The following is a 57,671-nucleotide window of genomic DNA, read 5'->3' as shown; positions in this document are numbered from 1 at the left end:
AACGTCTTGCCATACTTGCAACTTTTTTATAACGTTCTTCTTTATAACCATTGATATCAACGCTTACTTCTAAACGTTTTTTAAATGTTGTACTGACAGCATTTTTAATAATTAAGTTAATTGCTCTTAAAATAACACCAGCTTTACCAATTAAAATAGAGTTATTGCTTGTATTAATATTGCAATAAATTCTACCATCTTGAACATAAGAAACAGTTTCTACTTCAAATTGCATATCTGTTAAGATTTTTCTTATAAGATTTTCAATATATTCTTGAACCATTTCTACTGTCCAACAAGCAATTTCAGCTTTTTTACTAAATAAACCTTTAGTTTCTAAAGTAACTTCATAATTTAATTGATCAATTGTTACACCTAAATCAAGGCATGCTTTACTAACAGCATCATCTACTGTTTTTCCAGTATAAGTTTTCATATAAATACCTCTATTTATTTTTTATTTTGTCTTTTTGTTAAATAATTTGTATTTGCTTGATCAACTTCTTTTTGTGCTTTTTCAACATGATAAATATAAATATACCATGTTCTAACAATTGTAATAATGTTTGTTGTCATCCAATAAAGTGACATTGCTGCAGGCATAATTGCTGCAAAGTAAATGATAAATAATGTCATGAAATTATTCATCATGTTCATTGATTGCATTTGTGATGTTTCTCTATATTTTGGATTTCTTTTTGACATGATTGTATTGATTTTCATCGCAAAATATTGAGTTAAAGCAACAATGGCAAGTAATACAATATAAGCAATCTCGAATTTAAATACGTGATCGATTGGTTTAGCACCTAAGTTAATACCAAACATATTTGTTTGATATAAGATTTCAATACGTTGAACCGCTTGCCACATTGCAAACATAATTGGTAATGTTAAGAATGTTGTAAATGAAGCCAACATACTGACATCATTTTTCTTATATAAAGCTTGAATTTCTGCAGACATTCTCATTTGAGAAGTTTGATCTTTTCTACCTTTATATTTATTTTGAATTTTTTCCATTTCTGGTTGAATCAATTGCATCTTTTGTTGAGATACTGTCGATTTAATCATAATTGGTAAAATGATAATATTAATTAAAATAGTAATTAATACAACACCTAAAGCGATATTATTTAATAAAACATCTCCTAAATAAATAATACTTTTAGAAATAGGAATAACTAATAAGAAATCAAAAATTCCTGACTTCATAGACCATGGTGTGTTTAAATTAATTGCTCTTTTAGCAATCAGTTTACCACTTGAATCAAGATTTGCTGTACATCCAGTTAAGGCTACAACAAATAAAACTAAACAAATAATTTTAAAATATTTTTTAGTTTTGTTATCTAAGATCATTTGCTGATCTCCTTTCTCTTTACTTTTTTGTACAAATACTCTAATTCTTTTTTATTTTCTATATATGTATTATCTAAGAATCTTTTTCTTACAATTACTATATAGTCAACTTCTTCATCAAAATGAAAACATTCTTGAATCATCATGCGTAACTGTCTTTTGATTTTATTTCTAGTAACAGCATTTCCTAATTTCTTGCTTACAGAAATACCAACGCGTCCGTGGCCCATTTGATTTTCATCTTTATAAATAATAAAACAAGAATTCGCAAAACTCTTTTTTCTAGCAATAATCTTGCTAAAATCTTCATTTCTTTTTACTCTAAATTCTTTTTTCATAAAATTTTAGAAAAAAATCCACCGAAAAAGTGGATTTTACATTAAGCAGTTAATACTTTTCTTCCTCTTTTACGGCGACGTGCGATTACTTTTCTTCCTCCAACAGTTGCCATTCTAGCTCTAAAACCATGAGTTTTTGCTCTTTTTCTTTTATTTGGTTGATATGTTCTTTTCATATTTTACACCTCCAAAATTTTTATCTTTTTATACAAATAACATATGCTCCTATATCTTATAGGAATTATTGTGACAAGTCAATTCTAAATTCTATATTTCTACTCTTAAATTCATGATTTTTAATGATGACAAATAATAAGAATAACAATTTCTAATGATTATTTGCACATTTTTTTGTGAACTTTTTTAATTTAGAAAAATTCTCTTTATTGTGAATAAGTTTCCTTACTTTATTATTCACATCTTATGATATATCGAAATAGATAGAAAATTGTATAAAAATAAGTACTTTTATCAAAAAAAGTACCATCACTAAGCATAACTCTTATTAAATGCACATTATTTGTGAACATTTTTCAATCAAGTACGTACACAACATGTGAATTTCTTTAAAGCTCATAAAAAAACTTATTCACATTTTCCTCCAACTCCTTATAAATCCTTGTTTTTCCCCCTAAAATCAAGTGTGCACTTCTAAGTATTTACGTACTTTTGTATCAATATTTATACAATATATTCAAAATAGTCACTAATCTAATGTGAATAAACTCTTTATTTTAGATATTCACATCCTAAAGTGAATATTATTTCATCTTAACCTTTATCTTACATTTCTTCTATTTTTCTAGTAAAAATCGGATTTTTTCTTAAAATTCACATTGTGAATATTCATTTTTTGTTAAATTTTATGTTTTGACAAGTTTTGCACATGCTTATTCACGTGGTGAATCGAGTTATTCATATGGGTGAATTAGTAAAAAATATACTGATATCAGCGTATTTTTTATTGTGAACACCTATGTGCACATTGTTTTTTATTCTATACAATATGCACTAAGTTCACATTTAATAAAATTCATAGCGAAAAATGAAGTTGTGAATAATGTGAATAAGTACTCTAAATGATTGATATTTCTCACATTTTTTGTGAATAAAATTGTGAAGCTATTGTGCAGACAGTATTTTTCCTTTAAAAGAGTTCACATCTTTTATATAATTGAGTCGAAAGGGAGTTGAAAATTGTGCAAGATTTAAACAAAATCTGGTCATCTTGTGTAGAAACTTTAGAAAAAAATAAAATAGTTGATGATAAGATCATCTTGGACTCACTATTTAAACCTGCAACTCTAGAAGAAATTGAAGATAATCAAGTTATTATCACCACTGAATTAAAATGGAATATTGATGCTATTTTAGAAAAACAAGCAGAAATAGAATCTATTCTTTCTAATTCTTTTTCTAAACCAATAAAAATCAAAGTATTAGAAGTAGAAGAATATAAAAAATCTAAACAAAAAAGGGTTCCTAAAATCGATAGTCATCTTCATCCTGATATGACATTTGCTAATTTTATCGTAGGAAATTCAAACCGTATGGCACAAAATGCTGCTTTACTTGTATCAACTAAACCTGGTATGAACTTTAATCCTTTATTTTTATATAGTCATCCAGGGCTTGGAAAAACACATTTATTAAATGCTATTGGAAATAAAGCAAAAGAAACAAATCCTAATTTATTAGTAAGATATATTACTTCTAAGGATTTTGTAGATGAAATTATTAATTCTATAAAAACAAATACAACAGATGAGATTTATAGTTATTATAGAAATCTTGATATTTTATTAATTGATGATATTCAATTTTTATTTGGAAAAGAAAAAAGTAGTGAGATGTTCTTCCATATATTTAATGAAATCATTAATAACAATCATCAAATTGTTATTACAAGTGATAAAATGCCTGATGAACTTCAAGGAATTGAAGAACGTTTAATTAGTCGTTTTAAATCAGGTCTATCTTTTGGAATAGATCCACCTGAATTTGAAACAGCAAAGGCAATTTTAGAGAAGAAAATAGAAAATCTAGGTAATACAGATTTAGTTATTACAGATGATGTTTTAGACTTCATGGTTATGAATTATTGTAATGATATTCGTTCTTTAGAAGGTCAATTAAAACGACTATTCTTCTGTAGTATCATGGAATCAACTAATTACATAGATATGAATTTTGCATCTGAAGTCTTTAAAGATCAAAAAACTATAAAAAAAGCACAAGAACCACTAACAAAAGAATTCATTTTAAAAACAACCGCTGAATTCTATTATTTAACCATTAGTCAAATAATTTCTAAAAATAGAACGAGAAACTTGGTAACACCTCGTGAAATATGTATGTATTTAATGAGGGAACTTTTAGATATTACTTTTAGTGAAATTGGAACAACTTTTTCCAATCGAGACCATTCTACAGTTATGAAAGCTTGTAAAAGAGTAGAAACAAAAATCAAAAAAGATCCAGATTATAAACTCGCTGTAGATAAGCTTAAACAAAAGTTAGGCACAATGTAGTGACTAATATCAACAATATGTGCACATTGATATTCATATAAAAAGTATTGATAAAATCAACATATTTTATATTTATGCACATTGTTCACATGCTAATAGTAATAATGACTTATTTTTAAATATATAAATAACAGGAGGCAAATATGCATTTTAGAATTAAAAGAATCAAATTATTAAACGCACTTGCTAAAGCAACAAGAGCTGTATCTGTTCGTAGTCCTTTACCTGTTTTAACAGGGATTAAATTTGATTTACAAGCTCATCAACTTATCTTAACAGGAAGTGATAGTGATATCACTATTCAAACAATTATTGATGAAGATGATGATTTAGTAATCCTTAAAGAAGGAGCAGTTGTTTTAAATAGTCGTTATATCTTTGATATTGTAAGAAAGATCAATAGTGATGATATTGAAATTGAAATTATTGATGGTTTACTTACTCGTATTAAAGGAAGTCAAATTGAATACAGCTTAAATGGTACTGATGCTATTGAATATCCACGTATTGATTTAAGTAAAACAGGAACTCATTTTATGATGAATGCTCTTGTATTAAAAGATATTATTGGAGAAACAAAGTTTGCTGCTAGTGATAAAGAAACAAGACCTATTTTAACTGGTATCAATTTTAAAGCGCATGATCATGTTTTAGAAGTTGTTGCTACTGATAGTTATCGTTTAGCTAAAAAGATTATTTCTATTGATGAAGATGTGACTTTTAATATTACGATTCCTAAATTAAGTTTAGATGAAATTAGTAAGATTATTGAAAAAGATGAACTTATTGAATTATATGTATCTGAACGTAAAGTATTATTTGTGTTTGATAAAAATATTATTCAAACACGTTTAATTGATGGATCTTATCCTGATACAGCTCGATTGATTCCTTTAGAATTTGATTATGAATTAGATATTAATAGAGCTGATTTATTAAATGCGATTGACCGTGTTTCATTATTATTAAATGAACAAAATAATATTGTGAAATTAGATATGTCTAATGAACAAGTTATTTTATCTTCATATCAACAAGAAATTGGTTCAGTAGAAGAAAATTTAGCTTCTTCTTTCTATAAAGGAGAACCACTTACTATTTCATTTAGTTGTAAATATGCAAGTGATGCTATTAAATCATTTAGTGGTGATAAAATAAAAATATTATTCACTGGAGAAATGAAACCATTCATCGTTAAAGATTTTGATTCTGATGAATTATTACAACTTGTTTTACCAGTTAGAACATATTAAGAAGCGAAAGCTTCTTTTTTTTGTAAATTTTCCTTTTAATTGTTTATTTGGGGAGTAATTTTTATTTTAAGAGCTTTTTTATCAAAAAAGTATTTTTCTATTCATAAATAAAAATAGCGAATATAGCGCAATATTTTGAATTTTTATGATTTTTATGATATACTAACTTAGTACAATTATAGAGAAAAGAAGGTTAAGTATGAAAGAAATACCAATTAAAGATGAATATATTAAATTAGATCAATTTTTAAAATTTGTTAATCTTGTATCTAGTGGGATTGAAGCAAAAATGATTATTAAAGATGGTCAAGTAAAGGTCAATGGTGAAGTGGAACTTAGAAGAGGAAAAAAGCTTCATGATGGTGATCAAGTTGAATTTGAAGGAAATTTTTATTGTATAAATGCGCATCAATAATTTAGAACTGACTGATTTTAGAAATTATAATCATTTTTTTATTGAGTTTGATCAAGGAATTAATATTTTAATTGGTGGAAACGCTCAAGGGAAAACGAATATTATCGAAGCAATCTATTTATTATCTGTCTGTAAATCTTTTAGAACACATATCAATGATCAAATGATTCAATTTGATCATGACTTTGCAAAAGTAAAAGGAAATGTTTTTTCTAATGAAAGAATGCATCAATTAGAACTTATTTTATCTAAGGAATCCAAAAAAGCAAAAGTAGATGGAAAAGATATTTTAAAGATTTCAGATTATGTAGGTTATTTAAATGCGGTTGTCTTTGTACCAGATGATTTATCATTGGTTAAAGGTTCTCCGAGTATTAGAAGAAAGTTTTTAGATTTGGAGTTATCTAAAATCTCACCAATTTATGTTTTTTATCTTACTAAGTATAATCGATTATTAAAGGAAAGAAATCAGTATCTTAAATTATTGAATCAAAGAAGAGGTAAATATGATGAATATCTAGAAACTTTAGATGAGCAATTAGCTGAAGTTCAAATTAAGATTATTGAAAAAAGAAATAATTTTATCGAACGTTTATCTTTAAAAGTAAAAGATATTTATTTAAATATTGCAAATTGTCATGAGATCGTTGAATTGCAGTATGAATGTTTTATTAAAAATGTTAATAAAGAAGATATTTTAAAACTTTATCAAAAAGGATTTGAAAGAGATTCAAGATATTTAAGTACTTATTATGGAATTCATAAGGAAGATATGAAGATCTTTATTGATAATAAGAGTGCACATCAGTTTGCTTCTCAAGGTCAACAAAGAACAATTGTTTTAAGTATGAAAATAGCTTTAATAGAATTAATAAAAGAAGAAATTGGAGAATATCCTATTCTTTTATTAGATGATGTTTTATCAGAATTAGATGATCAAAGAAAAACAAAACTTTTAGATATTTTAAATAATCGTATTCAAACGTTTATTACAACAACATCAATAGATGGAATAGAACATCATGTTATTAAAGAAGCTAAGAAAATTAATATTAATCATAGGGAGGAAAAATGATGGCAGAAGAAAATAAAGTACAACATAGCTATGATGAGTCAGATATCCAAGTATTAGAAGGATTAGAAGCTGTTAGAAAAAGACCGGGTATGTATATTGGTACAACATCATCTAGAGGGTTACATCATTTGGTTTGGGAAATTGTTGATAACTCAATCGATGAAGCTTTAGCAGGGTATGCAAGTCATATTAAAGTGATTTTGAAAGATGACGATGTAGTTGAAGTTATTGATGATGGTCGTGGAATGCCAACTGGAAAACACGCTAAGACAGGTAAATCAACAGTTGAAACAATTTTTACTGTTTTACATGCTGGTGGTAAATTTGGTGGCGGAGGCTACAAAGTTTCCGGTGGATTGCATGGTGTAGGTGCTTCTGTTGTTAATGCCTTATCTTCATGGCTAGAAGTCAATGTTTATCGTGATGGAAAAGAATACTATCAAAGATTTGAAAATGGTGGGACACCAGTTGCACCATTAAAAGAATTAGGACATACTGATAAGCAAGGAACAAAGGTTACTTTTAAAGCAGATGCTGAAATCTTTAAAGAAACAACAACTTATGATTATGAAGTTTTAAGACAAAGAATTAGAGAACTTGCTTTCTTAAATAAGGGATTAAGAATTAGTTTAACTGATTTAAGAGATGGACAAAATCGTGAACATGATTATATGTATGAAGGTGGTATTAAGGAATATGTTGCTTATATCAACAAAAATAAAACACCAATTCATGATGAAATCATTTATGTAGAAGATATGCAAAATGATATTAAGATTGAAGTTTCAATGCAATATAATGATGGTTATCAAGAAAATATTTACTCTTTCTGTAATAATATTAATACACATGAAGGAGGAACACATGAAGAAGGTTTCCGTTTAGCTCTTACAAGGGTTATTAATAACTATGCAAGAAAAGGAAACTTCTTAAAAGAAAAAGATGATGCTTTATCAGGAGAAGATTGTCGTGAAGGTTTAACAGCGATTATTTCTGTTAAACATCCTGATCCTCAATATGAAGGACAAACAAAAACAAAATTAGGAAATGCAGAAGTAAGAAAAATTGCTTCAAATATTATTTCTAAATCATTGGATCAATTTTTATTAGAAAATCCTGATACTGCCAAAATTATTGTTGAAAAAGCAATCGTTGCTTCTCATGCACGTTTAGCTGCGAAAAAAGCACGTGAAATGACAAGAAGAAAAACAGGAATGGAAATTACATCATTGCCTGGGAAATTAGCTGACTGCTCATCAAGAGATGCTAGTGAATGTGAAATCTTCATTGTCGAAGGGGATTCTGCCGGAGGTAGTGCTAAGATGGGTAGAGATCGTCGTATTCAAGCTATCTTACCGCTTCGTGGTAAAATCTTAAATGTTGAAAAAGCGCGATTAGATCGTGTTTTATCAAGTGATACGATTCGTAGCATGATTACTGCTTTTGGTACAGGAATTGGTGAAGATTTTGATATTAATAAATTACGTTATCATAAAATCGTTATTATGACCGACGCCGATGTCGATGGAGGACATATTCGTATTTTAATGTTAACTTTCTTATATCGTTATTTAAAACCTTTAATTGAAGGTGGCTTTGTTTATGCGGCTCAACCTCCACTTTATTTATTAAAACATGGAAAAGAAGAACATTATTTATATAGTGATGAAGAATTAGATGATTTAAGAACAAAGTTAGGTGAAGGTGCAAAATATTCTATCCAAAGATATAAAGGGTTAGGAGAAATGAATGCGGATCAATTATGGGAAACAACAATGGATCCTGAACATCGTATTTTAAATCGTATTGAATTAGATGAAGCAATGGAAGCTGATATGATTTTTGATGTATTAATGGGAGAAAAAGTTGAACCTCGTAGAGAATTTATTCAAGAAAACGCAAAATATGTAACTGATTTAGATATTTAGAAGGAGTAGAAAATGGATAATCAAGAAAAAGGAATTAGAAAAATTCAATTAACATCAGAAATGAAAACTTCTTTCATGAATTATGCCATGTCAGTTATCGTAGCACGTGCATTACCTGATGTAAGAGATGGAATGAAACCAGTTCAAAGACGTATTGTTTATGGTATGAATGAACTTGGTTGTTATAGTGATAAAGCGTATAAGAAATCTGCGCGTATCGTTGGGGAAGTTATGGGGAAATATCACCCTCATGGAGATTCTTCAATTTATGAAGCCTTAGTGAGAATGGCACAAGATTTCTCATATCGTTATATGCTTGTAGATGGTCATGGAAACTTTGGTTCAATTGACGGTGACGGCGCTGCCGCTATGCGTTATACTGAAGCGAGAATGTCTAAAATTTCAATGGAATTAATGAGAGATATCAATAAAGATACGATTGATTTTATTCCAAACTATGATGGTGAAGAAAGAGAACCATCGGTATTACCTTGTCGTATTCCTAACTTATTGGTCAATGGGACAACAGGAATCGCTGTTGGGATGGCTACAAATATGCCACCTCATAATATTGGTGAAGTGATTGATGCCGTTATTGCGGTAAGTAAAAATCCTGATATTACTGTTTTAGAATTAATGGAAAATTATATTCAAGGACCTGATTTTCCAACTGGTGGATATATTTTAGGAAAGAGCGCTATTAAAAAAGCCTATGAAACAGGTAATGGTCTTATTGTTATGCGTGCTAAAACAGAAATTGAAGAACATAAGGGTAGACAAAGAATTGTTGCTTATGAAATTCCTTATCAAGTAAATAAAGCAAGATTAGTCGAAAAGATTGCGCATTTAGCACGTGATAAAGTTGTTGAAGGTATTAGTGATGTTCGTGATGAATCAAACCGTGAAGGGATTCGAATTGTCATTGAATTAAAGAGAGATGTTCAAGCAGAAGTTATTTTAAATCAATTATATAAATTAACTTCTTTACAAACAACATTTGGTGTCAATAATATTGCTTTAGTTAATAATGAACCTAAAACTTTAACACTTAAAGAATTAATTCAATATTATTTACAACATCAAGAAGAAGTTATTCGTCGTAGAACACAATTTGAATTAAATAAAGCAGAAGCAAGAGCACATATTTTAGAAGGTTTAAAGAAAGCCTTAGATCATATCGATGAAATTATTCAATTAATTCGTACAAGTAGAACAACTGAAATCATTCAACAAAGATTAATGGATGAATTTGGAATGTCTGATAAACAAGCTAAAGCTGTAAGAGAAATGCAATTACAACGTTTAGCTGGTTTGGAAAGAGAAAAGATTGAAGAAGAATTAAATAATTTATTAATTACAATTGCTGATTTAAAAGATATTCTTGCTAATGAAGAACGTATCTTAGAAATCATTAGAAATGAATTATTAGAAATGAAAGAAAAATATGGTGATAAACGTCGTACTGAAATTATTCAAGGTACATTTGATATTGAAGATGAAGATTTAATTCCAGTAGAAGATGTTATTATTTCACTTACTAATAATGGTTATGTAAAACGTATGCCAGTAGATACTTATAAATCTCAAAACAGAGGTGGACGTGGTGTTAAAGGTATGTCAACAACACAAGATGATGTGATTAGTTCACTTATTCATATGTCAACACATGATGATTTATTGATCTTTACAAATAAAGGAAAGGTATACCGTTTGAAAGGATATAATATTCCTGAATTTGGTAGAACGGCTAAGGGATTACCAATTGTTAATATTTTAAATCTTGATAAAGATGAAAGCGTTAAGTCATTAATTAATATTAATAAGAAGATGATTGAAGAAGATAATCAATGGTATTTATTCTTTGCTACTGAACAAGGTTTAGTTAAACGTGTTGATATTTCTGAATTTGAAAACATTAGACAAACTGGTAAGATTGCGATTAAGTTAAAAGAGGATGATGCTTTAGTTGGTGTTAAATTAACTAAAGGGGATGATGAAATCTTAATTGCTGCTAGTAATGGTAAACTTGTAAGATTCTCTGAAGGTCATGTTAGACCAATGGGAAGAAGTGCAAGTGGTGTAAAAGGTATTAATGTTGATGGTTCTAAAGTTATTGGTATGACAACAAACCGTGAAGGACAATTAATTATGGTTGTTACGGAAAAAGGTTATGGTAAGATGTCACCAATTGATGAGTATCGTGTTTCTAATCGTGGTGGAAAAGGTGTTAAAACAATTAATGTTACTGAACGTAATGGACAAATTGTAGCGATTAGAGCAGTAGAAGGTAATGAAGATTTATTAATTATTACAGATGATGGTATTGTGATTCGTTTACCTATGGAACAAGTTAAAACAGCAGGACGTGCGACTCAAGGTGTAAGACTTATTAAAGTACATGATAGCAAGGTTTCTTCTGTGGAAGTTGTTGCTAAAAATGAAGAAGAAGTTGTAGAAGAAGGTGAAGAAGAGTCAGAGTAATCTGACTCTTTTAGAAATGAATGGGGAAGAATTAAAAAGATTGTTTAATCGTTTAGATCATTCAAAGTTTAGAAGTTCTTTTCATCTTGCTAAAAAGTATAAAGATTATTGTAATGAAAAAGGCTTAGATGTTATAGAACAACACGCCAGAGATTTTATTTCTAAAAGAATAGCACCGGCTGTAATTTTAAATGATGGAAAGCAAACACCGATGAAAAATCATCCTGTGTTTATTGCTCAACATGCCACGGCTTCATGTTGTCGAGGGTGTTTATATAAGTGGTATCATATTAAGCCACATACACAGTTAAATGACAGTCAACAAGAGATGATTGTTCAAGTGATTATGGCTTGGATTAAAAGAGAATTGCAAAGAAAATAGCCTTGATGTATAATCAAGGCAGTTATTAATAATATAAGGGGAAAGAAAATGATTGATATTAATTTAATTAGAGAAAATCCTACTTTAGTCAAAGAAAATATGAAGAAAAAATTTCAAGATGAAAAAGTTGGATTAGTAGATGAAGCTTATAAATTAGATAAAGATTATCGTGAAGTTGTCACAAGAGCAAGTGAAATTAGAAGTTTAAGAAATAAATATTCTAAAGAAATTGGTGCTTTAATGAGAGAAGGCAAAAGAGATGAAGCTGAAGAAATTAAAGCAAAAGTAACTTCTATGGCAGAAGAATTAAAAGATTTAGAAGTTAAAGAAGAAGAATATGGTAAAGAATTAAAAGAAATCATGATGAAAATACCAAATATCATTCATGATTCAGTACCTATTGGAAAAGATGATTCAGAAAACGTAGAAATTCAAAAATACGGAGATCCGGTTGTACCTGAGTATGAAATTCCATATCATGCTGATATCATTGCTCGTTTTAATGGTTTAGATAAAGAAGCTTCAGGTAGAACAAGTGGAAATGGTTTCTATTATTTAATGGGAGATATCGCTCGTTTATCATCAGCAATGCTTTCATACGCTAGAGATTTCATGATTGATAAAGGATTTACTTATTGTATTCCACCATTCATGATTCGTAGTGATGTTGTTACAGGTGTTATGTCATTTGATGAAATGGATGCTATGATGTATAAAATTGAAGGTGAAGATTTATACTTAATTGGAACTTCTGAACATAGTATGATTGGTAAATTTAAAGATCAAATCGTTAAAGAAGAAGAATTACCAATTACAATGACTTCTTATTCACCATGTTTTAGAAAAGAAGTAGGTGCTCATGGTATTGAAGAACGTGGTATTTATCGTGTTCATCAATTTGAAAAACAAGAAATGGTTGTTTTATGTAAACCAGAAGAAGCTATGGAATGGTATGACAAAATGTGGTCATATACAGTTGAATTATTTAGAAGTTTAGATATTCCAGTAAGAACATTAGAATGTTGTTCTGGAGATTTAGCTGATTTAAAAGTTAAATCATGTGATGTTGAAGCTTGGTCACCAAGACAACAAAAATATTTTGAAGTTGGTTCTTGTTCAACGTTAGGAGATGCACAAGCTAGACGTTTAGGTATTCGTGCTAAAGGTGAAAATGGAAATTATTATGTTTCTACTTTAAATAATACAGTTTTAGCTTCAACAAGAGCAGTTATTGCTTTTATTGAAAATAACTATAATGAAGATGGATCTATTAATATTCCAGAAGCGTTACGTCCTTATATGGGTGGTAAAGATATTATTATTCCTAAAAAATAGTCACTTCGGTGACTCTTTTTTATAGAAAGGTAAAAGAAAGATGGAATTATTTATAAGTGAAGCAGAAATTGAGGATGCTTCAATGATTATTGATTATTTAAATCAGGTTGGGGGAGAAAGTGATAACTTAACTTATGGTTTAAATGAATGTTATTTAAATGAATTTGAAGAAATGGAAGTTATTCAAGATTTTATTGATCAAGAGAATGGTTTACTTTTATGTGGTTTTATTGATGATGAACTTGTTTCTTTATTATCTATTCAAGGTGAACAAAAAGAAAGATTAAAACATATTGGTCATTTTGCAATCACTGTAAAAAAAGAATATTGGAATATGGGGATTGCTTCAATGATGATGGAAGAAGCTTTAGAAATGATCAAAGAAACATCTTTAAAAATTCTTGATTTAGAAGTGAAAGAGGATAATTTATCAGCTATTAATCTTTATAAAAAGTTTAATTTTCAAGAAATAGGGAGATATCCTCAAATGTTTAATGTCAATCAAAAGTATTATGATGCACTTTTAATGAATTTATATATTGATTAAAAATCTAAAATACGCTATAATCATATTTGCCATTACAATAGGCGGCTTCGAACCATGTCAGGACCGGAAGGTAGCAGCATTAAGAAGTACCGTCTATGTGTGATGGTCTTTATTTTTAGAGGAAAAAAAGATGAATGATGAAGAATATATGGAAATAGCTTATCAAGAAGCTTTAAAAGCATTAAAACATGATGATGTGCCAATTGGATGTATCATTGTAAAAGATGATCAAATTATTGCCCGTGCATATAATCAAAGAGAGTATTTAAATCAAACTTATGGTCATGCAGAAATGTTAGCTATTGAAGAAGCTTGTAAAAAAATAGAAAGATGGCGCTTAGATGAATGTACACTTTATACAACTTTAGAACCTTGTTTAATGTGTTCGGGAGCTATTATTCAAAGCCATATTCAAAGAGTTGTTTATGGTGCAAGTGATACAAGATGGATGTCTTTAGATAAATTGATTCATTTACCAAATCCTAAACTTAATTATATTCCCATGATTCAATCAGATATTTTAAAAGATAAATGTTCAAAGTTAATAAAAGACTATTTTAAAAAGAAACGTCAAAAGATATGATTACTCATATCTTTTTTTCGTGTATAATGTAGGAGATAGGAGTTGAGAATATGTCATATAAAGCCTTGTATCGTACTTATCGTCCGCAAACATTTGAAGATGTCGCTGGACAAAGTCATGTTACAATTACATTAAAAAATGCAATTAAAGAAAATAGAATAGCGCATGCTTATTTATTTGCTGGACCACGTGGAACAGGGAAAACAACGATTGCTAAAATATTAGCTAAAGCTATTAACTGTACAGGAGATCATCCTCCATGTAATGAATGTCCTAACTGTAAAGCAATTACTCAAGGAGATCATCCTGATGTTATTGAAATTGATGCGGCAAGTAATAATGGAGTCAATGAAGTTAGAGATTTGATAGATAAAGTAAAATATGCCCCTATTAATGCTAAATATAAAGTTTATATTATTGATGAAGTTCATATGATGACACCTGAAGCATTCAATGCTTTATTAAAAACATTAGAAGAACCTCCAGCACATATCGTATTTATTCTAGCAACAACAGAACCACATAAAATTTTGCCAACTATTATTTCACGTTGTCAAAGATTTGATTTCAAACGTGTGGATGAACATGATATTATTAGTCGTTTGGAATATGTATTAAAAGAAGAAAATGTAGAATATGATGAAGAATCTCTTGAAATTATTTCTAAGTTGGCTGATGGGGGAATGAGGGATGCTTTAAGTATTTTAGAACAATGTTTAGCGTATGATAGACATTTAACAGTAGAAAATATTAATAAAGTTTATGGTTTATTAGCAAATGATGAAAAAATACGTTTAATTAAATTATTACTGACAAAGGATATGAAGAATGTTTTAAAAACATTAGATCATATGATGTCTTTAAGTATTGATTTAAAGAGATTGACACAAGATTTAATAGATGTTTTAAAAGATGTTATTATTTTTAAAAACACGCAAGATTTATCTTTATTATTTGTTTTGCATAAAAACGATATCCAACAAATTGTTCCTTATATATTAGTAGAAGAAGCATTTCAAATGATTGATATTTTTATGGATGCAAGTAGTCATTATGGACAGGCTGTAGATTCATCAACATATTTTGAATTAGCTTTATTAAAGATATGTAATCAAATTGAAAATGAACATAAAGAAGTTGTTGTAGAAGAACCAAAAGTTATTGAAAATGTTTCACATGAAACATTGGTTGAAGTTCAACAAGAAGAAGTGGTTGAAAAACCAGTAGAAAAGGTACAAGAACCAGTAATTGAACCTCAAGAAGATTTACAAGAAAAGGTAGAAGAAAAGAAAGAACCGAAAGTTGAACAAGTAGAAACTCCTGTGGAAGAAGCTAAAGAAGAAGTAAAAGAAGAAGTAAAAGAAGTAAAAACAACAGCTCAAATAGAAGTAGACTTTAATGACATTTTAAATATTTTAGTACAGGCGAAAAGAACAGTTTTAAATGATATTCAAGATAAATGGCCAGTTATTAGAAGATATTGTTATAATCTTAATACTGCTAAATATGCAAATATGCTATGTGATGCTAAACCTGTAGCTGCTGGCGAAAAAGGTTTTATTTTGACATTGAAATATCAACCAGAAGTGAATAGTATTAACTATACAGAAAATTATTATCCATTAAAAAATTTCTTAAAGGAAGTTTTAGGATCAGAATATGATTTTATTGCAGTAATGGAAGCAGATTGGCCAAATATGAGACAAAAATTTATTCAACTTAATAAAGAAAAAAAATTACCACAACCACAACCAATTGTTTTACATCATATTGATGAATATCATGAACCGGTTGTAGAACTTACAGAAGCTCAACAATATGCGATTGATATGTTTGGTGATGAGATTGTTGAATTTGAAGAATAGGAGTGTATTATGAATTATCCAAAGTCATTTACAGATTTAGTTGAATGTTTTAAAAGACTACCAGGAATAGGTGGTAAATCTGCAGAAAGATTAGCTTATCATGTTTTATCAATGGATAAAGAATATGTCCAAGAGTTTGCAAATGTGTTAGCTCATTTTCAAGATAATATCCATTACTGTAAAAAATGTGGACATATTTGTGAAGGTGAACTTTGTGAAATTTGTAAAGATGAAACAAGGGATCAATCAGTTATTTGTGTTGTAGAAAGTCCTAAAGATGTTTTTGCTATGGAAAAGGTAAGAGAATATCATGGATTATATCATGTTTTACATGGGACGATTTCTATGATTGATGGTAAAACGATAGATGATTTAAATATTAATTCTTTATTTGAAAGACTTGATGGAGTTAAAGAAGTGATTATTGCAACGAATCCTACAAGAGAAGGTGAAACAACAGCATTGTTTCTAGCTAAGTTGTTAGCGAAAAAAGGAATAGAAACAAGTAGAATTGCTAATGGATTACCAATAGGAAGTAATATTGATTATGCAGATGAATTAACATTATTAAAATCTTTAGAAGGAAGAAAGAAAATATAAGACCTTGCAAGAGGTCTTTTCTTGTTTAAATAGAAAAATCAGTTATAATAATGAAGAAAGAGGAGAGAAGTATTATGACAGGAAAGTTTATTACATTAGAAGGACCAGAAGGTAGTGGAAAAACAACAGTTTCTAAAGAACTTGTAAAAATATTAAATGAATCAGGATATAAAGTCTTACTTACAAGAGAACCAGGTGGGGTTGATATTGCTGAACAAATAAGAAATGTTATTTTAGATAAGAAAAATACAAAAATGGATGCACGTACAGAAGCTTTATTATATGCAGCAGCAAGAAGACAACATCTTGTAGAAAAAGTATTACCAGCTTTAAAAGAAGGGTATATTGTATTATGTGATCGTTTTGTAGATAGTTCACTTGCTTATCAAGGTGTTGCTAGAAATCTAGGAATTGATGAAGTTTATAATATGAATTTATTTGCGATAAACGATGTTATGCCAGATAAAACTTTATTTTTTGATATTGATTATAAAAAAGGATTAGAAAGAATTAAAGTTAATCAAAGAGAAACCAACCGATTAGATTTAGAAAAAAGTGATTTTCATAAAAATGTTTATGAAGGTTATTTAACAATTTGTAAACAATATAGTGATCGTATTGTAAAAATCAATGCAGATCAAAAGGTTGAAGATGTTGTACAAGATGCCTTAAAGGAAATTAAGAAAATATTATGATCAAAGATTATTTAAAAGAAAATCAACCTTTATTCTATAGAATTATTGAAAATGAATTTAACTTAAAAAAAATACCACATGCATTCTTACTTGTTGGAAATAATACTGATCAACCATTACAGTTTCTAACAATGTCACTTATATGTAATGAAACCTTAGCTTGTGAACAATGTATAGATTGTAAAAAAGTATTAAACCATCAATATGCAGATATTATAGAAATTGATGGAGAAGAGGAAAGTATTAAAAAGAAACACATTGAAAATATACAAGAAACTTTCAAAAAGTCTTCTCTTGAAGGTAAGGCAAAAGTTTATATTTTAAAGAATGTTGAAAAAACAACCAAAGAAGCTATGAATGCTTTACTTAAAATATTAGAAGAACCAACAGAAGGTATTTATGCAATTTTTACAACTAAAAATATCAATCGTATTTTACCAACTATTATATCTAGATGTCAGGTTATAGAATTAAAACCAGATAATAAAGAAGTACTTAAAGAAAAATTGATTGCTAAAGGATATGAAGAAGAAAAAGCAAGTGTCTTATCTTATATTATTAAAGATGAAGATGATTTAGAAAATTTAAATCAGGATAATTTTGATGATATTGTGTTACAAGCAATTAATTTTGTTGAGGATTTATTTTTATATAGAGAAAATCTTATCATAAACACACAAATTCATATGCTTAAAGATCATAAAGAAAAGGAAAATATTAAATTATTTATTAATTTAATTATTCTTGCACTTAAGGATATGTTTCACGTGAAACAAAATGAAAAAGCTGTTTTTTGTAATCACGTAGAATTTTTTAATTCACTAACATATGATAACAATGATATAATAAAGAAAATTGAATTATTATTAGAAACATCATACTTATTAGATACAAATGCTAATATTCCATTACTTATGGATAGTATGATGTATAGAATATAGAAAGGAATTTATATGGAAGAAATTAAACTTGCAAGTGTAAAATTTAAAAGTGCTGGTAAGATCTATTATTTTTCCACAAATTTAAAATTAAAAAAAGATGACCGAGTAGTTGTAGAAACTGCTAGAGGATTAGAACTTGGAGAAATATCACAGGAATTAAAAGATATATCAGAATTTAATTTAGATACAGAATTAAAAAAGATAGTTAGAAAAGCTACAAAAAAAGATATAGAAAATTATCAAAAAAATGTTAGGGATGCAAAACAAGCATTAGTAACATGTAAAGAAATTGTTTCAAGATATGATGTTAATATGCAACTTACTAATTGTGAATATACATTAGATAAAGCAAAAGTTATTTTTATGTACACTTCCGATGATCGTGTTGATTTTAGGGAACTATTAAAGGAATTAGCTGTTGTTTTCAAATGCAGAATAGAGTTAAGACAAATTGGTCCAAGAGATAAAGCAAAAGTAATTGGTGGAATTGGAACATGTGGTTTACCATTATGTTGTTCAACTCTTTTAGGAGAATTTAATGGAGTTTCTATTAATATGGCTAAAAATCAAATGTTAGCAATTAATATAGAAAAAATATCAGGTGCATGTGGAAGATTAATGTGTTGTTTAAAATATGAAGATGAAATTTATTCTTTAGAAAAAGAACGTTTTCCTAAAATAGGATCACATGTAAAATATCAAGATAAAGATGTAAAAGTAACAGGATTAAATGTTATTAATGATCTTGTTAAAATTGAAACAAATAATGGAATTGTATTCGTTGGTTTAGACGAAATTAAATTTGATAAAAATAATCATGCAGGAAAGAAAAATGGAAAACCAAGAAGTCATTAATTATTTATTAGCACATAATGATTTGAAAATTATCCAAAGAAAAGATATGTTTAACTTTTCTTTGGATACTGTTTTATTATCACAGTTTTGTACAATCAATAAAGATGTAAAAAATATTGTTGATTTTGGTACAAATAATGCTGCTATTCCATTATTGCTTTCAAAAAGAACACTTAAAAAAATTATAGGTATAGAAATTCAAGATGAAGCGGTTGATCTTGCTAGAAGAAATGTTGAGATGAATGATTTAAATGACCAAATCGAAATCGTTCATGGAGATATTAAAGATGTTGTCAAAGAGTTACCAAAAGCACAGCTGATTGTTTGCAATCCACCATTTTTTGAAGTAGGGGAAAATAGTAATTTAAATGATAATGAATATTTAACAATAGCACGTCATGAAATAAAAATTGATTTAGAAGGTATTATTTCAGCGGCAGCTTATTTATTAGACAACAAAGGAAGATTTGCAATTGTTCATCGACCTGATCGTATGATTGATATTTTAAATATTATGCAAAAATATGATATTGAACCTAAAAGAATACGTTTTGTATATCCTAAAATGAATAGAGATTCACATGTCTTATTAGTAGAAGGAATGTATAAAGGAAAAAAAGGATTAAAAATCGAACCACCATTATATGCACATAATGATGATGGAAGTTACAGTAATGAAGTAAGAAGAATGTTTGGAGAGAAGATAGATGAATAGACAAAAGAGTTTTGAAAATGAAAGACCAACATTATATTTAGTAGCAACACCTATTGGTAATTTAGATGAAATGACATATCGATCTATTAATACTTTAAAAAATGTAAAATATATTGCTGCAGAAGATACAAGAAATACTGTTAAGCTTTTAAATCATTTTGAAATTTCAACAAAACTTATTTCTCATCATGAACATAACATAAAACAATCAATTCCTAAACTTATACAATTATTAGAAGAAGGAAATGATATTGCTTTAGTAAGTGATGCCGGTTATCCTGCTATTTCTGATCCTGGATATGAATTAGTTAAAGAAGCAATAGAACATGAAATAAATGTTGTTCCTATTTCAGGATGTAATGCTTGTTTAGATGCTTTAGTTGTTTCAGGAATTGCACCACAACCATTTATGTTTTATGGCTTTTTAGATCATTTAGATAAGAAAAAGAAAAAAGAATTAATTGATTTAAAAAAATATAAAGAAACAATTGTTTTTTATGAATCACCACATAGAATTAAAAAAACATTAAATTTAATGTTAGATATTCTAGGAGATAGAAATATTGCTTTATGTAGAGAAATTACAAAAAAACATGAAGAAATCATTAGAGGTCTTATTTCTGAAATTATTTCTATTGTAGAAGAATTAAAAGGAGAAATGGTTATTGTTGTTGAAGGTAGTCAAGAAGTAGAAGAAGAAATAACTTTTGAAACAACAATCAAGGAAGACGTAGATATGTATATTGAAAAAGGAATGTCTACTAAAGATGCAATCAAAGAAGTTGCTAAACAAAGAAATCTTAATAAAAATAGTGTTTATCAAGAATACCATTCTAAATAATGGTATTTTTTGTTTCACGTGAAACAAAAGATAAAATTATATATTTGTGGTATACTATAAGCAGGAGGAACAAGGAAATATGTATAGTAAACAAAGCTACAATTATGGTAGACATGGAAGCAAAAGAAGATTAAAATCCATACCTGTAATTATTACATTATTGGTTGTGATATTAATATTGGGAGGTATTTATTTTTTACTATTTAATGAGAAAAATAAATATGAAGATTATAATACTTATAATGAAACAAATAAACAATATGGAACAGTACAACACTATGAAAAAGAAAATGATGATTTTTACATTTCATTATACTATCCTAAATTAAAAGAAAAGAATTTAAATAAAATTATTAAAGAATCATATAGCACATATTTAAAATCAGAAAAAAAGAAAAAGGATCAAAAAGATATATTATATCTAGATTACTCTTGTAAAAAGATTTATAAACAATATGTTGTTGTTGAATTAGATTATAAGCGTATTAATGAAGATGAGACAAAAACAAAAGCAACAAAATCTATAATGACATATGATTGTAAAACAAATCAATTGTTAACATTAAAAGATTGTTTACATGGTAAATATGGTGATTTATTAAATACTTTAGGAGTGAGTGAGTATGATAAAGAATCAACTTCTATTAAAGTAGATCAAGATAGTTTTACATATTTTACAGATCAAAAACTAAAAAATAAAATTACTATTAATTATAAAGAAAATAAAGATTACATAAAATTAGCAAATAAAAATATTCCATCTAATGCACCATTAGATGTCAAAGCACCTAAGTTAATGAAAGTAGATCCAAAGAAAAAAATGGTTGCTATTACATTGGATGATGGACCACATAAAACATTAACAGAAAGAGCAATGAATGCATTTGAAAAATATAATGGTCGAGGAACATTCTTCGAATTAGGTCAAAACATGAATCTTTATCCAGATATTGTTAAATCAGTTTATGAAAGAGGACATGAGATAGCAAGTCATACATATCAACATGCACAACTTACAAAATTAGATGCTACTGCTTTAGATGAAGAAATTAAGAAAACACAAGAAGCATGTTTTAAAGCCTGTGGAACAGAACCAACATTAATAAGACCACCTTATGGAGCAAAAAATGATACAGTTAAATCTGCATTCTATTCGTATGGTTTAAGTATGATTCTATGGGATGGAGATACAGAAGATTGGCGTTATAGTAAAGTAACAAATGGTGCTCAAATCGTATGTGATAATATTATTAGAGATGCTAAGTCTAAAACTGGTGATGGTAATATTGTCTTGATTCATGATATTCATGAAAATTCTGTTGCTGGATTAGAAATGGCTTTAGATCAATTAAGTAAAGAAGGTTATCAATTCGTTACTGTATCAGATTTATTAAAATATAAAGGACATTCTGAATATAAATAGTATAGTTTAGGCTATACTATTTTTGTTTCACGTGAAACATATTTTCTTTCAATGAAACTCATTGACATTGATTTAAGGGTTTGATAAAGTTAATAAGGATACAATAAATACGAAGAATGGAAGATGTTAAAGCAAGACATTTAGAGAGCTGATGGCTGGTGAAAATCAGTATGTTAAACTTTAAGAGATGGCCCAGGAGTAGTTATTTCAAATAGTTAGAAATAATCGTTAACTGCGTTAAAGTTTTGAGTGACACAGCAATGTGTAAAAAAGGTGGTACCGCGATTATTCGTCCTTTTATAAGGGCGTTTTTTATTTTTATAAAGGAGATTAGAAGATGAAAGACGAAAAAGATTATTATCTTACAACAGCAATTACTTATACTTCAGGTAAACCTCATATTGGAAATACTTATGAAATTATTTTAGCTGATGCAATTGCTCGTTTTAAAAGACAAGAAGGGTACAATGTTCGATTCCAAACAGGAACAGATGAACATGGACAAAAAATTGAAATTAAAGCTAAAGAAGCAGGAATTGAACCAAAGCAATATGTAGATCAAGTTGCAGGTGTAGTTAAAAATATTTGGGATATGATGGATACATCGTATGATCGATTCATGAGAACAACTGATGAATATCATGAAAAACAAGTACAAAAAATCTTTAAAAAATTATATGACAAAGGTGATATTTATTTAGGTCATTATGAAGGTAAATATTGTACAGCATGCGAATCATTCTTTACTGAATCACAATTAGTTGATGGTAAATGTCCTGATTGTGGGGGAGATGTACATGATGCTAAAGAAGAAGCATACTTCTTTAAATTATCTAAATATCAAGATCGTTTAATTAAACATATCGAAGATCATCCAGAATTTATTCAACCAGTTTCAAGAAAAAATGAAATGATGAATAACTTCTTAAAACCTGGATTACAAGATTTATGTGTTTCTAGAACATCATTTAAATGGTCTATTCCAGTTGATTTTGATCCTAAACATGTTGTTTATGTATGGATTGATGCCTTAACAAACTATATTACAGGACTTGGATATGATGCAGATGGAAATCATGGTGAATTATATAAAAAATACTGGCCTGCTGATTTACATTTAATTGGTAAAGATATCGTTCGATTCCACACAATTTATTGGCCAATTATGTTAATGGCATTAGATATTCCATTACCTAAACAAGTATTTGGACATCCATGGTTATTACAAGGTGAAAGTAAAATGTCTAAATCAAAAGGAAATGTTATCTATGCAGATGATTTAGTAGATATCTTTGGTGTTGATGCAGTAAGATATTTCGTATTACATGAAATTCCATATGATAATGATGGAAGTATTACATGGGATTTATTAGTAGAAAGAATTAATAGTGATCTTGCTAACGTTTTAGGAAACTTAGTTAATAGAACCATTGCTATGTCTAATAAATACTTTGGTGGTATTGTAGAAAACAAAAACGTATGTGAAGACGTAGATCAAGAATTAAAAGATTTAGCGTTAGCTATGCCAGCTAAATCTATTGCTAAAATGGATGAATTCAAAGCATCAAATGCATTAGATGAAATCTTCAACTTATTAAGAAGAACAAACAAATATATTGATGAAACAATGCCATGGGCATTAGCTAAAGATGAAACTAAAAAAGATCGTTTAGCTACAGTATTATATAACTTAATTGAATCAATTCGTTTCTCAGCAGTTATGCTATATCCATATATGCCTTCAACAGCTACAAAAATCTTAGATCAAATTAATACAGATCAACGTGATTTTGAAAGCTTAAAAGAATTTGGAAACTATGCATCAGGAACAAAAGTAGTTGAAAAACCAGAAATGTTATTTGCTAGATTAGATCCAAAAGAAGTTTCTAAAAAAGTAGAAGTTATTGAAGCAAAACAAAAAGCTTCTATCAAAGCTGTAAAAGAAAAGAAAGAAAAAGAAGCTAAAGAAACAAAAGAAGAAATTACAATTGATGACTTTTCTAAAATTCAATTAAAAGTAGGAAAAGTTATTAAATGTGAAAAACATCCAAATGCTGATAAATTATTAGTAAGCCAAATTGATGTTGGTGAAGAAACACCAAGACAAATCGTAAGTGGTATTGCTGATGTTTATTCACCAGAAGAATTCGTTGGTAAAAAAGTTATTGTTGTAACAAACTTAAAATCAGCTAAATTAAGAGGTGTAGAATCTCAAGGTATGGTTCTTGCCGGTGGAGATAAAAAAGTATTAGGTGTTGTAGATGCAGGAGAATTACCAGTAGGTACAACAATCAGATAATCTAAAATCGCATGATTTCATGCGATTTTTTTCTATTCTGTCTATATTTTTTTTATCAATTATAATATAATGTCCAAGTACAAAGTAAAATTGAATAATATTTATAGGTTTTGAATATTTTATATTTAAATTAAAAAGGAATCAGGTGTAAAACCTGGACGGTCCCGCCGCCGTAATGTGGAGAATAAGCATCAAAGTCACTGGGAAACTGGGAAGACGCTTAAACAAAGAAACAGAGTCGGAATACTTGCCTATATCTAAGGATACACTTTACGGAGTATAAAGTAGTTCTTCTAGATAAACTAGGATAACTATGCCTAGTTTTTATTTAGAAGTTATTTAATTTGAAAGGGGAAAGAATATGAAAATGAGAAAAATTGTATGCAGTTTTATGATTTCAGTTGTATGTTTCATGACTGCCATTTCTGGTGTATCAGCAACATCATATGATACATCAAAAATTAACGCTGCTTATTCTAAAGTTGTTGAATATTATAAAAATAACAACAATTTAAATAATGCAGATAAAATTCTTGCTGTAGAATCTTTAGGATTAGAAGCTGAAAGCAATCAATTTGATACTTCTTCAGCAGATTTAAGTAGTACATCACTTTCTAAAAAAATTGTTACAGAAGTTTTATTAGGTGTTGATCCTACAGAAGATAAAAAAACATTAGAAAGTCAAATTGATGAAAATGGTAATGTTGAAGGTAGCTGGGGAGCTTCTTCAGATGTTTGGACATTATATGCTTTATATGTAACTTCATCAGAAAAGACAAATTTAATTGCTAATAAATTAAATGATGAATTAGCAGCATCTAGTGTTTGTGGTTATGAATGGGGCGGAACTTATTACGCTGATTATGATACTACAGGATGGGTTATTGAAGGTTTAGCAGTTGTGAATAAAGAAAAATATGCGACTACTATCAATAAAGCAATTGATTATATTAAAAATAATACAACAATGACAACAACAGGATGGGTTACTGCTGATAATGTAGATACTCAATCACAAGTATTAGAAGGAATGTTCGCATATGATACAAATGCTTTATTAAATGATAGTTATACTGTTCATCCAGTAGATTGTCTATTAAATACACAATTAAGTGATGGATCATTCCCAAGTGGTTATAATGCAGAATATACAACTGCAGAAGTAGCTAAAACATTAGGAACATATAAAAATGGATCAGTTATTATTAAAGCTAAAAAAGCTTATGATAAAATGATGAATCCAGAACAACCTGATAACACAAAACCAGCACAACCAACAGATACAAAAAAAGATAGCCAATCTACAAATAAAGTTGAAACAACAAATCAAAAAACAACTTCAGTAAAAACTGGAGATGAAACTAATGTTGTTATCTTTGTTTCATTATCAATGGTGTCTGGTGGATTATTCTTAGTATTAAGAAAAGAATATGAAAGAGTTCATTAATAAAATAAAAAATATGGATAAAACAAAAAGAATTGTAATATTATTTATTACAATTTCTTTTGTTTTTATTGGTAGTTTTTCTATTTATAATGGTGTTACTGGAAATTATAAAACCAATCAAGTAGCACAAGTAGACACTACAAAAAATAAGAAAGAAAAAAATACTAAGGAAACTAAAAAAGAAGAGAAACAAGAGACAACTGATCAAACACAAGAAACAAGTGAATCTACACAAAATGACAGTCAATCATCAACACAATCAACAGATGAAACAAAAACAAATGATAAAAATAAATCAAATAGTAAATCATCATCTACAACTCAAAGCAATAGTAAAAGTAGTAGTGCAGGTCATTCTCAAAGTTCTACGAATCAATCTCAATCAAATAGTGGACAAACAAGTAATAATCAGTCAAATAATTCATCAACCAATAGTTCATCGAATCAACAACCAACTAATGAAAAAATTACAATAAATATTCAAGTAATTGGAATGGGAAATACAATGATGGCTGGTACTTTAAATGTTGATAAAAATAGTAATGCTTTAAGTGTATTAAAAATTATAGCAGCTAAAAATGGTAAAGAAGTTGAGGGTAGTGATTATTATGTTTCAGGAATAGGTGGTTTAAAAGAAAAGCAACATGGGCCAATGTCTGGATGGATGTATAGTGTTAATGGTGTTGCCCCTAATATGGCAGCAATTAAATACAATTTAAAAGATGGCGATAAAGTTGTTTGGTATTATGTTAACTATGAATAGGAGACTATATGCATTCAAGTAAAGTAAAAGAAATTAGTTTAATAGGAATATTAGCAGCTGTTAATATTGCCTCTCGTATATATCTACAAGCATTACCTAATATTAAACCTGTTACTTCTATCATTATTATTTCTGTCATGTTATTTGGATTAGGTTTTGGAGTTAAATTAAGTATTGTTACAACTGTTGTTTCTAATTTGTTTTTAGGCATGGGAACATGGACTTTCTTTCAAATACTTGCGTGGGTTGTTATTTGTTTGATTACACAGGTTTTATTAGATTTTTTAAAAAAGATACATAAGGAACCAAAACTGTTTCCTATGGCTATCTTTTCCTTTTTTATGGGGTATGTCTTTGGTATTGTTGTTTCTCTAGAACAATTAATGTTAGGTGGTCCTTCTTTATATATTGTTTATTATATGGCAGGATTGTTATTTGATACTTTTCATGCAGTAGGAAACTTTTGTTTTTATTTAATATGTGCACCTATTTTAATGAAAGTATTAAAAAAGGAATCAGAAAGAATAAGATTAAAACAAGACTAAGTTCTTGTTTTTCTTTTTGATTGAATTATAATAAAGTAAGAATTTATCATGAAAGGATGATTTTATGATCGTAAATGAAGAAGCAGTTAAAAAGATATTAGAGGAAGTAAAACCAGCAAAACTTGTTGCAGCTACAAAATATGTAGATGTTCATGAAATAGAAAAATTAGAAGAATTAGGTGTAACATGTTTTGGTGAAAACAGAGTACAAGCTTTCTTAGAAAAATATGAGAAATATCATGGCAATGGTGAATTTCAATTTATTGGAACATTACAACCTAATAAAGTTAAATATATTATTGATAAAGTAACTTTAATTCATGCAGTAGATCGTTATTCTTTATTAAAAGAAATTGAAAAACAAGCCGCTAAAAGAGATTTAGAAATGCCTGTTTTAATTCAAGTAAATATTGCTAAAGAAGAAAGTAAACATGGTTTTGAAGTAGAAGAAATTGATGAAGTATTTAATAGTTTAAAAGATTATCCTCATGTGAAAGTAAGAGGACTTATGATGATGGCACCACATATTGAAAGTAGTGAAACTGAAAAGTATTTTAAAATGACACAAGAACTCTTACAAAGACTTCAAAAAGATTATCCAATGTATCAATTGGATCAGTTATCAATGGGAATGTCTAATGATTATCATGAAGCTTTAAAACATGGATCTACCATGATTAGAATAGGAAGTGCTTTATTTAAATAGATACGAAAATATCTATTTTTTTGTTTAAATAATAAAATTTCAAATAATTTGACATAGTGTGACAAAAGCGTATAATGTTAGCAGCCGAACAAAAAGGAGGCCTTTATGGAGCCAAGGATAGGAATGGAGATAAGAGTTTTATCTAAATATATGGGGCGTTATTTAGATAATATACATGGTATAGATTGTTTGTTGTCAGGTCCCCAAGGTTTAATTCTTGTATATATTTGTAAAAATGATGAAGAAGTTTATCAAAAGGATATAGAGAAGTATTTTAATATAAGAAGATCTACAGCGACAGGTTTATTAAATTCATTAGAAAAGAATGGTTACATTATCAAAGAACCTGTTGAAAATGATAAGCGTATGAAAAAAATTACTGCAACTGATCATGCTTATAGTACGGTAGAAAAAATAGAAAATCATGTGATTCAATTAGAAGAAATTATGTTAAATGGAATTGATGAAAAAGAAGTGAAACAATTTAGAAATACGATTTCTAAAATGACACTTAATTTAGTAAAGGAGTCAAAAAATGGATAAATTATATTACATGGGAATTGATGTAGGATCAACAACAGTAAAATTATATGTGGAAGATCAAGAACATCAATGTATCTATTCAAAATATCAAAGACACTATTCTGATGTTAAACCAGCAATAGAAAGTCTAATTAAAGAAGTTCAAGAACACTATGGAAACTTACCAGTTAAAGTAGTTATGACAGGTTCAGGTGGTTTATCATTGTCAAATCATTTAAATGTAGAATTTGTTCAAGAAGTTATTGCTTGTACTAAGACAGTAGAAACATATATTCCTGAATGTGATGTTGCTATCGAATTAGGTGGAGAAGATGCAAAAATCACTTATTTTGAATCAACTCTTGAACAAAGAATGAACGGAACTTGTGCAGGTGGTACAGGAGCTTTTATTGATCAAATGGCTTCTTTATTACAAACAGATGCTGCAGGATTAAATGAACTAGCTAAAAACTATGAAACAATTTATCCAATTGCTTCTCGTTGTGGTGTATTTGCGAAAACAGATATTCAACCATTAATTAATGAAGGTGCAGCAAGAGAAGATATTGCTATTTCTATTTTCCAAGCAGTTGTTAATCAAACAATTAGTGGTCTTGCTTGTGGTAAACCTATTCGTGGTAAAGTTGCTTTCTTAGGTGGTCCTCTTTATTTCTTAGATCAATTACGTACACGTTTTATTGAATCATTAAATTTAAAAGATGAAGATGTTATCTTTCCTCAAAACTCACAATTATTCGTTGCTATGGGAGCTTGTTTACTTGCTAGAGAAGATAAAGTGAATCAAACATCAATTGATCAACTTGTTACTATTTTAGAATCATTAAAAGATGGTATTTCCGATGAAACTGATACTTTGAAACCATTATTTGAAACAGAAGAAGATCGTATTGAATTTAGAAATAGACATTATCGTACTAAAGTAAAGAAAAGAGATTTAAATACATATCAAGGAAAAGCTTTCTTAGGTGTAGATGTTGGTTCGACAACATCTAAAGCTGTATTAGTTGATGAAGATGGTTCTGTGTTATATACATTCTATTCATCTAATGAAGGAAATCCAATTGAAGTTGTTCGTAAGATCTTAAAAGAAATCTATGAAATCTTACCTAAAGGAGTAGAACTTGTTCATGCTGGTTCAACTGGATATGGTGAAGCTTTAATTAAATCTGCATTTAAAATGGATGTCAGTGAAGTAGAAACAATTTCTCACTTTACAGCCGCTAAATATTTTAAAGATGATGTTTCATTTATCTTAGACATCGGTGGACAAGATATGAAAGCTATCAAGATCGAAGATGGTATTATTCAAGATATTTTATTAAATGAAGCTTGTTCATCAGGATGTGGCTCATTTATTGAAACATTCGCAAAATCATTAGGGTATAATGTTGCTGATTTCGCTAATCTAGCTTTACAATCAACAGCACCAATTGATTTAGGATCACGTTGTACTGTATTTATGAACTCTAAAGTAAAACAAGCACAAAAAGAAGGAGCTAAGATTGAAGATATTTCTGCAGGTCTTGCTTATTCTGTTATTAAAAATGCTTTATATAAAGTTATTAAATTACGTTCGCCTGAAAGTATTGGTAAATCAGTATTAGTACAAGGTGGAACATTCTATAATGAATCTGTTTTAAGAGCTTTTGAACAAGAAACAGGAATCAAAGCGATTCGTCCAGATATCGCTGGATTAATGGGTGCTTTTGGTATTGCTTTAATTGCTAGAGAAAGATATCAAGGACAAGGAACAACATTACTTAATAAGGAACAAGTTGATGCTTTCGGTTATGAAAGTACAATTCGTTATTGTCAAAAATGTACAAATCATTGTATGTTAACAGTTTCTTCATTTAATGATGGTAGTGAACATATCAGTGGAAACAGATGTGAAAGAGGAGCAAACTTACCTCCTAAATCAAAACAATTACCAAACTTATATGATTATAAATATCGTCGAGTTTTCAATTATCGTTCATTAACGGCTAAAGAAGCAAAACGTGGAACAGTAGGTATTCCTCGTGTCTTGAATATGTATGAAAATTATCCTTTCTGGCATACTTTATTTACTGATTTAAAATTCAGAGTAGTCTTATCACCACGTTCAAGTAAAAAAATCTATGAAAAAGGAATTGAATCTATTCCATCAGAAAGTGTATGTTATCCAGCTAAATTATCACATGGACATATTGAAAGTTTAATTGAAAAAGGAATTAAATATATTTTCTATCCTTCAGTAGCTTATGAAAGAAAAGAAAATGTTACTCAAGGAAATCATTACAACTGTCCAGTCGTAACTTCTTATCCAGAAGTTATTAGAAATAACGTAGATAACTTAGAAACAAATGAAATCATCTTTAGAAATCCATTCATGGATTTAAGTAACCGAAAAACAATGTTTACAAACTTAAAAGATGAATTTAAATCATTTGGTATTAGTGATAAAGAATTAAAAGCAGCAATTGAACATGCTTATGAAGAACTACAACAATGCCGTTTAGATATTCAAGGAGAAGGGGAAACAGTCCTTGCATATTTAAAAGAAAATAATATGACAGGTGTTGTTTTATCAGGTAGGCCATATCATGTCGATCCAGAAATCAACCATGGTTTAGCTGATTTAATCACTGGTGAAGGAATGGCTGTTTTAACAGAAGATAGTGTTTGTCATTTAGATAAAGAATTAGAAGAATTACGTGTTGTCGATCAATGGACATATCATTCAAGAATGTATCATGCAGCTTCATTTGTTTCATCTCAACCAAATCTACAATTAATTCAATTAACATCATTTGGTTGTGGGTTAGATGCTGTAACATCAGATCAAGTAGCTGAAATCTTAAATGCGAGAAACAAGATTTATACACTTATTAAAATTGATGAAGGAAGTAACTTAGGTGCTATTCGTATCCGTATCCGTTCCTTAAAAGCAACAATTGATAAACAAGAAAATAAAGAAATTGATTTATCTAAAAAATATAAACCAGTGAAAGTACCATTCACTAAAGAAATGAAAGATGATCGTTGGACGATTCTATGTCCACAAATGTCACCAATCCATTTCCAATTTGTTGAAAAAGCAATGCAAGAAAGTGGTTATAACTTAAAAGTCTTACCATCAGTAGATAAAGGAGCTACAGAAGCAGGATTAAAATATGTTAATAATGATGCCTGCTATCCAAGTATCCTTGTTGCTGGACAAATGATGGAAGCTTTAACAAGCGGTGAATATGATGTCAACAAAACAGCCTTGATCATTTCTCAAACAGGTGGTGGATGTCGTGCGACAAACTATATCGGATTTATCCGTAAAGCTTTAAAAGATGCTGGTTTAGAACAAGTACCAGTTATTAGTGCTAACTTACAAGGTATTGAATCAAATCCAGGATTTAAGATTACTTATCCTCTTGCTAAGAAAGTTATTATCGGTGCAATGTATGGAGATTTATTCATGAGAGTCCTTTATCGTGTAAGACCATATGAAAAAGAAAAAGGAAGTGCTAATAGACTTTATCAATCATGGGTAGAAAAATGTATGAAAAATATTGAAACAGGTAGCATGAAAGAATTTAAGAAAAATGTTTATCAAATCGTAAAAGATTTTGATGAATTACCTTTATTGGATATCAAGAAACCAAGAGTTGGTTTAGTAGGAGAAATCCTTGTTAAATTCCATCCAACTGCTAATAATCAAATTGTTGATATTATTGAAAGAGAAGGTGGAGAAGCAGTTATGCCTGATTTAATTGATTTCTTCCAATACTGTTTCTATTCAACAACATTTGAAAGAGAACATTTTAATGCGACAGCTAAAGCTGCTAAGCTATGTGAATTCGCTGTTAAAGCAGTAGATTTCTTAAGAAAAGATATGATTAAAGCATTAGAAAAATCTAAACGTTTTGATCCACCAGCATCTATTGAACATCTTGCTGATAAAGCCAAAGAAGTTGTTTCAATTGGTAACCAAACAGGTGAAGGTTGGTTCTTAACTGGTGAAATGATTGAACTTATTGAAAGTGGAGCACCAAATATTGTATGTATGCAACCATTTGGATGTTTACCTAACCATGTTACTGGTAAAGGAGCAATCAAAGCTTTAAGAAAGAAATATCCTCAAAGTAATATTGTTGCTGTAGATTATGATCCAGGAGCAAGTGAAGTTAACCAATTAAATCGTATTAAATTAATGTTATCGACAGCATTTAAAAACTTAAATAAATAGAAAAATAGTGGTTCATTTTTGAACCACTATTTATATTTTGATAAGATTGCAGGTTGATAACATCATATTTGTTTTATTAATTGAATAATGATTTTTAATAGCACAAATGATTAAACTATCTCTACTTTCTTTATAGGATAATGTTTCACATTCAGCAAGAGAAAGCATAAAGTTTGTTTTCTTTAAATCAATATTTAAAACTAAACTCATTTGAATAAGATCATCTCTTTGAGGTTGAATTTTTCCATTAAGAATACCATTCAAAGTGTTTTCATCAATTTTTGTTTCATTATATAACTTGATTGTAGGAATACAGTAATATCCTAATAAAGCATAAAAATAAGTTAAAAAATCTAAATTTGGAAATTCGTGTTTTACTTCATCAATATTGGCACATGTATCAACAAGCATAAATAATCTATCGGCATTCATCATATCACCTACTTATTATAATTTTAACCCCTTTTAAATCATTGAACAAGTTTAAAAATATTTATTTTACTAATAATATTTTATAATAATAGTTTTAAAAAGATTGTAGAAAAAAAGAAGTAAAAAAAGGATATAAAATCTAAATAATTTGCATAAAATAGTATAAAAGAGTATGATATGAATAAGAAGGGGATGTTTATTATGTGCTTAGGATTATTAATGATGCTCTTGGCAGGTAGTGTAGTTTATTTTGGTAAGAGTTATTTTGAATATAAATTGAGGGAAGAGTAATCTAGCATTCGCTAGATTATTTTTTTTAAAATGAAAAAACTGATTAGTCTACTTGTATTATTTTTATTATGTGGATGTTTTCCACAATCTTACCAAAGTATAGAAAATAAATTTAAACAAGATCAATGTTTTAAATATCATTACCAGCTTTTAAATAAAAAACAAAAACAACTCTATCAAATAATTTATAATATTGCTTATACAAGAAAACAAAATATTTATATTAAAGAAAAAGAGATAGATAAAGTGAGTCAAATTGTTAATGCAGTTTTAAAGGATCATCCAGAGTTATTTTATATTAAGGAATGGTCTCTTAATACAAAAGGTCTTTTTAATTTTGAATATAGTATGAAAGAAAAAGAAATTCTTAAAGATCAAAAAAGGATAAAGAAAATTGTCAAACAACTAAAAGAGGATACACAAGATTTAAAATCCTATCAAAAAATAAAATATATTTATGATGATGTTATTACTCATTGTAAGTATAATGAACAAGCAAAATATAACCAAGAAATAATCAGTGTTCTTATTAATCATCAATCAGTTTGTAGTGGTTATGCAAAAACAATGCAATATCTACTCAATCAATTGCATTTTAAAGCAACATATTTAACAGGGAAAACAATAAAAGGAAGAAAAGACAAACATGCAATAAATATGATAAAATATGACAATGATTATTATTATATAGATGCAACCTGGGGTGATTTAGTATTAGATGATGAGGAAATCATCAATAATAATTATTTGATGTTTGATAGTCAAACAATGAAACAAATGTATGATTTAGATGATCATTATAAAATAACTAAAAATGATAAACATACTTATTTTAAAGAAGAAGGGTTGTATTTTGATTTATATCAATTAAATACTTTAAAAGCTAAAATAAATAAAAATCAAAGAGAATGTTATTTTCAATTTTCAAATGAAGTATATAATGATGCTAAAGAAAGATTAACAAAAAAAGGAGATGCCTATCGTTTAATAGAAGGGGTAGATCATATTCAATATATCACGAATGATCAATTGAAGACGATTTATTTAAAATGGTAAAGTTATGAAAAGAATTAATGAAATTGTTGTTGTTGAAGGAAAAACAGATAGCCAATTATTAAAAGAATTATATGATGTAGATACTATTGAAACACATGGACTAGGATTAGATGATAAAACATTAGAGCTTATTAAAGAGGCTAGTAAGACAAGAGGTGTTATTGTTTTAACAGATCCAGATTATCCAGGTTTAAGGATTAGAAACCAAGTGGAGAAATATGTACAAAATTGTAAACATGCTTTTGTTGATAGAAAAGATGCAATTGGTAAAAAGAAACTAGGTATTGCTGAAGCAAATAAAGAAGCTGTAAAGAAAGCAATTGAAAATGTTGTTACATTTTCAAATCAAGAAGAAAGTATTTCTTGGAAAGAGTTTTTAGAATTAGATATTATTGGAGATAAAAAGAAAAGATTAAAGGTTTATGATTTATTTCATTTAGGATATGGCAATGCAAAAACTTTGTTTAAAAGATTAAATATGGTGGGTATTTCCAGGGAAATGATAGAGAAGGAGTTAGAGAATGAAGGATATAGCGACTAAAAGTACAACTCAATATATATTAGATAAATATGATTTATATCCTAAAAAGAAATATGGGCAAAACTTTTTAATTGATCCTCATGTCGTAGAAAAAATCGTTCGTTGTTCAAGTGTTAATGAAAAATGTGCAGTGATTGAAGTAGGACCTGGAATTGGTGCTTTAACTCAAGTATTAGCACGTTATGCAGGATATGTAAGAAGCTATGAAATAGATACACGTTTTAAAGGAGTCTATGAAGAGTTTTTAAATCAGGAAAATATTGAGATTGTTTTTGAAGATTTTTTAAAAGTAAATTTAGAGGATTTAATAACTTTAAAGGATAAGTATGAAAAAGTTATTTTAGTAGCCAATTTGCCTTACTATATTACAACTCAAATTATTGAAAAGGTTTTAACTGAAAGTAAAGTTATTGATGAAATTGTCGTGATGGTACAAAAAGAAGTGGCTTTAAAATATACAAGCGATTATAAAAGTCCACTGATGTATATGATTGAAGATATGGGTAAAATTGAATATATGTTTACAGTAAGTCAAAATGTTTTTATTCCTGCACCTCATATTGATAGTGCTATTTTAAAGATTACAATTAATAAGGAAGCTAATTTAGATTTATATAAAGTATTAAATAGTGCTTTTAAACAAAGAAGAAAAACGATTTATAATAATTTAAAACAAGAATATCAAAATGCATTAGATGTTTTAAATGAAAATCAAATAGATCAAAAATTAAGATGTGAACAACTTACATTAGAAGATTATCAGGCTATCACAAAATCATTATATAAACATACTATATAATGGTGATAGAATGAAGATAGGTGATATTGTAAGTAGAAAAAAATATCATCAAGATATTATTTTTGAAGTCATTGATATACAAGAAAATATTTGTTATTTAAGAGGAATAGAGTATCGTCTTATTGCGGATAGTGAAATAGATGATTTAGAGCTTGTTCAAGAGAAAAGAGTAATAGAAGATGTGCATTTACCACAAGAAAAATGTTTAAAAGGAAGTGTTTTACATTTAGATGGAGATCCTTCTTATTTAAAGATGTGTATGAAAAAATATCAAGAATATGGTATTAGAGCATATGGTTATTATTTTAAAGAAGAAGAGTTTGCTAGTAAAATAACCAACCTATTAAAAAAACATAATCCACATCTTTTAGTCATTACAGGACATGATGCTTTGAAAAAAAATGGACATAAAAGAAATAGTCAAGATTATTTGCACAGTTTAGATTTTGTAGAAGCAATCAAAAAGGCTAGAGAATATCAACCCGACAAAGATGCATTAGTAATCTTTGCAGGAGCGTGTCAGTCATACTATGAACTTCTAGTAGCGAGTGGTGCTAACTTTGCATCAAGTCCTTCAAGAAAAAATATTCATGCGTTAGATCCTGTTATTATCACAACTCAAATCGCAAGTACAAATATTAAAGAGTATGTTGATTTAGAAAAAGTTATAGAGAAAACCTCTTTTAAACAATTAGGTGTTGGTGGAATTGATACAAGAGGGGTTGCCAGAAATTTGTATCCGAGGTAATGAAAAATGAAAGTAAGAGCATATGCAAAAGTAAATTTAGCGTTAGATGTTGTAAGAAAAAGAGAAGATGGATATCATGATTTAGAAATGATCATGGCACCTATTACTTTACATGATCTCATTTATATTAATGTCATTGATGAAGGAATTGAAATTGAGTCAAATAGTAAGATCGTTCCTACCGATCAAAGAAATATTATGTATAAAGTTGCACAATTGATGCAAGAAAGATACGGATTAAAAAAAGGTGTTAAGATCTTTGTCTATAAGCATATTCCAACGCAAGCAGGATTAGCTGGTGGAAGTGCTGATGGAGCAGCAGTTATTAAAGCTATGAATAAATTATTTCATTTAAATTTATCTTATGAAGAAATGGCTGCTTTAGGAAAAGAAGTAGGAGCAGATATTCCATTTTGTATTTATGAAAAAACAGCTTTTGTTGAAGGTGTTGGTGAAAAATTACAATTTATTGATGAACCTTTTGAAGCTTATTTATTACTTGTAAAACCTAAAAAAGGTGTTTCAACTCAAAAAGCATTTACTTCATTAGATTTATCTAAGGTAAAACATCAAGATTGCAGAAAGATGAAAAAAGGAATTGAAATGAATGATTATCAAGCAGTTATTGATAATCTACAAAATACATTAGAACTTCCTTCTATTAAAATGGTGCCACAAATTAAAGAAATCAAAAAAGAAATGATGAAGTTAGGTTTTGATGGAGCTTTAATGTCAGGAAGTGGTTCATGTGTATTTGGTATTACTAGAAATCAAGAAATTATGAATAAAGGATATGAATTCTTTAGAAAACGTTATTTTTTTGTTAGAAAATCGAAAATTTTAAACAAGTAAGAAAATCTGTGATAAGATTTTCTTTTTTTGAAAAGATGTAGGAATTTGCAATAAATTGTCTTATTCATCTTTAATTATGAGTTATATTTTGTTAGAATGACGTCGTAGAGGGGTGTGACGATGAAAACTTACGCAGTAGTAATGGCTGCCGGAAAAGGTACAAGAATGAAATCCGACAAGCCTAAAGTAGTACATGAAGTTTTATATAAACCTATGGTTTGTCATATCGTTGATGAATTAAAAGGTTTAGGTGTTGATGGTATTTATGTTATTGTTGGACATAAAGCTGAAGAAGTCATGAAACTTGTTGATGGTGTTGAGTTCGTAATGCAAAAAGAACAATTAGGAACTGGACATGCATTGATGCAAGCAAAAGATGTTTTAGGAGATAAAGAAGGAACAACTATTGTTTTAAATGGTGATGCACCATTAATTACTAAAGAAACATTACAAGGGTTAATTCAATATCATAATGAACATCAAATGAAAGGAACAGTCATGACATGTGATTGTGACTTAAATAAGAAATTTGGTCGTATTATTAGAGAAAATGATCAAGTTAAAGGTATTGTTGAGTATAAAGATTGTACAGATGAACAAAGAAATATTTCTGAAATGAATGTTGGAGAATATTGCTTTGATAATGCTGCTTTATTTAAAGCATTAGAATCAGTAACAAATAACAATGCTCAAAATGAATACTATATTACAGATGTAATTGAAATTATGAATCATCAAAATTTAAATGTTGGTGGTTATAAAATTGATGACTTATCAGAAGTTGGTGGAATTAATGATAAGTTTGAATTACAAGAAGCAACAAAACAATTACAATATCGTATTAATAAAAAACATCTATTAGATGGTGTAAATATTGTAGATATGACAAATACTTATATTGGTAGAGATGTAGTGATTGGTCATGATACAACAATTGAACCAGGATGTATTATTAAAGGAAAAACAGTGATTGGTAATGGATGTCATATTGGACCTTATTGTGAATTTGATAATGTAGAAATCAAAGATAACGTAGAAATTAAATTCTCTGTTATTGCTGATTCGATTATTGAAAACGGTGTTGATATCGGACCATATGCAAGACTTAGAAATCATTGTCATATCTTAGAAAATGTCCACATGGGTAACTTTGTGGAAATGAAAAAAGCAACTTTTGGTAAAGGAAGTAAAGCTGCGCACTTAAGCTATATTGGAGATGCGACAGTTGGTGAAAACGTAAATATTGGCTGTGGTACTATTACAAGCAACTATGATGGAAAAAATAAATTCCAAACAGTAATTGAAGACAACGTTTTCGTTGGCTGCAATTCTAATTTAGTTGCTCCTGTAACTGTTGGTAAAAATGCATTTATTGCTGCTGGATCAACAATTACAGATGAAGTTCATGAAGATGCTTTTGCAATTGCTAGAAGTAGACAAGTGAACAAAGAAGGTTATAGTAAAGTATTAGAAGAAAAAAGAAATAAAATAGGAAAATAGGGGTAAAAGAAAAAATGAAAAACAAAATTACAGTATTTGCTTTATCATCATCAGTAGAATTAGCACAAGATATTTGTGATAATTTAGGTTGTGAAATGGGAAAATCAAAAGTTCACCATTTCGCTGATGGAGAAATCTTAGTTGAAATTGATGAATCAGTTCGTGGAAAAGATGTTTTCATTGTCCAATCAACATCTAATCCTGTTACTGAAAACTTAATGGAAATCTTAGTTTTAGCAGATGCCTTAAAAAGAGCATCAGCTGGAGAAATTACAGCTATCATGCCATACTTTGGATATGCTAGACAAGATAGAAAAGCAAAGCCTAGACAACCAATTACATCTAAATTAGTTGCTGATTTATTAACAACTGCTGGTGTTAATCGTGTTGTAACAATTGATTTACATGCTGCACAAATCCAAGGATTCTTCAATATTCCTGTAGATGATATGCAAGCATTACCATTAATCTGTAATTATTTCAAAAATAAAAACTTAGATGATATCTGTGTTGTTTCACCAGATCATGGTGGAGCTACTCGTGCTCGTAAAATGGCAGTTGCTTTAGATTGTCCAGTAGCTATCATTGATAAAAGAAGACCAAAACCTAACGTTGCTGAAATCATGGGTGTATTAGGTGATGTTGAAGGTAAAAACTGTATCATGATTGATGATATGATCGATACAGGTGGAACTATTGTAGCAGGTATTGATATGTTACTTGAAAAAGGTGCTAAAAATGTATTTGTTGCATGTACACACCCAGTATTCTCAGGACCAGCTGTTGAAAGATTGAAAAACTGTTCAGCTAAAGAAGTAGTTGTAACTGATACAATTATCTTACCTGAAGAAAAGAAATTCGATAAATTAAAAGTTGTTTCAGTAGCTTCATTACTTGCTAAAACAATTGAAAGTATTGAAAATAATTTACCAGTAAGTGATGTTTTCCAAGAATTTGATTTCGAAAAATAATATAAAAAATAAAAGTCTTCCTTTGATGGAAGGCTTTTTTGTTTCACATGTAAAACATCTATAAAAGTGTAGTTATATCAACAAATAATCATAAAATAGTATCTTTTATGTTACACACCTGAAACAAAATAAAATATTGAAAAATGGAAAAGAAATGCTAAACTCTCTTTAGTTAGTTTAAGCTAACTTACAAAAGGGAGGTCAACATGAAAAAATTATTAAAAATAACATTAGCCCTAATGATGGCATTATGTTTACAACTTACATCATTTAATTCAGTACATGCATTAAATAATGATTTATCAAAAGCAGGAACATATCAAGTTCCAATCAAAAGTTTAACAAGTGCTGCACCAATTCCAGCGGTACAAACAGCTTTTGCAAAAGCATTTGGAGATTCATTAGAAGTAACAGTAAATGAAGATGGAAAAATGCAAGCAATTGCTACTTTACAAAATATGATTATTAATTTAGGAAAAGAATATTATGCAAATGTTCTAACAATTGCTAATGGAACAACTCTTTCAACAAAAGTAGAAAAGTCTACACAAGGAATGGGTGGAGAAACATTAGAAGTAGAAGTACCAGAAAAAATTTCTTTTGAATTACCTCAATTAGATGAAAATAATTCAACAGTTTTATCAATTACAGTTGATTTTATGAATTATTTTATGGGACAAGGAAAGGATTATCCAACAAATGTAACATTAACATTAGATTTAGATAATGTTCAACAATTACAAAAAGAATATGTTTTAGAAGATGGTACATATAATGTTCCAGTTGATGTTTTAAAAGAAAATAGTGATGGTCAATCAATGGCAGCTAAGGCAATTGAATCAGCACAAATAAATGTTAACAATAATGAAGTGACTGTTACATTAAAATTAAAAGAAATGACAATGTATGGTCAAACAGCTTCAGTTGATAAAATGGAATATCAATTAAAAGATGGAACATATCAAGAAGCAACAATTATTGAAGAAGAAAATGGACATCCAACAAAGGTTCAATTTAAATTAGATCAAAATGTAAAACTTACAAATGTTAAATTCTATTACGGCGGAAGTAATAGAGGTGCTACTGCTAGATTATCTTTAGATTTAGATCATCTAACAAAAGTAATTCCTTCTAGATTTAATCAAGATGGTACATATAGTGTAGATGTTGCATTATGGAATGCAACAAGTGATAAAGCATCTATGGCAGCTGCTGCTTTAGATTCTAAAGCTAAAATTATTGTTAAAGATGGAAAAGCAACAATGTATATTTCTACAAAAGAAATGTCATTTGGAACAATTAAAGCAAGTTTACAAGAATTCTATATTGGAAGTGCTCAAGAAGATTATAAAAATCATAGTGCTACAATTATAGAAAAAGATACACAAGGTAATCCAACATTATGGTCATTTGAATTACCTCATGAAGATGAATATATCAATGTAATGATGAATCCACATGTTGCTATGATGGGTAATATGGATTTAGAAGCAAGAATTAAAGTTGATTATAGTACATTAACATATATTTCAGATAAAACTGAATTAGAAACAAATACTAAAAAAGAAGATCCAAAAGAAAATAATCAAAATCAAGCAAGTAATACAGCTACTGAAAATAAAACAGAAACTAAAAAAGATAATCAACAAGAAAGTCAAGCAGTAAAAACAGGAGATCAAGCCCCTATCACAATGATGAGTGTATTAGGTATGATTTCATTATTTATGTTTGTTGTTTTACAAAAAAAATATGAGGCATAAAATATGCCTCATTATTTCTATGGAGGAATTATGAAAAGAATATTACAGATAAATATTATTGCTTTGATGATGTTGTTATTTTTATCGCCAGTAAATGCTTTAAATGATGGCGCTTATTTAATAAGTCGTTCAACAAGTTATGTTAATCCTCTTACAGGTAAAACAGAAGATGGTGGAGAAAATATTGCTTTAGGCGATAGTATGGTAGGTAATATTGTTGAAGGACAATTATTACTTGAACAAACGGGAGGAAAATATTATATCACTATAGGACTTGGATTAGCTTCTAATGTTAGTAATGTGCGTTTTAAAGTCATGACATCAAGTGGTGCTATGTCTTCTGTATCAGCAACTAAAACAGGAAGTAGTAGTGCAAATGGAGATACAGTTAATCATTATAGAATACAAGTAAGTTCATTAGATATTTATATTAGTCCTATTATGTATGTAAGTCCTATGGGGAGAGATGTTCAATTTTTTATTAAACCAAATATTTCCTCGGCAATATCTGGAACAGGTGTTTATAACAGCCAAATGATTCCACAAAGCCAAGCACCAACAGCATCAACAGAAAATCAATCAAGTACAACAACTCAATCATCAACACCAAAACAAAAAGCACAAGAGGAAACAACTCCAGAAGCTGTTGAAAATACAGAAGCGTCACAAGCTACAGTAGGGACAATTACAAAAGAATCATTAATGGAAAATGCGACAGGATTAAGTAATCATTTAATTAATTCAAAAGGAAAAGTAGATAGAAAATTAAAATTAACTATCAAAAATATAAAAAAGAAAAATCAAAAGGAACAAAAAGCAAGTTCTCATTATTCTTTATGGATTATTGGAGTCTTAGGCGTGATCGTTATAGGAGGTGTAGTTTATGTTAAAAAAGTTAAAAAATAGTTTTATTTTTATTTGTTTAATTTCTTTATTAACTGGATGTGTTAATCAAAATCAAGAAGTCCAAACAAATGAAGAAGTAACAATTGCTGCTACATCTGTTTCTATAACTGAAATATTAGACCAATTAGATGTACCATCAAAACAGGTTGTTGGTATTCCTCAAAGTGATAGTTATTCAGTTCCTAAGAAATATAAAAAGGCAACTCAATTAGGAAATGCAATGTCACCAGATATGGAAAAACTTTCTACATTAAAACCAGATCTTATTTTAAGTCCTAATTCATTAGAAGGTGATTTAGCAAGTAAATATGAAAAAATAAAAATAAGTTCAAGTTTTTTAAATTTAAAAAGTTTATCAGGAATGTATAAGAGTATTGAAGAATTAGGAAAATTCTTCAATAAAGAAAAAAAAGCACAAAAATTAATTGATGATTATACAAATTATATGATTTCTTTTAGAGAAAAATATCAAAACAATGTGAGCCCACGTGTACTTATTTTAATGGGTCTTCCAGGAGGAAGTTATGTTGTAGCAACTGAATCTAGTTATGTTGGAGATTTAGTAAAATTAGCAGGTGGTACGAATATTTATGGAGATGGAAATGGGGAAGATTTTGTTAATGTAAGTGTAGAAGATATGTTAAAACAAAATCCTGATCTTATTTTAAGAACAAGTCATGCAATGCCTGAAAAAGTAATGGCTTATTTTCAAGAAGAGTTTTCTAATAATGAAACATGGCAACAATTTGATGCTGTTAAAAATAATAAAGTATTTGATTTAAATCATGAGTATTTTGGAATGAGTGCTAATTTTAATTATCAAAAGGGATTAGAAGATTTAGAAGGAATTTTATATGAAAATCATTAAAAAGAATCCATTATTATTTATATTAGGTTTAATGATTATTTTAGGAATATGCTTTTTTCTAGCAATTAATATAGGATCAATTAAAGTATCTTTTATACAACTAATGAAAGGTTTATTTATAGAATATAACAAAGATGTAGCAAGTATTTATCAAATACGTTTTCCTAGAGTTATTGTAACAATGCTTGTAGGGTGTGCATTAGCTTTATCTGGATTATTATTTCAAGTTGTTCTTAAAAATCCTTTAGCAGATCCTGGATTAATAGGAATAAGTGCAGGGGCAAATATTGTGAGTCTTTTAGTTGGTATTTTTTTACCTGATTTATATGTATTTAAACCAATGATTACATGTCTAGGAGGCTTAATAACATTTATTATTATTTATAGTTTATCTTGGAAATCAGGTTTAAATACCACAAGAATTATTCTTGTTGGTGTAGCAATTCATTATACTATGAATGCCATTGTTTCTCTTATAGAAAGTATGTCAGCTTCTATTTCATCTTCAGCAGGAACAATTACTTTATATTCATGGAATGATGTATTTCTTTTAATGATTTATATTGTGCCAATTTTAATAATCTTACTTTTTTTAACACAAGCATGTGATTTATTAGGATTAGAAGATCGTACATTATTATCATTAGGAATCAATGTAAATACATATCGTTTTATTTTATCTTTATTAGCTGTTTTATTATGCAGTATATCTGTTGCTATTGCTGGAATATTAAGCTTTGTAGGTTTACTTGTGCCACATTTAGCACGTTTATTTGTAGGTAATCAACATAAATATCTTATCCCAACAACTGCCTTATGTGGAGCTATTATTTTATTAGTTGCTGATACAATAGGTAGAACATTGATGGCTCCTTATGAAATAAGTGCAGGAATTATTATGTCAATGATAGGTGGTCCAATATTTATCTTATTATTAAAAAGGAGTTTATATGAAAGTTAATCATTTATCTTTTAGTTATAATCATCAATCTTATATGAAAGATATAAATATACAGTTTAAAGATCAAAAAATAACAACCATTATTGGACCTAATGGAAGTGGTAAATCAACACTTTTAATGCTATTAAGTCGTATTTATAAAATACAACAAGGATCAATTGAGTTAGATAATAAAAATATATGGGATTATAAAATTAAAGAATTTGCTAGAAAAGTAGCTGTTGTACATCAAAAGAATCAAGTATATGGGGATTTAAATGTTAGAACAATCATAGGTTATGGAAGATTACCTTATCTTAATTATCATCAATCTCTTTCAAAAGAAGATGAGCAAATAATAGATTGGGCAATAGAAGTCACAAATCTTAAAGAACATCAAAATAAAATGTTAAATAGCTTATCAGGAGGACAACAACAACGTGTCTGGATAGCTTTAGCTTTAGCACAAAAAACACCTATACTTTTATTAGATGAACCAACAACATATTTAGATATTAAAGCTCAAATAGAGACACTTAATTTATTAAGAAAAATAAACAAAGAATATCAAATCACTATTATTATGGTACATCATGATATTAATCAAGCAATTCATTATAGTGATGAAATTATAGCAATGAAAAATGGACAACTGATGTTTCAAGGAAAACCTCATGAAGTGATTAATCAAAAGACTTTAAAAGAAGTTTATGATTATGATTTAAATGTTATAAAAAATAATGAAGAATTATTTGTATTAAATTATCAATAAAAATGTATCAACTTATAGATTTAAGTTGATACATTTTCTTTATGATTGAAAATATTTTTTAATCTCATCAATTTCCTGTTGAGGTAATCCAAGTAATTCTACTGCGTTAGAAAAAGTAGTATTTAAATTATGAATAAGATTTTTTACTACCATGATATTTCTTTTTTTTCTTTCACTTTGTTTCGTTTTTTGAATTGCTTCTCTTTCAATCATTTCTCCTAAGTTACACATCTTTTCTACCTCCTTATCTATTACATTAAATCCATATTCTTTCATGATTCTTCTTTTTTCTTGATAACTTAATACATTATTTAAAAAAGCAACAAGTGGTGTTAGTATGTTATCATAGATTATATACTTTTCATTAGTATCATGTTCTTTGTTTAAGTATATCATAATAAGTACACCTTTGTCATAGGTTTCTATTCTTTCTATTGTTGTTCCATTGATATTTATTTCATCTATCTTATATGCATTGATATGACCATCATTCTTTTTGGCAGATTGTGGTAATATCCAAATTGAATAGACTTTCTTTATATGATTATAATCATAGTCATAATATTCATTTTTCCATTGTGTGGTCATGATTCTTGAGATATAAGTAAGACCTCGTGTAATCAGAGAATAACCTGGATTGGGGTCATTTTGTATTTCAACATTTAGATAGATTCTTTGTGATAAATCAATCGTACAAAGGAAATCATAATTCGTTTTACCACTATAGGGAATAAAGTTTTCTTTATCTAAATGTTGAAAAGATTTCTTTTCTTTGATCAATCTTTCAATCTCATTCAGAGTTAAATGTTTTGCTTCATCAACAAAACATATAACTATTCTACTTAATATTTCTTCATGACAAATAATCAACTTACAATAGTTATCTAATACTAGTTTATGATTAGATGAACTTTTTTCAATTATACCTTCCATAAAATATACCTCCTACTATATATATCGTCTCTTTTTTTGCTTTTTTCTTTAAAAAAATAAAAAATTTTAATTCTTTTAGTCACATAGCTTTTGCTTGACATGGATAAGTGAATGTTATATTCTTATATCATATTAATTATATATGAAATGAATAAATTGGTACAAAATAAAATGGGGGAATTAAAAATGGAAAGAATTACAAGTTTTAGTGTTGATCATCGAAAACTAACTAAAGGAGTTTATGTATCAAGAATTGATGGGGATTTGATTACATATGATATTCGAATGACACAACCTAACGTTGAGCCAGCTTTAAAACCAGAAGCAGCACATACGATTGAACATATTGGCGCAACATTACTTAGAAATGGTAAATATAAAGATCAAGTGATTTATTTTGGACCAATGGGTTGTATGACAGGCTTTTATTTGATTGTGAGAGATTTAGATTTAGAAGTGATTAAAGAAGTTGTAAAAGATGTTTATAGTCAAATTGCCTCTTGGGATCAAGAGATTCCAGGGGCTAAGGAAGAAGAATGTGGAAATTATACATTCATGGATTTAGCTGAAGCTAAAAAAGCAGCTAATTATTTTGTAAATAGTAAATGGGAACATGAATATCATCTATTATAAAGGGAAAACAACAATGAAAAAATTAGGGATTAAATTATTAGCACTTACCTTACTAGCAAGTGTGACAACAGGATGTGCTTCATCTAAATAAGAAAATACATGGGATAAAATTCAAGAAAATAAAGAAATCGTGATTGGAGCAGAAGGGACATTTGCTCCTTTCTCTTATCATGATGATAACGATAATTTAGTAGGTTATGATGTAGAAGTATCAGAAGCGCTTGCTAAAGAATTAGGGGTCAAAGTTAAATTTGTAGAAGTTAAATGGTATAGTTTAATTGCTGGACTTGATTCAGATAAATATGATTTAGTAACTAACCAAGTGGCTATTACTGCTGAAAGAAAGAAAAAATATGATTTTTCAATTCCACATACATACTCATATCCAGCAATTATCACTAAAAAATATAATACTGAAATTACTAAAATGAGGGATATTAAAGGACGTGTTGCTGATGAAAATATCACAATGATTATTGTGACTCATGAAATGTCTTTTGCACATCAAATATCAGATAAAGTGATTTTTATGGATCAAGGACAAATTGTTGAAAGTGGCACAGCTAAACAAATATTTGATCATCCTCAAATGCCAAGAACACAACAGTTTCTAGCAAGATATCGAGGAGATACAGACTATATTATTTAAAAAGTCATGGTTTATCCATGACTTTTATGCATCTCTAACATATACTATTTTATTCTTTTTTAAATCTTTAATGATTATTTTAATTTCTTTATTTTTTTTAGTGCTATCTGTTATATAAGATAAATATTTTCCATCTATTGATATTTTTAATGAATATACTTTTTCTTTTGTTAATAAAGTACTTTCTTTATAAGTAAAATCATACATAAATAAACCATCATTTCGGGTGTAATATAGTTTATCTTTATATATATCACTATTTTCAATTTGTTCATTAAATAGAATTTGATTATCACAATATAACTTATCATCTTGAATATTGTGTAAATAGAGATGATTATTTTTTATATAGAAATAATCACATAATGGAGTATCTAATTTTTCTTTTTTAAATGTATCTAGAGATATTTTAATGATTGTATAATCATCTTGTAGAAAATAAAGATATTGATGATAAATAGAATAACGGTTTGTTAATTTTCCTTTATAAACAACTTTATTATTTTGATTAGTTATTTTGTCACTATAAATAATATAATATCTATTCTTGTTACCAATAATACCTAATATATTCTTATCTGAAATAGGGATATGTTGTTGTTCTATATTCATAAAATTCTTCTGTAAAGAAGATAACTTTTTTAATTTAACATCTTGAAAATCATTATTAAAGAGATATAAATATTCACTTTCATCATCGTCAATAGTATAAAAAAAACCATCTTTTTGAGGAAATACATTAATTAAATTATTACTAGATTCGTAAAGATTTCTTACTAAAGAATACTCTTTCCAATCATTTTTATCTATTATCTTATTAGAAAAATAATAATATTCTTTATTTTCCGCAAAGTTAAGTTCATGATAACTATTGTATTGAAAACTAGATGAATTATTTTGATTATTTGAACAACCAGTTATTAATATTAATAAAGAAAGAATATAAAGATAATAATCAATTCAATAATTACTATATGAAAATCTATGCCTAACATTTTTTCACCATAACCTGCAAAATAGCGACCAGGAACAAGAAAACTAATAAAAGGAAAATAAAGAATATGTATACTATTTCCTAAGAAAGCTAAAGGAATATAGACGAAAATAAAAAGTACAAGCAAAATAAAGATATTAGAATGAATAAATTTTTTTAGTAAAATACTTAGACCACATAAAAGATAACTCGCTATATAGTAAAGAAATGTACAAAAGCATATAAATGTTATTAATGAAATATTTGGACAATTTTTTGAACACCAAGGAATATTAATTATTGAAAAATCTAATCTAGAAAAATGTTTAAAAATAAGTATTTTACCAATAGTCATTAAAATTAAAAATAATCCCCATATACAACTAAATACAAATATTTTACTCTTTTTAGCATTCTTAATACCATTAGATGTTGTTTTTTCATAAATCCATATATGATCATCTATTTCTTTTAAATAGATACTATAAATAAGAAAGAAAAGAAAGAGAATGATAATAAAATCTAGATTGTTAAAATTTAAACAATCAGTATACCTTGTATTAACTATTTCCTTATGTTGAGTATTTTTAATTTTTAAATAATATAAGTAGAAAGAATTTAATGCATCTTTTTTTAAAATATTAGAATTATTTTTTCTTTGTTTTTTTAGATATTCTTTTTGATTAATTTGATGATTTTGATATTCTTTTAAAATATCTTCATTATTCTCATAAGAATCTAATTCTTTTAGAATTTTTTTTTCTTTTGAATTATTTGGAATACCAGAGTATTTATCTATATATTGATCATAAATTTGTGTAGTAGTATCACGGTTTATTTTTGTTTGATGTAGATTTATATATAAAGTTGAGAAAGATGTAAAAAGTAAAATAAGAATAATGAGTAAACCTTTATTATTTTTAAAAAATAAACGAAAATATAATTTAATTAATTGATACATAATATCTCCTCTTAAATAGAAAATAGGTAAAAAAATTTAAATTTAAAATGATAAATGAAAATAATAAGGAACTCATAAAAATCCTTTGATTATAGATAGAATCATTTAAAGATGAAAAACTAATAATACTTAATAGATTGTTGTTATATAACTGAATTGAAATATAAATAATCAATATAGCAATAAAAAATCCTTTATATTCCTTGTTTAAAAAATGACAAAGAAATAAAAATAAATAAGAGAAAGATAAACATCCAACTAAACGAAAAAAATAATTACAAACAATATAAAAGAATATAGAAATATTATAGGGTTCATACATAAAATGAGATAATGCATAAAGTGGTTGAAATAAACCATTTTTCATTCCTAAAAAATAATAAATAAGATAACTTTCTATTAACAATAATAAAGAAGAAAGAAACGTAAATAACAAGATCATTAATATCTTTGATATAAATATTTTTTTTATTTGTTTTCTAGAAATATAAAAATATAAATCTGTTTGTTTTTGTTTTTCATAGATGAATAATTTGATTACTAAGATAATACAAAATATCAGGGATAATAGATATTGAAAATCTTGATTCATAAAATTATTGATTAAGGTATAATCATAGTAGTAGCTAAGATTTCTATTTTTTAATCTTTTTTTAAGCATTATATTTTCTTTTTTCCATTTACTATTTTGAGTTTTTTTAATATTTTCATCTAGAATAGTGATTTTATTTTTAATTGAAGAATGATAATTGATTGTATATTCATAATCTTCTAATAAATTATTACTTATCTGTTCATCACCGAAAATATAACCTGAAAAAGTATTTTTAGACTTGTTTTTGGTATTATAGTTTCCATTATTTACTTGTTCTAACATCGTATTATGATAATTAACAAGCCAATCATATTTTTGTTGAGAAATAGGTCCTTGAATTATTTTTAATATTTTTCTTTTTCCTGTATTAATATCTCCATATATATTTTGATAATTGACATATATGATTTGTAAACTGTTTAAGATAAGTAAAAGAATAAATAGAACTTTAACTGATTTAGAACGTAATAACTTATATAATTCACCTTTTATCATAAACATCACCATAATAATAAAGATAAATATCTTCTAAATTTATTTCTTTACAATGTGGAAATAATTCATCTTTATGAGAAAAAAACTTAATTTTATAATCATCGTTAATAGGTACAATAGAAGAAACATGATATGTTTCTATATATTTTTGTAGATCTTTTTTTGAAACGATCGTTTCATAAAAGAATTGTTTTAATGATAATATTAATTCTTGTGGACTTTTAAAATCTAATAATTGTCCGTTTTTAAAGAATATAAGAGATTTAGCTAGATGGTCCATATCTTGAATAATATGAGTAGAAATAATAATAATTTTATTTTTTGAAAGATTTCTTAAGAGATTTTTAAGTCTTAATCTTTCAATAGGGTCTAAACCTGTTGTAGGTTCATCTAATAATAAAATTTGAGGATCATTTATGATTGCCTGAGCAATAGGTAAACGTTGCTTCATTCCTCCAGATAATTTTTTAATCTTAATATATTTTTGATCATATAAATTAACTAATCTTAAAGTATGATCTATTTGGTTTTTATCAATTGATTTAAGTGCACAAATATATTCAAGAAATTCATTACAAGTAAGATCTACATATAAAGCAGGAGATTGAGGAACATATCCAAAGACATGATAAAAATCATCACTTAAAAACTTAACTTCATCAATTTCAATTGTTCCACTATCATTTTTAATAAGTCCACATAAAATACTTAAAAAAGTAGTTTTTCCTGCTCCATTAGGACCAATTAATCCATAGATTCCAGATGATAAATGTAAAGTAATATGATCTAATGCTTTTTTGTTTTTATAATACTTTGATAAATCATTTATATAAATATTCATTACTTTACCACCAATGAAGTACTTTCTTCTGGAAGATTACTTGAAAGAGGAATAGCAATAGCTTTTACATTTTTTGTTTTATTTCCTGGTTTATAGCTTAATACTGCACTTTTATTTTTAGGAAGTTCTATATGGTAGCTAGATACAGGTTTTAAATCTTCTAATACCCAAAGAATATAATTATCAGAAATACCACTCATTTTTATAGTAATAGGTTTATTTTTCTTAAAATTTCCTTCTAGATTATTAGGAAATTGAATAAGTAAATTATTATCAAAATAACCTTCTTCATCATGTTTTAATAAATCAGATGTATAATCAATTAAATCATAATTATTATTTAAATCTATAGGATTATTAGCAGTATCTTGATGAATATCAATAAAAGTAGTACCACAAGCCATCATATGTTGTTTATTAGTAAGTTGTTTAAGAGAATCAACAATTTCATAATCAGCTATTAAAAAAGCATGCATATAAAGATGATCACCTTTACTACCAGTATTAGGCATAATAGAAACATGCTCAGTTTTATTAGTGTCTTTTTTTCCTTTAAATGTGTAGACTAAACTTTCTTTATCTTCATGCTTAATCATTTGAGGAATACCATTAATAAATATCATTAAACCAAAATTTGCATCTCTACCTACAACTTCATAATCATAATTAATATCTACATCTTTACCATCAAAACTATAACCATCTTCAATATGATGCAATCCAAAACCTACTTTTAAATCAACTGTTTCTTGATTGTTATTCTTTTTGATTGTTATATTTTCTTGTTTGGTACTACATCCAACAAGTAAAAATATACAAAACATACTGAGTATTATTTTTTTCATTCTGTTACCTCTCTTCTTATAAAAGTAGTTTTCTCATTTTGTTTACCTATAATAAATAATTGATGATCAACATATTCAGCAAATAAAATATTATCTAGCTCATTAAAATCATATTTTACATTATTGAAAATAATATAAGGTTTCCAATCATCAACACTTCCTTTTTCTGTAATAATAATCTTTCCATTACTTAAATAACAATTTACAGAATTTTCATAATTAAGTCCTAAATCATTAAAATCATCATCATAATAAACAGCAATCTTATCCTTATTAGCACCATAACCTTCATCTTGATTATGAATAATACTTTTATCTTTAAAAGAACTTAAAGTAACTTGGGGACTATTATATAAACTATAAGTTTGATGATTTATATCTATTACCCCATAACATCCAGAAGTTTGTTGACCTTGTTTTAAATATGTTCCACCAGTATAAATAAGGGTTTTATCATTTGTGAAAGCTAATTCCCATATAGCATTTAATTTTCTAGGTGTATCATCTAAAGTAAGAACAGTGCTAACTAAGCGAGTATCTCTATCTAATAATAAAACACTTTCTGTATCATAATTCATTTTTACACATGAAATAAATTGACCAGATGATGAAACAGCTAAACTATCATATTCAAATTCATCAAAAAAATTATTTAAATCAATATGATTTTTAAGTTTATGATTTTGAAATAAAAATAAATTGTCTGTTAGTTGAATAGCATATATATCTTGAAGAACATGTATTTTAGCTTTATTAACAGGCCCATCAAAAATCATTGTGTTTAATAATTCTTTATTTTTTTCTATAGAATAATCATAAACATATGTTTGATTATTTTTTTTATAAACGAATATTAAATTATGATCTATGATTTTAAAATCAATGATTTCATATTTTGATAATTGTTGGTAATCTTGAGTTTTCTTAACTGTTTTTACTTTATGATTATTTGTGGTTTGACAACCACATAGTAATATGACTAAAAAAATGGTTATTATTTTTTTCATAGTTAACCTCATTATAGAAAATATCATTTCTGATAATTTAATAGTTATTATCAAAAATGATATTTATATTAATTTAATATTGTGTAGATGTATAAACATGATATCCGGTTGTATGAATAGCATCATGTGTTCCATAAAATGTAACTTTAGTTCCAGTATATCCCCAACATTCTAATGTATCTCCAACACCAGAACTATTTGCATGTTGGTTTTGAGTAGAACCAATATTAGCACCAGTGCTAGTTTTTTTAGCTTCTATTTTTATTTTTATAGATTTAACATTTTGACCAATAGTGGTACCACCTTCACACAATTTAGATGATCCACTATTATAAGGAGATATAAATCCTTTTAATGTACCATAGGGTGTTGATTTTGTTGTTGATTTAGCAGCGGATACAGAGTTTACATTTCCAAATGCCATAAGTAGTGCGAAACTTAATGTTACAAATAATTTAATTTTATTTTTTTTCATAATTTAATATTCCTTTCATTAGTTTTTTTGGTAATGGTGGTTCATACATGTGCCATCTAGATGTATTTTCAGTAGATGACTTAGCGGCTAATAATGACTTCTTAGCCACAAATTTTAGTAATTCTTTTTTCATTTTTTTGTTCTCCTTTCTTCATGAGAAAAGCATTGATTATTATAATTACAAAAATTAATTTCGATAGAAGAGGGTATAGAAAAGTAGAAATTATTCCAAGTGATAAAAGAATATAAATAATATGACAATATTTTTGTTTAAAAATCTTTCTCTGAGAATTTGTAAATGGTTTATTAAAATGACATATTGGAGCTTTTTTTATCGAAAAAATACTACATACGATACATAATGGAATTAATAATTCATAATTTAGCTTATCAATCATTATTACAGATAATATGAATATAAAATCCGTCCATATTATGCATTTTAAATAACTATCACAGTGATATCCTCCTGAATATTTTCTAATAAAATAAAAAATAAGTAAGTAAAAAAATGCTATTAATTTGTATTTTATAAAAATACCCGTAAATAGAACAATCGCTATACATAAATAACTTGATAAAATAGATTCAAATCCGTATTTATATATATCGCTATCTACATCTATAATTTTTTCTTCTAGGCATATAGAAATGAATTTGTTACTTAAATAATTTATCATTCTTGCTCCTCCCAATTTGATAATAACAGTAATATTTAATTTTTTTGGATTTTGGCAAGAAAGGTAAATAATAAGGCAAATAATGCATATTTTTAGTTTAAAATATTTGATATACTATTTTCGAGGAAAGCTTATGTACAAAGTAATAATTATTGATGATAATAAAAATGATCTTAATATGATGAAAAATAAAATTATAAATTGTAATAAATTGGAATTAGAATGTTTTCAAGATGTATCTAAAATAGATATGAATAAAAATTATGATGCTGTATTTATTGATATAGATATGCCAATGATGAATGGGATAGATTTTGCTAATCAATATAAATTAAAGCATTTAGATACATTTATAATTTTTGTAACAAATCATAGTGAATTAGTTTTTGATACTTTTAAAGTACATCCATTTGATTTTATAAGAAAAGAACATTTTGATTTAGAAATAGAACGTGTTATTGAAGAATTAATATTTCTATTAGATAAAAAAAATAAAAAAATCCAGGTAAAGAGTAATGGAGAAATAATTCAAATTAAACTAGTAGACATTTTATTCTGTGAATCAAATAAACATAATTGTTATATTTATAAAAATAATAATACGTGTATAAAAGTGCGAATGAAATTATCAGAAATATATAAATTATTAGATTCGGATATATTTTTTCAAGTGAATAAGTCATTTTTAATTAATTGGAATTGTGTAGAAAAGATTTCTAATGGAATGATTATTTATGAAAATGGACTATGTTTTAATATTAGTAGGCCAATGATTAAAGAAGCAAAAAGATTATTTTTAGTTAGAAAGGCAGAAAGTGTATGAATATTTTTAATATAGTTATAATGATGTTTGAAACATTTATTTCAATAATGTTTATTTTTTTGATATTAGATTACACCTCAAAAGAAAATATAATAAGATTTATGATTTTTTGGATAGGAGAAATGATAATAAGTATTATGTACAATTATCATTTTTTAACTGATTACACATTGTTATTTGTAGAGATATTGTATTATTTAGGAATTACACATTATCTTTCTAGAAAAGATATCTTTAATTGTTTTTTTGTAGCAATTCTCAATAATATATTATTATTATTTTCTAATGCTCTTGTATTAGTTACTGTTAATAGTATATCTTATATGATTACGTATAATATTTATAGTAATAATTTGGTGAATTTTATATCAAAAGTTGTTTTTTTATTACTAAGTTTTATTTTTCATAAGTATTTTAAAAAGTATATTTTTGAAATTAAAATACATAAAACATTTGATATATTAATTACGTCAATGTTAGTTCTTTATATTATTATTTTTAATACTATCTTTGTAAAAAAGACATTTGTTCTATCATCTTTAATAGAATTAATCATATTGAATGTATTTGTATATTTTATGTATAAATTTTTTATTCAAAATATACAATTACAAAATGAAACATTTACGAATCAATTGATCATACAAGAATTAAAAAATAAGGAAAAAGATTATCATAGACTTATAAAAAATGAAGAAAAATTAAAAACTATAAAACATGATATGAAACATCATCTATTATATTTATTAGATTGTTATGAAAATAATAATGAGAATTTTGAAAAAGAAATAAAAAAAGAAATAGCAAATTTAACTAAATTAGAAACATCTGTTAATACAGGAGTATCTTCCTTGGACTATATAATTTCATCAAAACGAGAAATATTTCAGGAAAAGAATATACAATTTATATGTAATCACTACAATGGAGATATCATTTTTGATAAATTGGACTCGTATATTATATTTGGAAATCTTATTGATAATGCAATTGAGAATTGTTCAGCAAATCCATCAAAAAAAATCATTATTGATTTAAATCAAGATAACGAATATGTTTATATAAAAATAAAGAATACGATTAACTATCCAGTATTAAAATATAATCCTCAGCTCATAAGTAAAAAAGGAACGGCAGAACATGGAATTGGTTTATCAAGTGTAAAATCAACTTTAAAAAAATATAAATCTGAAATATCTTTTTCAGAAGATAAATATTGGTTTACTGTTCTTATAGTTATTGATAAATACGAATATATTCATTAATATTCATTTAAAAGAAATTGTTCATCTACAATTTCTTTTTTGTTATAATGGGGTAAATGAGGTAAAGATATGAAGAAAACAAAAGAAATAATTATTGATGCGTTCTGGCAACTATTAGAAGAAAAACCCTTTAATAAAATAACAGTTCAAAACATTGTTGAACGTTGTGCATTAAATAGAAACACTTTTTATTATCATTTTCAAGATATCCCAAATCTTGCTGAATATACAGTAAAATTATGGGCAGATGAAATCATTCAAAACAATTATGAATTTGGTTCACCAATGACGTGTCTTTCTCCTTTGGTAGAAGAATTTATAAAACATAAAAAAGCTTTCCAACATCTTTATTCATCATCTCAAAAAGATGAATTTATTACATATATGAATCATGTCGCTTTACATATTGTTAAAATGTTTATGAAACAATCTTCACATTATGTATCAAGAAGTGAAGATGAAAAGGAAACATTAACACATTTTTATAAATGCTTAATGATTGGTATTTTAATTGATTGGTTAGAATGCCAAGGAGATTATGATTTAAAATTATTTGTAGAAAAAATCTATCATTTAATAGATAGTTCCTCACAGACTTTATTATAAGTCTGTTTTTTTGGTTATTTTACTTATTTTGTCCATTTTATAATCAATAAAAGAGGACTATATTATAAGTAGGAAGTGATACATATGAAAACATTAAATAAAGTAAAAACAAGTATTTGGATCAACGCACTTAGTGCAATTATTATTGGGATTTTATTCTTGATCAATCCTCAAGAATCCTTTCAAATGATTACGATTATTGCAGGAATAATTATTACAGCAACAGGTATTCTTGATTTTATTTATTATTTTAATGGATGGTTAGATATTTATTTTATGAAGAATACATTATTAAGTGGTTTTCTAAAATGTTTGTTAGGAATCTTTGTGTTAACACATATACCACTTATGACAACTTTCTTCTCTTATATTTTTAGTTTATATATTATTATTAGTGCTTTATATTGTTTTGAAGCCTATACGTTTATTAAATCAATGATAAGTTATTCTTTAACTTTTGATTATGTTGTTGTCACAATTTTAATATTTACAGGTCTTACGATGTTCTTTTTAGCACCAAGTACAGTGATTTCATCTTCATTTGTGATTGGTATATTATTTTTAATTAATGGAATATCTAATCTCTTTATTGTCTTTAGATTAACAAGAATTATTAAACAATACAGAACCTATATTCAATAAGCAGAGAAATCTGCTTTTTTAAATAATTAAAACATTTTAGCACTCATCTCTTGACAGTGCTAAAGCCAAGAACTATAATGTATTTAGAAATTAGGAAAGGTATTAATAAAGAACCTAGTTTC

At 27.3% G+C, this 57,671-nt stretch carries 58 protein-coding genes, 1 other RNA gene, 1 riboswitch and 1 other annotated feature (1 of these 61 running past the window's edge); of the genes, 44 read left to right on the top strand and 15 right to left on the bottom strand.

Features of this window, described 5'->3' with window-relative positions:
• The 4 genes in view from HUU89_RS04995 to rpmH are tightly spaced (at most 41 nt apart) and all read right to left on the bottom strand, a layout consistent with a single transcriptional unit that may run on beyond the window.
• On the bottom strand, window positions 1-436 hold the 5' portion of the coding sequence (locus tag HUU89_RS04995; RefSeq protein ID WP_032091104.1) for a protein jag. The gene continues 164 nt to the left of window position 1, outside the view; only the first 436 of its 600 coding nucleotides appear in the window; the start codon lies at window positions 434-436; its stop codon lies off the left edge, out of view.
• Window positions 437-450: 14 nt separating this feature from the next.
• Window positions 451-1,362 carry a YidC/Oxa1 family membrane protein insertase gene (locus HUU89_RS04990; protein ID WP_032091105.1) on the bottom strand — a complete coding sequence of 304 codons (912 nt, stop codon included), beginning with the start codon at window positions 1,360-1,362 and terminating at the stop codon, window positions 451-453.
• Window positions 1,359-1,700, bottom strand: a complete 342-nt coding sequence (gene rnpA / locus HUU89_RS04985; RefSeq protein WP_032091106.1) for a ribonuclease P protein component — start codon at window positions 1,698-1,700, stop codon at window positions 1,359-1,361. Before rnpA ends, HUU89_RS04990 begins: the two co-directional genes overlap by 4 nt.
• 41 nt (window positions 1,701-1,741) lie before the next feature.
• A complete protein-coding gene (rpmH, locus tag HUU89_RS04980; RefSeq protein ID WP_022002045.1) occupies window positions 1,742-1,876 on the bottom strand; it encodes a 50S ribosomal protein L34 in 135 nt (44 codons plus the stop codon).
• 1,023 nt (window positions 1,877-2,899) lie between these two features.
• Between rpmH and dnaA the strand changes: the two genes are divergently transcribed.
• The 26 genes from dnaA to HUU89_RS04850 all read left to right on the top strand — a co-directional run bounded on the left by dnaA (window position 2,900) and on the right by HUU89_RS04850 (window position 32,690).
• Window positions 2,900-4,231: a chromosomal replication initiator protein DnaA gene (dnaA, locus tag HUU89_RS04975; protein WP_119362451.1), complete on the top strand. Its 1,332-nt coding sequence runs from the start codon at window positions 2,900-2,902 to the stop codon at window positions 4,229-4,231.
• A gap of 143 nt (window positions 4,232-4,374) precedes the next feature.
• Window positions 4,375-5,484, top strand: coding sequence for a DNA polymerase III subunit beta (gene dnaN, locus HUU89_RS04970; RefSeq protein ID WP_117787760.1), 1,110 nt, complete (start codon window positions 4,375-4,377; stop codon window positions 5,482-5,484).
• Window positions 5,485-5,683: 199 nt separating this feature from the next.
• Window positions 5,684-5,899 carry a S4 domain-containing protein YaaA gene (yaaA, locus tag HUU89_RS04965; RefSeq protein WP_022002042.1) on the top strand — a complete coding sequence of 72 codons (216 nt, stop codon included), beginning with the start codon at window positions 5,684-5,686 and terminating at the stop codon, window positions 5,897-5,899.
• Entirely contained in the window at window positions 5,886-6,974 is a 1,089-nt protein-coding gene (gene recF / locus HUU89_RS04960; protein WP_147579812.1) for a DNA replication/repair protein RecF, read from the top strand. Before yaaA ends, recF begins: the two co-directional genes overlap by 14 nt.
• Window positions 6,971-8,902, top strand: coding sequence for a DNA topoisomerase (ATP-hydrolyzing) subunit B (gyrB, locus tag HUU89_RS04955; protein ID WP_267309793.1), 1,932 nt, complete (start codon window positions 6,971-6,973; stop codon window positions 8,900-8,902). Before recF ends, gyrB begins: the two co-directional genes overlap by 4 nt.
• Window positions 8,903-8,914: 12 nt before the next feature.
• Complete coding sequence (gene gyrA / locus HUU89_RS04950; RefSeq protein WP_117828304.1) at window positions 8,915-11,383, top strand: DNA gyrase subunit A; 2,469 nt, start codon at window positions 8,915-8,917, stop codon at window positions 11,381-11,383.
• Window positions 11,384-11,399: 16 nt separating this feature from the next.
• Entirely contained in the window at window positions 11,400-11,765 is a 366-nt protein-coding gene (locus HUU89_RS04945) for a DUF4186 domain-containing protein (RefSeq protein WP_022002038.1), read from the top strand.
• 48 nt (window positions 11,766-11,813) lie between these two features.
• The gene (serS, locus tag HUU89_RS04940) at window positions 11,814-13,100 is read left to right on the top strand and encodes a serine--tRNA ligase (protein ID WP_022002037.1); all 1,287 of its coding nucleotides are present in this window, start codon (window positions 11,814-11,816) and stop codon (window positions 13,098-13,100) included.
• A 40-nt stretch (window positions 13,101-13,140) separates the two neighbouring features.
• Complete coding sequence (locus HUU89_RS04935) at window positions 13,141-13,647, top strand: GNAT family N-acetyltransferase (protein ID WP_175301133.1); 507 nt, start codon at window positions 13,141-13,143, stop codon at window positions 13,645-13,647.
• Between the two features lie 25 nt (window positions 13,648-13,672).
• Window positions 13,673-13,761, top strand: an RNA gene (gene ffs, locus HUU89_RS04930) — signal recognition particle sRNA small type.
• Window positions 13,762-13,777: 16 nt separating this feature from the next.
• Window positions 13,778-14,230: a nucleoside deaminase gene (locus tag HUU89_RS04925; protein WP_175301132.1), complete on the top strand. Its 453-nt coding sequence runs from the start codon at window positions 13,778-13,780 to the stop codon at window positions 14,228-14,230.
• A 50-nt stretch (window positions 14,231-14,280) separates the two neighbouring features.
• A complete protein-coding gene (gene dnaX, locus HUU89_RS04920; RefSeq protein WP_032091115.1) occupies window positions 14,281-16,095 on the top strand; it encodes a DNA polymerase III subunit gamma/tau in 1,815 nt (604 codons plus the stop codon).
• 9 nt (window positions 16,096-16,104) lie between these two features.
• Window positions 16,105-16,695 (top strand): recombination mediator RecR, encoded by a 591-nt coding sequence (recR, locus tag HUU89_RS04915; RefSeq protein ID WP_022002033.1) that lies wholly within the window; start codon window positions 16,105-16,107, stop codon window positions 16,693-16,695.
• A 74-nt stretch (window positions 16,696-16,769) separates the two neighbouring features.
• Window positions 16,770-17,390, top strand: a complete 621-nt coding sequence (tmk, locus tag HUU89_RS04910; protein ID WP_032091116.1) for a dTMP kinase — start codon at window positions 16,770-16,772, stop codon at window positions 17,388-17,390.
• Complete coding sequence (locus tag HUU89_RS04905; protein WP_217498431.1) at window positions 17,387-18,331, top strand: AAA family ATPase; 945 nt, start codon at window positions 17,387-17,389, stop codon at window positions 18,329-18,331. Before tmk ends, HUU89_RS04905 begins: the two co-directional genes overlap by 4 nt.
• 12 nt (window positions 18,332-18,343) lie before the next feature.
• Complete coding sequence (locus tag HUU89_RS04900; RefSeq protein WP_032091118.1) at window positions 18,344-19,186, top strand: stage 0 sporulation family protein; 843 nt, start codon at window positions 18,344-18,346, stop codon at window positions 19,184-19,186.
• Window positions 19,164-19,901, top strand: a complete 738-nt coding sequence (locus HUU89_RS04895; RefSeq protein WP_032091119.1) for a tRNA1(Val) (adenine(37)-N6)-methyltransferase — start codon at window positions 19,164-19,166, stop codon at window positions 19,899-19,901. Before HUU89_RS04900 ends, HUU89_RS04895 begins: the two co-directional genes overlap by 23 nt.
• A complete protein-coding gene (gene rsmI, locus HUU89_RS04890; protein WP_147579808.1) occupies window positions 19,894-20,742 on the top strand; it encodes a 16S rRNA (cytidine(1402)-2'-O)-methyltransferase in 849 nt (282 codons plus the stop codon). Before HUU89_RS04895 ends, rsmI begins: the two co-directional genes overlap by 8 nt.
• A 79-nt stretch (window positions 20,743-20,821) precedes the next feature.
• Window positions 20,822-22,165, top strand: coding sequence for a polysaccharide deacetylase family protein (locus HUU89_RS04885; RefSeq protein ID WP_175301131.1), 1,344 nt, complete (start codon window positions 20,822-20,824; stop codon window positions 22,163-22,165).
• A 103-nt stretch (window positions 22,166-22,268) separates the two neighbouring features.
• Window positions 22,269-22,465: a binding site (T-box leader), on the top strand.
• A 37-nt stretch (window positions 22,466-22,502) separates the two neighbouring features.
• On the top strand, window positions 22,503-24,464 hold the full coding sequence (gene metG, locus HUU89_RS04880) for a methionine--tRNA ligase (protein ID WP_175301130.1): 1,962 nt from the start codon (window positions 22,503-22,505) through the stop codon (window positions 24,462-24,464).
• 88 nt (window positions 24,465-24,552) lie between these two features.
• Window positions 24,553-24,734, top strand: a riboswitch (cobalamin riboswitch).
• Between the two features lie 91 nt (window positions 24,735-24,825).
• Window positions 24,826-25,911, top strand: a complete 1,086-nt coding sequence (locus HUU89_RS04875) for a hypothetical protein (protein ID WP_147579805.1) — start codon at window positions 24,826-24,828, stop codon at window positions 25,909-25,911.
• Window positions 25,912-25,924: 13 nt separating this feature from the next.
• On the top strand, window positions 25,925-26,674 hold the full coding sequence (locus tag HUU89_RS04870; RefSeq protein ID WP_175301129.1) for a DUF4430 domain-containing protein: 750 nt from the start codon (window positions 25,925-25,927) through the stop codon (window positions 26,672-26,674).
• A gap of 8 nt (window positions 26,675-26,682) precedes the next feature.
• Window positions 26,683-27,219, top strand: a complete 537-nt coding sequence (locus tag HUU89_RS04865) for an ECF transporter S component (protein ID WP_022002023.1) — start codon at window positions 26,683-26,685, stop codon at window positions 27,217-27,219.
• A gap of 64 nt (window positions 27,220-27,283) precedes the next feature.
• Entirely contained in the window at window positions 27,284-27,925 is a 642-nt protein-coding gene (locus HUU89_RS04860) for a YggS family pyridoxal phosphate-dependent enzyme (protein WP_117850336.1), read from the top strand.
• A gap of 105 nt (window positions 27,926-28,030) precedes the next feature.
• Window positions 28,031-28,468, top strand: a complete 438-nt coding sequence (locus HUU89_RS04855; RefSeq protein WP_118748793.1) for a MarR family winged helix-turn-helix transcriptional regulator — start codon at window positions 28,031-28,033, stop codon at window positions 28,466-28,468.
• Entirely contained in the window at window positions 28,461-32,690 is a 4,230-nt protein-coding gene (locus tag HUU89_RS04850; RefSeq protein ID WP_118748792.1) for a 2-hydroxyacyl-CoA dehydratase, read from the top strand. The genes HUU89_RS04855 and HUU89_RS04850 overlap by 8 nt, the downstream gene beginning before the upstream one ends.
• Window positions 32,691-32,720: 30 nt before the next feature.
• Here the strand turns inward: HUU89_RS04850 and HUU89_RS04845 are convergent, their stop codons facing one another.
• Window positions 32,721-33,122, bottom strand: a complete 402-nt coding sequence (locus tag HUU89_RS04845; RefSeq protein WP_117347721.1) for a hypothetical protein — start codon at window positions 33,120-33,122, stop codon at window positions 32,721-32,723.
• 321 nt (window positions 33,123-33,443) lie between these two features.
• Here HUU89_RS04845 and HUU89_RS04840 point away from each other — a divergent pair, with 321 nt between their 5' ends.
• The 12 genes from HUU89_RS04840 (at window position 33,444) to HUU89_RS04785 (ending at window position 45,126) form a co-directional block, all read left to right on the top strand.
• Window positions 33,444-34,469 carry a transglutaminase domain-containing protein gene (locus HUU89_RS04840; RefSeq protein ID WP_118748791.1) on the top strand — a complete coding sequence of 342 codons (1,026 nt, stop codon included), beginning with the start codon at window positions 33,444-33,446 and terminating at the stop codon, window positions 34,467-34,469.
• Between the two features lie 4 nt (window positions 34,470-34,473).
• The gene (gene rnmV, locus HUU89_RS04835) at window positions 34,474-35,010 is read left to right on the top strand and encodes a ribonuclease M5 (protein WP_107029256.1); all 537 of its coding nucleotides are present in this window, start codon (window positions 34,474-34,476) and stop codon (window positions 35,008-35,010) included.
• Window positions 34,991-35,809 (top strand): 16S rRNA (adenine(1518)-N(6)/adenine(1519)-N(6))-dimethyltransferase RsmA, encoded by an 819-nt coding sequence (gene rsmA / locus HUU89_RS04830; protein ID WP_117828294.1) that lies wholly within the window; start codon window positions 34,991-34,993, stop codon window positions 35,807-35,809. The genes rnmV and rsmA overlap by 20 nt, the downstream gene beginning before the upstream one ends.
• Window positions 35,810-35,819: 10 nt before the next feature.
• Window positions 35,820-36,557, top strand: coding sequence for a sporulation peptidase YabG (locus HUU89_RS04825; protein WP_032091131.1), 738 nt, complete (start codon window positions 35,820-35,822; stop codon window positions 36,555-36,557).
• 6 nt (window positions 36,558-36,563) lie between these two features.
• On the top strand, window positions 36,564-37,409 hold the full coding sequence (ispE, locus tag HUU89_RS04820; RefSeq protein ID WP_175301128.1) for a 4-(cytidine 5'-diphospho)-2-C-methyl-D-erythritol kinase: 846 nt from the start codon (window positions 36,564-36,566) through the stop codon (window positions 37,407-37,409).
• A 120-nt stretch (window positions 37,410-37,529) separates the two neighbouring features.
• Window positions 37,530-38,909, top strand: a complete 1,380-nt coding sequence (gene glmU, locus HUU89_RS04815) for a bifunctional UDP-N-acetylglucosamine diphosphorylase/glucosamine-1-phosphate N-acetyltransferase GlmU (protein ID WP_032091132.1) — start codon at window positions 37,530-37,532, stop codon at window positions 38,907-38,909.
• A gap of 14 nt (window positions 38,910-38,923) precedes the next feature.
• Entirely contained in the window at window positions 38,924-39,880 is a 957-nt protein-coding gene (locus tag HUU89_RS04810) for a ribose-phosphate diphosphokinase (RefSeq protein WP_107029258.1), read from the top strand.
• 206 nt (window positions 39,881-40,086) lie between these two features.
• Window positions 40,087-41,640: an NEAT domain-containing protein gene (locus HUU89_RS04805; RefSeq protein WP_118748789.1), complete on the top strand. Its 1,554-nt coding sequence runs from the start codon at window positions 40,087-40,089 to the stop codon at window positions 41,638-41,640.
• Window positions 41,641-41,670: 30 nt separating this feature from the next.
• A complete protein-coding gene (locus HUU89_RS04800; protein ID WP_175301127.1) occupies window positions 41,671-42,546 on the top strand; it encodes a heme-binding Shp domain-containing protein in 876 nt (291 codons plus the stop codon).
• Window positions 42,524-43,414: a heme ABC transporter substrate-binding protein IsdE gene (gene isdE, locus HUU89_RS04795; protein WP_175301126.1), complete on the top strand. Its 891-nt coding sequence runs from the start codon at window positions 42,524-42,526 to the stop codon at window positions 43,412-43,414. The genes HUU89_RS04800 and isdE overlap by 23 nt, the downstream gene beginning before the upstream one ends.
• Window positions 43,401-44,375, top strand: a complete 975-nt coding sequence (locus tag HUU89_RS04790; RefSeq protein ID WP_175301125.1) for a FecCD family ABC transporter permease — start codon at window positions 43,401-43,403, stop codon at window positions 44,373-44,375. The genes isdE and HUU89_RS04790 overlap by 14 nt, the downstream gene beginning before the upstream one ends.
• Window positions 44,365-45,126 (top strand): ABC transporter ATP-binding protein, encoded by a 762-nt coding sequence (locus HUU89_RS04785; protein WP_117574313.1) that lies wholly within the window; start codon window positions 44,365-44,367, stop codon window positions 45,124-45,126. Before HUU89_RS04790 ends, HUU89_RS04785 begins: the two co-directional genes overlap by 11 nt.
• 39 nt (window positions 45,127-45,165) lie before the next feature.
• On the opposite strand, the gene HUU89_RS04780 is transcribed toward HUU89_RS04785, so the two are convergent.
• Window positions 45,166-46,059: a hypothetical protein gene (locus tag HUU89_RS04780; protein WP_118473730.1), complete on the bottom strand. Its 894-nt coding sequence runs from the start codon at window positions 46,057-46,059 to the stop codon at window positions 45,166-45,168.
• Between the two features lie 186 nt (window positions 46,060-46,245).
• Here HUU89_RS04780 and HUU89_RS04775 point away from each other — a divergent pair, with 186 nt between their 5' ends.
• Window positions 46,246-46,692 carry an S-ribosylhomocysteine lyase gene (locus HUU89_RS04775; protein WP_117852201.1) on the top strand — a complete coding sequence of 149 codons (447 nt, stop codon included), beginning with the start codon at window positions 46,246-46,248 and terminating at the stop codon, window positions 46,690-46,692.
• Between the two features lie 130 nt (window positions 46,693-46,822).
• Complete coding sequence (locus tag HUU89_RS14915; protein WP_022000776.1) at window positions 46,823-47,341, top strand: transporter substrate-binding domain-containing protein; 519 nt, start codon at window positions 46,823-46,825, stop codon at window positions 47,339-47,341.
• 24 nt (window positions 47,342-47,365) lie between these two features.
• On the opposite strand, the gene HUU89_RS04765 is transcribed toward HUU89_RS14915, so the two are convergent.
• From HUU89_RS04765 to HUU89_RS04725, 9 genes are all read right to left on the bottom strand, one after another.
• Window positions 47,366-47,953, bottom strand: a complete 588-nt coding sequence (locus HUU89_RS04765) for a hypothetical protein (RefSeq protein ID WP_175301124.1) — start codon at window positions 47,951-47,953, stop codon at window positions 47,366-47,368.
• Between the two features lie 314 nt (window positions 47,954-48,267).
• The gene (locus HUU89_RS04760; RefSeq protein WP_175301123.1) at window positions 48,268-49,275 is read right to left on the bottom strand and encodes a hypothetical protein; all 1,008 of its coding nucleotides are present in this window, start codon (window positions 49,273-49,275) and stop codon (window positions 48,268-48,270) included.
• Entirely contained in the window at window positions 49,259-50,365 is a 1,107-nt protein-coding gene (locus HUU89_RS04755) for a hypothetical protein (protein WP_175301122.1), read from the bottom strand. The genes HUU89_RS04760 and HUU89_RS04755 overlap by 17 nt, the downstream gene beginning before the upstream one ends.
• A complete protein-coding gene (locus tag HUU89_RS04750) occupies window positions 50,352-51,206 on the bottom strand; it encodes an ABC transporter ATP-binding protein (protein ID WP_175301121.1) in 855 nt (284 codons plus the stop codon). Before HUU89_RS04750 ends, HUU89_RS04755 begins: the two co-directional genes overlap by 14 nt.
• Window positions 51,206-52,030, bottom strand: a complete 825-nt coding sequence (locus HUU89_RS04745) for a hypothetical protein (RefSeq protein ID WP_175301120.1) — start codon at window positions 52,028-52,030, stop codon at window positions 51,206-51,208. Before HUU89_RS04745 ends, HUU89_RS04750 begins: the two co-directional genes overlap by 1 nt.
• A gap of 17 nt (window positions 52,031-52,047) precedes the next feature.
• The gene (locus HUU89_RS04740) at window positions 52,048-53,058 is read right to left on the bottom strand and encodes a hypothetical protein (RefSeq protein WP_175301119.1); all 1,011 of its coding nucleotides are present in this window, start codon (window positions 53,056-53,058) and stop codon (window positions 52,048-52,050) included.
• 73 nt (window positions 53,059-53,131) lie between these two features.
• Entirely contained in the window at window positions 53,132-53,533 is a 402-nt protein-coding gene (locus tag HUU89_RS04735) for a hypothetical protein (protein WP_175301118.1), read from the bottom strand.
• Complete coding sequence (locus HUU89_RS04730; protein WP_117865621.1) at window positions 53,520-53,666, bottom strand: cyclic lactone autoinducer peptide; 147 nt, start codon at window positions 53,664-53,666, stop codon at window positions 53,520-53,522. Before HUU89_RS04730 ends, HUU89_RS04735 begins: the two co-directional genes overlap by 14 nt.
• Window positions 53,635-54,213, bottom strand: coding sequence for an accessory gene regulator B family protein (locus HUU89_RS04725; RefSeq protein WP_175301117.1), 579 nt, complete (start codon window positions 54,211-54,213; stop codon window positions 53,635-53,637). The genes HUU89_RS04730 and HUU89_RS04725 overlap by 32 nt, the downstream gene beginning before the upstream one ends.
• 133 nt (window positions 54,214-54,346) lie before the next feature.
• On the opposite strand from HUU89_RS04725, the gene HUU89_RS04720 reads away from it, so the two are divergent.
• The 4 genes from HUU89_RS04720 to HUU89_RS04705 all read left to right on the top strand — a co-directional run bounded on the left by HUU89_RS04720 (window position 54,347) and on the right by HUU89_RS04705 (window position 57,549).
• Entirely contained in the window at window positions 54,347-55,036 is a 690-nt protein-coding gene (locus tag HUU89_RS04720) for a LytR/AlgR family response regulator transcription factor (RefSeq protein ID WP_158560105.1), read from the top strand.
• A gap of 122 nt (window positions 55,037-55,158) precedes the next feature.
• A complete protein-coding gene (locus tag HUU89_RS04715; RefSeq protein WP_175301116.1) occupies window positions 55,159-56,301 on the top strand; it encodes a GHKL domain-containing protein in 1,143 nt (380 codons plus the stop codon).
• Window positions 56,302-56,370: 69 nt separating this feature from the next.
• Window positions 56,371-56,907 carry a TetR/AcrR family transcriptional regulator C-terminal domain-containing protein gene (locus HUU89_RS04710; protein WP_117865628.1) on the top strand — a complete coding sequence of 179 codons (537 nt, stop codon included), beginning with the start codon at window positions 56,371-56,373 and terminating at the stop codon, window positions 56,905-56,907.
• 84 nt (window positions 56,908-56,991) lie between these two features.
• Complete coding sequence (locus HUU89_RS04705) at window positions 56,992-57,549, top strand: DUF308 domain-containing protein (RefSeq protein ID WP_175301115.1); 558 nt, start codon at window positions 56,992-56,994, stop codon at window positions 57,547-57,549.
• Window positions 57,550-57,671: the final 122 nt, after the last annotated feature.

Source organism: Faecalibacillus sp. H12 (genome assembly GCF_013361255.1).
Taxonomy (GTDB): Bacteria; Bacillota_I; Bacilli_A; order Erysipelotrichales; family Coprobacillaceae; genus Faecalibacillus; species Faecalibacillus intestinalis.
Note: the sequence above shows the minus strand (reverse complement) of the source record. Positions and strands in the feature narration are given on the sequence as shown.

Excerpts from the sequence above, each read along its gene's own strand:
- HUU89_RS04775 (WP_117852201.1), top strand. The coding sequence starts at position 46,246 with ATGGAAAGAATTACAAGTTTTAGTGTTGATCATCGAAAACTAACTAAA.
- gyrA (WP_117828304.1), top strand. The coding sequence starts at position 8,915 with ATGGATAATCAAGAAAAAGGAATTAGAAAAATTCAATTAACATCAGAA.
- rnmV (WP_107029256.1), top strand. The coding sequence starts at position 34,474 with ATGAAAAGAATTAATGAAATTGTTGTTGTTGAAGGAAAAACAGATAGC.
- ispE (WP_175301128.1), top strand. The coding sequence starts at position 36,564 with ATGAAAGTAAGAGCATATGCAAAAGTAAATTTAGCGTTAGATGTTGTA.
- HUU89_RS04755 (WP_175301122.1), bottom strand. The coding sequence starts at position 50,365 with ATGATAAAAGGTGAATTATATAAGTTATTACGTTCTAAATCAGTTAAA.
- HUU89_RS04885 (WP_175301131.1), top strand. The coding sequence starts at position 20,822 with ATGTATAGTAAACAAAGCTACAATTATGGTAGACATGGAAGCAAAAGA.
- HUU89_RS04875 (WP_147579805.1), top strand. The coding sequence starts at position 24,826 with ATGAAAATGAGAAAAATTGTATGCAGTTTTATGATTTCAGTTGTATGT.
- rpmH (WP_022002045.1), bottom strand. The coding sequence starts at position 1,876 with ATGAAAAGAACATATCAACCAAATAAAAGAAAAAGAGCAAAAACTCAT.
- HUU89_RS04805 (WP_118748789.1), top strand. The coding sequence starts at position 40,087 with ATGAAAAAATTATTAAAAATAACATTAGCCCTAATGATGGCATTATGT.
- isdE (WP_175301126.1), top strand. The coding sequence starts at position 42,524 with ATGTTAAAAAAGTTAAAAAATAGTTTTATTTTTATTTGTTTAATTTCT.
- HUU89_RS04855 (WP_118748793.1), top strand. The coding sequence starts at position 28,031 with ATGGAGCCAAGGATAGGAATGGAGATAAGAGTTTTATCTAAATATATG.
- HUU89_RS04765 (WP_175301124.1), bottom strand. The coding sequence starts at position 47,953 with ATGAATATAGAACAACAACATATCCCTATTTCAGATAAGAATATATTA.
- HUU89_RS04850 (WP_118748792.1), top strand. The coding sequence starts at position 28,461 with ATGGATAAATTATATTACATGGGAATTGATGTAGGATCAACAACAGTA.
- HUU89_RS04905 (WP_217498431.1), top strand. The coding sequence starts at position 17,387 with ATGATCAAAGATTATTTAAAAGAAAATCAACCTTTATTCTATAGAATT.
- HUU89_RS04785 (WP_117574313.1), top strand. The coding sequence starts at position 44,365 with ATGAAAGTTAATCATTTATCTTTTAGTTATAATCATCAATCTTATATG.
- serS (WP_022002037.1), top strand. The coding sequence starts at position 11,814 with ATGATTGATATTAATTTAATTAGAGAAAATCCTACTTTAGTCAAAGAA.
- HUU89_RS04780 (WP_118473730.1), bottom strand. The coding sequence starts at position 46,059 with ATGGAAGGTATAATTGAAAAAAGTTCATCTAATCATAAACTAGTATTA.
- HUU89_RS04800 (WP_175301127.1), top strand. The coding sequence starts at position 41,671 with ATGAAAAGAATATTACAGATAAATATTATTGCTTTGATGATGTTGTTA.
- rsmI (WP_147579808.1), top strand. The coding sequence starts at position 19,894 with ATGAATAGACAAAAGAGTTTTGAAAATGAAAGACCAACATTATATTTA.
- HUU89_RS04715 (WP_175301116.1), top strand. The coding sequence starts at position 55,159 with ATGATAATAAGTATTATGTACAATTATCATTTTTTAACTGATTACACA.
- HUU89_RS04945 (WP_022002038.1), top strand. The coding sequence starts at position 11,400 with ATGAATGGGGAAGAATTAAAAAGATTGTTTAATCGTTTAGATCATTCA.
- HUU89_RS04990 (WP_032091105.1), bottom strand. The coding sequence starts at position 1,362 with ATGATCTTAGATAACAAAACTAAAAAATATTTTAAAATTATTTGTTTA.
- HUU89_RS04840 (WP_118748791.1), top strand. The coding sequence starts at position 33,444 with ATGAAAAAACTGATTAGTCTACTTGTATTATTTTTATTATGTGGATGT.
- HUU89_RS04790 (WP_175301125.1), top strand. The coding sequence starts at position 43,401 with ATGAAAATCATTAAAAAGAATCCATTATTATTTATATTAGGTTTAATG.
- rsmA (WP_117828294.1), top strand. The coding sequence starts at position 34,991 with ATGAAGGATATAGCGACTAAAAGTACAACTCAATATATATTAGATAAA.
- HUU89_RS04725 (WP_175301117.1), bottom strand. The coding sequence starts at position 54,213 with ATGATAAATTATTTAAGTAACAAATTCATTTCTATATGCCTAGAAGAA.
- HUU89_RS04705 (WP_175301115.1), top strand. The coding sequence starts at position 56,992 with ATGAAAACATTAAATAAAGTAAAAACAAGTATTTGGATCAACGCACTT.
- HUU89_RS04760 (WP_175301123.1), bottom strand. The coding sequence starts at position 49,275 with ATGTATCAATTAATTAAATTATATTTTCGTTTATTTTTTAAAAATAAT.
- yaaA (WP_022002042.1), top strand. The coding sequence starts at position 5,684 with ATGAAAGAAATACCAATTAAAGATGAATATATTAAATTAGATCAATTT.
- HUU89_RS04845 (WP_117347721.1), bottom strand. The coding sequence starts at position 33,122 with ATGAATGCCGATAGATTATTTATGCTTGTTGATACATGTGCCAATATT.
- rnpA (WP_032091106.1), bottom strand. The coding sequence starts at position 1,700 with ATGAAAAAAGAATTTAGAGTAAAAAGAAATGAAGATTTTAGCAAGATT.
- HUU89_RS04745 (WP_175301120.1), bottom strand. The coding sequence starts at position 52,030 with ATGTTTTGTATATTTTTACTTGTTGGATGTAGTACCAAACAAGAAAAT.
- HUU89_RS04825 (WP_032091131.1), top strand. The coding sequence starts at position 35,820 with ATGAAGATAGGTGATATTGTAAGTAGAAAAAAATATCATCAAGATATT.
- HUU89_RS04740 (WP_175301119.1), bottom strand. The coding sequence starts at position 53,058 with ATGAAAAAAATAATAACCATTTTTTTAGTCATATTACTATGTGGTTGT.
- tmk (WP_032091116.1), top strand. The coding sequence starts at position 16,770 with ATGACAGGAAAGTTTATTACATTAGAAGGACCAGAAGGTAGTGGAAAA.
- HUU89_RS04710 (WP_117865628.1), top strand. The coding sequence starts at position 56,371 with ATGAAGAAAACAAAAGAAATAATTATTGATGCGTTCTGGCAACTATTA.
- dnaN (WP_117787760.1), top strand. The coding sequence starts at position 4,375 with ATGCATTTTAGAATTAAAAGAATCAAATTATTAAACGCACTTGCTAAA.
- HUU89_RS04925 (WP_175301132.1), top strand. The coding sequence starts at position 13,778 with ATGAATGATGAAGAATATATGGAAATAGCTTATCAAGAAGCTTTAAAA.
- recR (WP_022002033.1), top strand. The coding sequence starts at position 16,105 with ATGAATTATCCAAAGTCATTTACAGATTTAGTTGAATGTTTTAAAAGA.
- HUU89_RS04810 (WP_107029258.1), top strand. The coding sequence starts at position 38,924 with ATGAAAAACAAAATTACAGTATTTGCTTTATCATCATCAGTAGAATTA.
- HUU89_RS04860 (WP_117850336.1), top strand. The coding sequence starts at position 27,284 with ATGATCGTAAATGAAGAAGCAGTTAAAAAGATATTAGAGGAAGTAAAA.
- HUU89_RS04895 (WP_032091119.1), top strand. The coding sequence starts at position 19,164 with ATGGAAAACCAAGAAGTCATTAATTATTTATTAGCACATAATGATTTG.
- recF (WP_147579812.1), top strand. The coding sequence starts at position 5,886 with ATGCGCATCAATAATTTAGAACTGACTGATTTTAGAAATTATAATCAT.
- metG (WP_175301130.1), top strand. The coding sequence starts at position 22,503 with ATGAAAGACGAAAAAGATTATTATCTTACAACAGCAATTACTTATACT.
- HUU89_RS04935 (WP_175301133.1), top strand. The coding sequence starts at position 13,141 with ATGGAATTATTTATAAGTGAAGCAGAAATTGAGGATGCTTCAATGATT.
- HUU89_RS04870 (WP_175301129.1), top strand. The coding sequence starts at position 25,925 with ATGGATAAAACAAAAAGAATTGTAATATTATTTATTACAATTTCTTTT.
- dnaX (WP_032091115.1), top strand. The coding sequence starts at position 14,281 with ATGTCATATAAAGCCTTGTATCGTACTTATCGTCCGCAAACATTTGAA.
- HUU89_RS04730 (WP_117865621.1), bottom strand. The coding sequence starts at position 53,666 with ATGAAAAAAGAATTACTAAAATTTGTGGCTAAGAAGTCATTATTAGCC.
- HUU89_RS04900 (WP_032091118.1), top strand. The coding sequence starts at position 18,344 with ATGGAAGAAATTAAACTTGCAAGTGTAAAATTTAAAAGTGCTGGTAAG.
- HUU89_RS04750 (WP_175301121.1), bottom strand. The coding sequence starts at position 51,206 with ATGAATATTTATATAAATGATTTATCAAAGTATTATAAAAACAAAAAA.
- gyrB (WP_267309793.1), top strand. The coding sequence starts at position 6,971 with ATGATGGCAGAAGAAAATAAAGTACAACATAGCTATGATGAGTCAGAT.
- HUU89_RS04735 (WP_175301118.1), bottom strand. The coding sequence starts at position 53,533 with ATGAAAAAAAATAAAATTAAATTATTTGTAACATTAAGTTTCGCACTA.
- HUU89_RS04720 (WP_158560105.1), top strand. The coding sequence starts at position 54,347 with ATGTACAAAGTAATAATTATTGATGATAATAAAAATGATCTTAATATG.
- glmU (WP_032091132.1), top strand. The coding sequence starts at position 37,530 with ATGAAAACTTACGCAGTAGTAATGGCTGCCGGAAAAGGTACAAGAATG.
- HUU89_RS04865 (WP_022002023.1), top strand. The coding sequence starts at position 26,683 with ATGCATTCAAGTAAAGTAAAAGAAATTAGTTTAATAGGAATATTAGCA.